Here is a 41,391-nt window from a genome sequence, read left to right as displayed (position 1 = left end):
GCAATAGCCATCACGATAGAGATTTGAATGCTTCGATAAATTTATCAAGATGGGTAAAATAATTGCTTGATAATAGGAGGTAACGATACTGTCTCGTGTGGAGTGTTATACCCCTCGTCCCTTCGGGGTTGCGAGAACACTTTGAAGCACTAACTTGTGTAAATTTGATTGAATTGTATAGATTTAGTTAAGTTTATCGTATCGGCATTTCTCACTTTCACCTCATTCTAATAGGGGAGTAATATTTCTCTTTTCTCAAGGCTTAATAAACGTACAAGAGGCTGGGTAGGGGATTTATATAAAATGGCACATAATATTGAGGGGGAAGAAACGATGGTAAGAGAACAGTTTCAATGTGATTTAAAAACGTTACAGCAAAAGGTGATTGAGCTTGGTGAGTTAGCAAGGGAAGCTTTATTGATTGCTATGGAAGGTCTTCACAACAGGGATGTAGAGAAAGCGTTAGAAGTCATTGATGGGGATTATCACATGGATAATTTAGAAGAGGAAATAAATGACCTTGCGCTTATGCTTATTACAAAGCAGCAGCCTGTAGCAAGTGATTTAAGAAGGATTTTCATTTCAATTAAAACAGCGACAGATTTAGAACGTATTGCAGACCATGCTGTTAATATTGCGAAATCAACAATTCGTCTTGGTGAAAAAGAAGTGGTCGTTAGCTTGCGGAATCTTGAGGAAATGTTTGAGATTGCTCATAAGATGTTAAATTTAGCATTAGAAGCATATGAGCAAGAAAATTTAACTTTTGCTAAACAAATTGCTGAAATGGATGATTCAGTTGATGAAATTTATGGGAAGGCGATTCGTGAATTTATTTCCTCTGTCCCTGGACAACCAGAAGCGATTACACAAATTACACAACTATCCTTTGTTGCAAGATATATTGAGCGTGTAGCAGACCATGTTACAAATATTGCTGAGAATGTATTTTATTTAGTAAAAGGAAAGCATTATTTATTGAATGAGTAGGGGAAAAAGTAGGTGATGAGAAATCACCTGCTTTTTTTAGTCAAAACATGACAAAAAAAGCTCGTTGTTTCCTTTAGTCTATGATGATAAGATGTATCATAATTAATGGAAAAATAAATACATATGTGTTAGTTACGTCTTATTAATTATTTTACTAAGTTAATAGTAAGCGCTTTCTTTTTTTATCGGGAGTTAAAAGGTACATTTATTCATAAAGTGAGGCTTTAATTGGTGGGGCTGTCGCTCACTGATTGTTAGATCATACCAAACCGGACTTTTCCTGCAGTTAATGTGGGATAAATGATATACGGAGTTCTTGAACATTATATAAGTGGAGGCTGAAGTATATGAAGGGGGTTATTTTAGCTGGAGGAAAAGGGAGACGTCTTAGACCATTAACATGTAATACTCCAAAACCGATGTTACCATTGTTAGAAAAACCAGTTCTTGAATATAATATTGAATTATTACGTCAGCATGGTATTCGTGAAATTGCAATTACAGTTCAATATATGAGTACTGCCATTAAGCAATACTTTGGTGATGGTAGTAAGTGGGGAGTTAATTTGTATTATTTTGAAGATTCTCCTCCGCTTGGAACAGCAGGGAGCATTAAGCAAGCGGAAAGTTTTTTAGATGAAACATTTGTTGTTATTAGTGGGGATGCATTAACTGACTTTCAATTATCAGAAGGAATTGCATTTCATGAACAGAAGAAGAGAATGGTAACGATGTTTGCGAAAGAAGTAGAAAACCCACTCTCATTTGGGTTAGTTGTAATGAATAAAGAACAAGAAATTATACGATATATAGAAAAACCGAGCTGGAATGAGGTAGTTTCTAATATTGTGAATACAGGTATTTATATAATGGAGCCAGAAATCTTTTCTTACATACCATCCATGGGATTTTCGGATTTCAGTCATGATGTGTTTCCGTTATTGGCGAATAAAAATGCTTTATTTGCATATTTATCAGAAGACTATTGGCTAGATATTGGTACATTTGATCAATATCGGCAAGCTCAATTCGATTTGTTGACGAAAAAATTGAAGGTGCCTATTCCATATACAGAAGTATTACCAATGGTGTGGATGGGAGAAGGTGTAACGATAGGAAAAGGAACGAAAATTCATGGTCCTTCTTTTATTGGAGAAGGAGCAATGATTGGTGCGGGGGCTGTAATTGAACCGTACTCTATTATAGGGAAAAATAGTATCGTTTCAAGTTATTCTCATCTGCAAAAAAGCATCATTTTAGCAAACGCTCATATAGGAAAAAATTGTGAGTTGTTAGAAACAACAATAGGAGATCATACAATGGTCGAAGATGATGTTACACTTTTTCAAAAAAGTATTGTAGCGGACCATTGTCATATAGGGAAAAGTACAGTAATTAAGCAAAAAGGGAAAATATGGCCATATAAGGAGATAGATAGTCATTCGATAGTAGGTTCTGCCGGTGTTAAAGAGAGTGAAAAGAGTGCAGGGTGGTTACAAAAAAGCCGGATTGTAGGAAGGGGTAATGTTGAAATTACTCCTCAATTTATTGTGAAAGTTGCAATGGCTTATGGATCTCTTTTTGCCCAAGGAGAGAGTATATTGATTGGAAGTCAGGAAAATATAGAAACAACTTCCTTTAAAAATTTATTCCTCCATGCCATTCATGGCAGCGGGATTCATACGATGGAATGTAAAGAAATGAATGAGTCGCTTTTTCAGTATGCCATTCATAATTTGCAATGTGCAGGTGGAGTTTTCGTTCAAGTGGAAAGCGAAAGAGGGATTGTTATACAATTGTATGGTAAGGAGGGCTCATTTTTAACGTATAAGCAGCAAAAAACGATAGAACAAGTATATATGTCTGAGTCGTTTTATTACGCTTGTGAGAAAGAAATGGGACGAAATAAGCTAGTTCACGTTTCTGTAAATAATTATGTAGAAGCTGTGTTAGAGCGTATTGATATTGAAACGATACAAAAACAGAAGTTTCATCTTCTTATTAATAAGAGAAATGATATGTTACAACATTTACTTATGCTCTTTCTACAAAGGCTTGGATGCACAGTTACATGGATTTATGCGAGTGAACAAAAAGATCATGTGAAAGCTCTGATGAAATCGAGTAAAGCAAATATGGCGCTTATGTTTTCTGAACATGGAAATCGCTTCGAATTATATGACACTCACAGCAATATTTACCAAGGAACTGATTTTGAAGAAGTAGATATTCCGGATTTATTACTCGAATCAGCAGATAATGTTTACCCGATGTCTTTGAAATTAGGGGAATGTTATCTCCTCTTTTATATGCGTAATGAAAAAAACTCTTTTCAAATAAGATGGAAGCGAGATATTTTATATCGAATTGGAAAATTATTTGAATTAATAGCGTTGCAAGGAAAAACATTACTTAGCATAGCAGAGCAATCACCTCCACTGTATCTACTTTATGATGAAGTTGTATGTTCATGGAAGGAAAAAGGGAAAGTAATGAGGAAATTATTGGCCGATATGGAAAGAAAAGAAGAAGGTATATTTGAAGGGATACAGTTCAAATATACAGAAAAAGAGTGGTCTTATATCGTTTCTGATACAAAACAACCAAAATTTTTGGTGTATTCACATGCTAGAAACCCAGTGATAGCAAGGGAAAACATGAAAAACCTTATAGAAAAAATTAGACAATATCAAAAGGTGTAGAATTTTTATTTTAAAAGTGGTATTATAGTATAGTCTGATTTAAGTTATTAGTGACTGGAGGGAAATAAGAATGCGTGTGAATATTACTCTAGCATGTACAGAATGCGGAGATCGTAACTATATCTCAAAGAAAAATAAACGTAACAACGCTGAGCGTATCGAGCTTAAAAAGTATTGCAAGCGTGACAAGAAGTCTACGTTACACCGTGAAACAAAGTAAGCAGTAGGAATATTTTCCTACTGTTTCTTTTTTTTATTCGATTCCTCTGTTAAAAGTGATACACTATCATCGTAGAGAAAAGTATCACTGTAAGGGGGAAAAGTGTGTGAAAGAAGAGAAAATACGTTTGCGTAAACAAATAATAGAGCACATGAATTCTTTATCAGAAGAACAGTATACAACTTTATCAGAGCAAATTGCAGTTTCGTTGTATGCGCAAAAAGAGTGGGCTGAAGCTAAAACAATTGGAATCACTCTCTCGATGGACAATGAAGTGAATACATATCCTATTATCGAAAAAGCTTGGGAAGAAGGAAAGAAAGTTGTTGTTCCGAAGTGTAATAAAGGAACACGAGCAATGTCCTTCCGGAAAATTAGTAAGTTTGATCAATTAGAAACAGTGTATATGAATTTACGTGAACCCATTCCAGCGCTTACGGATGAAGTGAATGCGGATGAAATTGATCTTCAAATCGTGCCAGGCGTAGCTTATACAGAGCGAGGAGAACGAATTGGGTATGGCGGTGGCTATTATGATCGTTATCTCGTGCATTATAAAGGGAAAACGCTATCATTAGCTTATGATTTTCAAATGGTAAAACATATTCCAGTAGAGCCATTTGATAAAAATGTAAAAAAAATTATTACAGAAAAAGGAACAATGGTTAAAAATGGGCTTGTATAGACAAATAAAAATTGACGAGACTTTTTCTTCTTGATTATAATAAAATATGTGAACGTTTTCTTATTATAATTTTTTTATAGTAAGTGAGCATAGAGGGTGATGAAATGGTATCTATTTATGATATTCAACAATTGCTAAAGAAATTTGGTACGATTATTTATACAGGTGATCGAATTGCGGATTTACAATTGATGCAAGATGAATTGCGTGAATTAAATCAATCACAGCTAATCGATCCACAAGACTATCAAACAGCTTTATTTTTATTGAAGCAAGAAATTCAAAAAGAGCTAAATAAGAATTAGATAAAGGTAGGTACGTAACATGGAAGAGAAATGGTTAGTTGGTGTTGACCTTGGTGGTACAACGATTAAATTAGCATTTATTAATGTGTACGGTGAAATTTTACATAAGTGGGAAATCCCTACGAATACAAATGAGCAAGGAAAACATATTACGCTTGATGTAGCGAAAGCGATTGATAAAAAGTTAGAAGAGTTAGGTGAATTGAAAAGCAAGTTAATTGGTATTGGTATGGGAGCTCCTGGTCCTGTACATGTGGCATCTGGAATGATTTATGAAGCAGTTAATTTAGGGTGGAAAAACTATCCATTAAAAGATTTATTAGAAGTAGAGACAGGATTACCTGTTGTTATTGATAATGATGCAAACTTAGCGGCGCTTGGTGAAATGTGGAAAGGTGCTGGCGAAGGAGCAAAAGACTTAATTTGTATGACACTTGGCACTGGTGTTGGTGGTGGTGTTATCGCCAATGGTGAGATTGTACATGGTATAAGCGGTGCTGCTGGTGAGATTGGACATATTACAGTTGTTACAGAGAATGCTTTTCCATGTAATTGCGGGAAGTCGGGTTGCTTAGAAACAGTAGCGTCTGCAACAGGTATTGTGCGTGTTGCTATGCAAAAAATACAAGAGACAGATAAAGAAAGTGTTTTACGTTCTATGTTAGCAGAAGAAGGGCTTATTACATCAAAAAATGTGTTTGAAGCGCTTGGACAAGGTGACGAACTAGCAGGTGAAGTAGTGGAAAAAGTAGCTTCTTATTTAGGATTAGCTGTAGCGAACCTTGCTAGTACGTTGAACCCAGAGAAAATCGTAATTGGTGGTGGCGTATCTAAAGCTGGAGATGCACTATTAGAGCCAATTCAACGTTATTTCGAGCAATATGCTTTCTCTCGTGCTGTAAAGAGCACAAAGTTAGCAATTGCAATACTTGGTAATGATGCAGGTGTAATTGGAGGAGCGTGGCTTGTAAAAAAGCACAAATACGAGGCGAAGATGATATAAGTTGTGAATAATGAGAAGAGGAAGGGGTCCCCTTCCTCTTTTTATGCAAGATCTTGTTGGAGAATAAAAATGTAAATGGATTAAGCTGCTGGTGGGTACCCATTATATAGAACAGTCATGATTGTAAACCATCCGAAAACAAGTACGGTTGCAATAGCGAAGCCGCCCGCGAATAAGTTTTTTTCGCGAAGTGTTCTAAGCGTAGCAAATACAGCTAACAGAGTGACTAGCGTAAAAATAATAACAAGGCCCATACAATATCCTCCTCTGTCTACTCATTCCTTAGGATGAGTTTTTAGAATATTTACTCTTTTATATTGTACATGTTTTAAAAATGATTGTCGAGATAACACCCCTTCTTTTCCTAAGAGAAAGAAATGTTGTATCATTGAAAGTAAATTAAATAACTGGAGGAGATTTTCATATGAAATGGATACAAATGCCGTTAGGCCCATTACAAACAAATGCTTATATTTTAACGAATGATCAAAATGAGTGTATTATCTTTGATCCTGGCCATGAAGGAGAGAAACTTGTTACATATTTACAAGAAGCACAGTTAAAACCACTTGCGGTTTTATTAACACATGCTCATTTCGATCATATCGGTGCTGTTGATGCGGTGAGAGACGCTTTTCATATTCCTGTATACGTACATAAAGAAGAAGCGGATTGGTTAGGTGATGCAACTGTGAATGGCTCGCAAATTTTTATGATGAACCGCAGTATTACAGCAAAACCAGCAGATCATATTATTGACGAAGAGGGTACATTAAAGATCGGTTCTTTTAGTTTTGAAATTTTTGAGACACCAGGACATTCTCCAGGAAGTATTTCTTATTATAGTAAAGAAGCGAATGCTGTATTTTCTGGAGATGTATTGTTCCAAATGAGTATTGGAAGAACGGATTTACCTGGTGGAAGTTTTGCTGAATTAATTGGAAGTATTGAAGAAAAATTATTTGTATTACCAGATGAAACAGCGGTGCTATGTGGACACGGTCCAGAAACAAGCATTGGTTTTGAAAAAGAAAATAATCCATTTTTACAATAAGGAGTCATTATGGGGATGGAGCTCATTTTAAGAGAATGGATGGGAAAAGAAAAGGATCATTCGATTTCATATAGTACGTATATGAACCTCGTATTATATGCAGAGGAACATGGGTATTATATGAAAGAACGTGAAAAAATTGGCAGACAGGGAGATTTTTTTACGAGTAGCAATGTATCTTCTGTATTTGCGAAGACTTTTGCTAAGTTTTTTATTCGGCTTGTTGAAAAGGGAGAAGTTTCTCCAAATATTTGTGAGATTGGTGGGGGAACAGGAAAGTTTGCCTATGATATTTTACAAGAATGGAAACAATTATCTCCGGAAACCTTTATCAATTTAAACTATTCAATTATTGAAGTGAGCCCTTTTCATAGAAGGCTACAACAGGAGAGGCTTTGCTTATTTGATAATGTGTCGTATTATACATCTTATATTGAAATTGGAGAGTCTTTCGAAGGAATTATTTTTTCGAATGAATTATTTGATGCGTTTCCTGTTGATATAGTTGAGAAAAGAAATGGAATTTTGTATGAAGTACGTATCACGTATACAGATGAGGGCAACCTTACAGAAGTATTTAGACCGATAGAGAAAAGAGTCGGTCGTTACTTATTGAAATATAACATTCATATTGCTGAGGGACAGCGCTTTGAAGTGCCTATTGCAATGGAAGAGTATATAGAAGAGATTGCGAAATGGTTTCAGAAAGGTATATGTATTACAGTTGATTATGGATATACAAAAGAAGAATGGATGCATCCTGCACATCATGAAGGAAGTTTAAGAGGATATTATAAGCATAAGCTAATTCGTAATCCGCTTGCATATCCAGGAGAAATGGACCTTACTACGCACGTTCATTGGGATGAGTTGAAGATGAATTTTGAGCTACAAGGAATTAATACGATATGGCATAGGAAGCAATCAGAGTTTTTGTTAGCAGCAGGAATATTAGATCAGCTTGCTAGCCATCAAGATACTAACCCTTTTTCTGAAACTCAAAAACGAAATCGAGCAGTGCGTTCTATGATTTTGAACGGAAGCTTAGGAAGTGCCTTTGATGTTGTTATGCACACGAAAGATATGAAGAATTTACTTTTGAATCAATATTTAACAATATGAAAAAAACAAGACACAGTATATTTCTGTGTCTTGTTTTTTAATACGACTTTTAATTATGTAGCATTATATATTTTCTCTCATGATATATATTTATATTAAAGATATGAGATGAAAAATATAGAATACGTTCTTTTTCTCTGCCTATAGGTCCCTAACCTAATAATACGCGAACGAGTTGAATAATTGTTTCGTTTTCTACTTTGTAGTAAATTTCCAATCCTTTTCTTTCACTAGAAACGATTTTAGCACTTTTTAACTTTGCTAAATGCTGTGAAATTGTAGATTGTGGCATGTTTAATCCTGTGTACATTGTAGAAACGTTGCTTGGGCCACGTTCAATTAATCCCTTTACAATACATAAGCGAACAGGATGAGCAAGCACTTTCAATAATTCTGCATTGCTTTCATAAAGTTCTATTTCTTTTTGAAAGGTTTCTAACATGTTCTTTTCCACCTCCGTGTGAGCTGTTATACCATACTATACATACCAAAAAATTAAAGAAAAGAAAACAGTTGTTGCAGAAAAAGAGTCCTAAAGTAAAGAAATTGTAAGAAAAGAGACCCTGATGTAAATAAAATAGATAAATTAGCACAGTTTTGTAAAATGACATTTTTGGGTGAAAATTTTGATGCGTTTTAAAAATTGAAAGATATAGATATATTCGTAACACAATTTTATCATGATTTTCTTATTCTTTCAAATGAATATACGAAATTTTTAAAATAATATGACAAAGGAATCATAATGTTATATATGGAATATATAACAGGTTAAAAGAAAAGAAGCTGATTCTGATCAGCTTCTTTATGATGATAATGAAATGATTGAATGTAGCTGATAAATCTTAGAATGATCAAGTCATTAGTCATTTATTCTAGAGTTCATCTTTTATCAACTTTAAAAATCTGTGGTTCCATATATTTTCATAAAAATCAATCGTCTCTTGTGCAGACATAAATGAATTATTCAAAGTAGAGGTTGCTTTCTGTACCATGAAGTTTTCGTATCCCAATCCATGAGAAAATTTAATCGTAGCATCTATACAGTACTCTGTTTGGGCACCACAAAATTCAATACGATGTACAGATAATTGATCTAAAATTTCTTTTAAGTTTGTTTTATAAAATGAATTTGCATGTGTTTTTCGTACAAAAAAATCTTGTTCTTGAACATCTAGATCGGTATGAATAGCCCAAAGTTCTTTTTCGGGTACTAAATCATCATCACAATGTTGAACAAAAATGATTGGTTTATTTGATTTTCTGTATGAAGAAATTCTTTTATTTACTTTTGTAAGCAAGTTTTGTAAATCAAATAAATGCTCTCCGCTATAACATACCCCATTTTGTAAATCGATAACGATTAAAATATCTGCACAAGTATCCATTATTTTTACCCCTTTTTTATTTCTTAATATATCAATTAATCCATTACTTGGAAATAGATGATATATTTTTATTTTTTAATGAACGATACAAAAAGAAAAAACATTAAAATGAATATGCTAGACAGCATAAAAAGAAGATATGAAAACTTAATTTCATATCTTCTTTTCTCTCTATGCATTTACAGGTTCTTCTACATAAGAAAGAGCATTTTCGAAATCGGATATTAAATCGTTAACATTTTCAAGACCAACCGATAACCGAAGTAATGAATTGGAAATACCTCTTTCATCACGTGCTTCCTGTGATAAGGCTGCATGTGACATTTTTGCTGGATATGAAAGAATAGATTCAACAGCTCCTAGACTAACCGCAAAAACGGGCAGTTTAACTTTTGATAAAAATTGGCGGAGTGCATCTTCGGATTGTAAGGTGAAAGATAAAACAGCCCCAGCCGATGTTGCTTGATTTTGTTGAATACTATAGCCAAGATGTGATTGTAATCCAGGGTAATAGACATTTTGAACTTTAGAGTGCTCTTGTAAAAAATGTGCGATTTTGTTGGCACCTGCAGCTGAATGTTCGAGACGTACATGCAATGTTTTAATGCCGCGAAGCACGAGAGAACAATCTTGCGGTCCTAAAATAGCCCCAAAAGCATTTTGTAGAAAGCCGAGTTTTTGAGCGAGCTCTTCATCTTTTACGACAGCTAATCCGGCGGTGACATCACTATGACCAGCAATAAATTTTGTTGCACTATGAAGAACAACATCAGCGCCAAGATCAAGTGGCTTTTGAAATAGTGGTGTCAAAAATGTATTATCAACAAAAGTAAGAGCACCAATAGATTTTGCAAGATTAGAAACAGCACGAATATCTGTCACTTTTAAAAGTGGGTTAGAAGGTGTTTCTACATAAAAGAGCTTCGTATTTGGTTTAATGTTTTCTTTTACTTCTTCCACATTGGTCATATCAACAAATGTATGTGAAACACCGTAACGGGAGAGAACTTCGGTTATAATTCGGTAAGTGCCTCCATATACGTCTTCTGAAATGAGTACGTGATCGCCTTGTGAAAGAAGGAGAAATGCAGTAGAAATGGCTGCAATTCCTGATGCAAAGGCGAATCCTTTTGTCCCACCTTCTAATAAAGCAATGATATCTTCAAGAGCTTCACGCGTTGGATTTCCTGAGCGACTATAGTCATACTTTCCGAAAGCATCTACATCAAACTGATGAAATGTTGATGTGTTATAGATGGGAACGTTAACAGCTCCTGTGTGTGGGTCATGTTTGTATTGATTATGCAGTAAAAGCGTATCTATGGAATAACTCATATTCTTACACCTTCTTTTACAAGTTTAATTGCTTGCTTTAAGTCTTGAATTAAATCATTGCTATTTTCGATGCCGACTGAAAAACGGAGAAGACGATTACATACACCGCGTGCTGTTCGAACATCTTCTGGAATATCGGCATGAGTTTGCGTTGCTGGATAAGTCATTAAACTTTCGACGCCGCCAAGGCTTTCAGCAAATGTAATTAAGGATAAAGATTGTAAGAAAGGATTAATCCAAGTTTCATCTTGAAGGCGAAATGAAATCATACCACCTCTTCCTGGATAAAATACATCTGTCACACCATCTTCATCATTTAAATAAGCAACAATTGCATGAGCGTTTTCTTCATGCTGTTTCATGCGAAGTGCTAAAGTTTTCATGCCTCGAATTAATAGCCATGAATCAAACGGGCTTAAGACGGCACCAGAGGCATTATGATAATGAGCAAGCTCCTCGCAAAGAGATTTCCCTTTCGCAACGACAAGTCCGCTTAGTACATCGTTATGTCCGCCTAAATATTTAGTTGCGCTATGAAGGACGATGTTTGCACCTTCTGTTAATGGTTGCTGTATATAAGGTGTATAGAACGTGTTATCTACAATAAGAAGTAGTCCGTGCCTTTTCGCTACACTTGCTACACTTACGATATCAGTTACTTGCATTAATGGATTAGTCGGTGTTTCTATGAAAATAGCCTTCGTTTGAGATGTGATTGCTTGCTCAATTTGTTTAATAGATTGTGTATCTACGTATCTACATCGAATATTCCACCTGTCTTCATGTTCGGAAAATAGACGATATGTTCCTCCGTATAAGTCTTCGGATACGATAAGTTCATCTCCGGAACGGAATAGTGAAAGGACAAGGAGAACAGCCGCCATTCCTGAACTACAGGCGTACCCTTGTTCACCGCTTTCTAAGTCTGCAATTGCCTGTTCTAAAAGACCACGAGTCGGATTTCCAGTTCTTGAATAGTCAAAGCCAGTAGATTTACCAATTCCTTCGTGACGATAAGCCGTTGAGAAATAAACAGGTGGATTAACAGTTCCAGTTGTAGTTTCGCTACGGTTCCCGATTTGTGCTAGTTTTGTTTCGATTGTTGACATGTGAAAATTCCTCCTTTTTAAATTGAACAATTAAGTGAAAATAAAAAAAGCCTTCTAAGAAGAAGGCTTTCAGATTGAATAGAGTCTTCTTCTCATCTGTCAAATCTTTCACAATTTGCTGGAATTAGCACCTTATTAACGAATGAATGTTAATGGTTGCTGAGGCGTCATAGGGCCAGTCCCTCTACCTCTCTAGATAAGAATGTTCGTATGAAATTTTTATTATGTTTTTAACTTTACAACAAAAGATAATTGAATTGCAACTTTATTTTAAATAATTTTTATTTTTACACAAGTGTCATTGACTTTTATTTTAGTGCATGCTAAATTTATAAAAAATTAACAAACATTGTTAAAAGGGGAACGTATTTCCTTTTAGCTACATAAATAAAATAATAAAGACAAACTCTTATTGAGAGCGGTGGAGGGAAAGGCCCTGTGAAACCCGGCAACCTTCAAACTAAATGTTTGAAACGGTGCTAAAACCTGCAAAACGTGTGTTTTGCATAATAAGAGGAGGAACAATTATGTCCCCCTCTTCAAAGTGAAGAGGGGGTTTTTATATTGATAGAAATGAGGGAGATTCGTGAAATTACTAGATTTATTATCAAAAGGAATTGTAATAGGTGATGGTGCGGTTGGAACGTTATTACATTCGCATGGTTTACAAAGTAGTTTTGAAGAATTGAATTTGTCTGATCCGGACTTAATTATATCGATCCATAAACAATATGTAGCTGCTGGAGCGGATGTTATTCAAACGAATACGTATGGTGCGAATGAAGCGAAACTCCGTATGTATGGTCTAGAAAATCAAGTTGTCCAAATTAATAAAGCGGCAGTGAATATTGCGAAAGCATCAGTAACAGAGCGGAATGCAATTTTAGGGACAATTGGAGGTATGAAACATATTGGTGCTGTTACAACGACTGATATAGAGAGAGAATTTATGTTACTTGAGCAGGCAGGTGCTTTACTAGAAGAACAGGTTGATGGATTACTATTAGAAACTTTTTATGATGAATTTGAATTATTGCATGCCGTTAAAGTATTGCGTAAACAAACGAATATTCCGATTGTTGCTCAGTTAGCGTTACATGAGGCAGGTACGACTCAAAATGGGAATGATGTCAATGAAATATTAAAACAGCTTTTGGATTACGGTGCCAATGTTGTTGGATTGAACTGTCAACTAGGGCCACTTCATATGACGGAAGCTTTCAAAATGATATCGATTCCTCAAAATGGATATTTATCAGCATATCCGAATGCAGGTCTCCCGAATTATGTGGAAGGGCGTTACGTATATGAGGGAAGTCCAGCGTATTTTGAAGAGATGACACCAAACTTTATTGAACAAGGTATTCGTTTATTAGGTGGTTGTTGTGGTACTACCCCGGAACATATTGAGGGAATGAAACGTGCTATTGCAAATGTTGCACCTGTAATAGCAAAGAAGACGATTGTAAGGCCTAAAGTGGTCCATACACATGAGAAACGTTCGAGAGCTCATGTTACTCTCGCAGAAAAGGCAAAGAAACAAACGACAGTTGTAGTGGAATTAGATCCACCGAAAACGTTAGATACGCAGCGATTTTTTGAAGGAGCAAGGGCACTGAAAAGGGCTGGAGCGGATGCTATTACTCTAGCAGATAATTCATTAGCATCTCCTCGCGTTTCGAATATGGCTATGGGTGCATTATTAACGAAGCATGATATTCCAGTATTGACGCATTTAACGTGTAGAGATCATAACGTCATTGGACTACAGTCTCACTTGCTTGGATTATCAGCATTAGGTATGGAGGAAGTGCTAGCTTTAACTGGTGATCCAGCGCGCGTTGGTGATTTTCCAGGTGCAACTTCTGTATATGATTTGTCATCTATAGAGCTAATTAAAATGATTAAAGAGATGAACGACGGTCGCTCTATTTTAGGGAAATCAATTGGTCCGGCAACAAGATTTTCTGTCGGAGGGGCATTCAATCCCCATGTAAGGCATTTAGCAGCAGCGGTAAAGCGAATGGAACGAAAAATTGATGCTGGTGCAGAATATTTCTTAACTCAGCCAATTTATGATGTTGCTTTAATAGAAGAAGTATATGAAGCGACAAAGCATTTGGAACAACCTATCTTTATTGGAATTATGCCGTTAGTAAGTAAGCGGAATGCAGATTTTCTTCATTTTGAAGTACCGGGTATTACGCTCCCTGAAGAGATAAGACAAAGAATGGATGGACATGAAACGAAAGAGGCTGCTATCGAGGAAGGAATTCGGATTTCACAAGAGTTGATTGATGCGGCAATGAAATATTTTAACGGTATTTATCTTATTACGCCGTTTTTAAAATATGAAATTACAGAACATCTCGTGAAATATGTGAGAGAAAAGCAAGAAGTGAAAGAGGGTATTAATTGATGAAACGAATAGAAGAGAGATTACAACATGAAATTTTAATATTAGATGGTGCAATGGGAACGATGATCCAGCAAGAAGACTTAACAGCGGAAGATTTTGGAGGAGAAGAATACGAAGGTTGTAATGAATATTTAGTAAAAACAAGACCGGATGTGATTTTAAATATTCATAAAGTCTACATTGAAGCTGGAGCAGATATTATTGAAACGAATACGTTTGGTGCAACAAATATTGTATTAAGTGATTATGCATTGTCTCATTTAGATGAAGAGTTAAATGAAAGGGCAGCGCTTTTGGCGAAGCAAGCAGTCAAAGAAAGTGGGAAAGAAGTATATGTTGCGGGAGCGATGGGACCAACGACGAAAGCGATTAGTGTTACAGGTGGTGTAACTTTTGAAGAGTTAATCGAAGCCTATACAAGGCAAGCAAGAGGACTATTAAGAGGAGAAGTTGATGTATTGCTCGTTGAGACGAGTCAAGATATGCGTAATGTGAAAGCTGCGTACCTTGGAATTCAATCGGCGTTTGAAGAACTAAACAAAATAGTACCTATTATGATTTCTGGAACAATTGAACCGATGGGAACGACTTTAGCGGGTCAAACGATCGAAGCCTTTTATTTATCGGTAGAGCATATGAAGCCATTATCGGTTGGGTTAAACTGTGCTACTGGTCCAGAATTTATGAGGGAACATATGCGTTCTCTATCTGATTTATCGGAGTGTTATATTTCTTGTTATCCAAACGCTGGTCTTCCTGATGAAGATGGGCATTATCACGAATCTCCGGCGTCACTTGCTGAAAAAGTAAAACGTTTTGCTGAAGAAGGGTGGATTAATATTATTGGTGGTTGTTGTGGCACAACACCAGAACATATAAGTGCAATGAAATTGGCGCTTGCCTCGATTAATCCTCGTGAGCATCATGAAAGGGTTGGACATGGAATTAGTGGGCTAGAAGCGTTGCAATACGATGATTCTATGAGGCCTTTATTTGTTGGAGAAAGGACGAACGTAATTGGATCGCGTAAGTTTAAAAGATTAGTAGCAGAAGGGAAATTTGAAGAGGCTGCTGAAGTGGCAAGAGCGCAAGTGAAGAAAAATGCTCATATTATTGATATTTGTATGGCAGACCCTGATCGTGATGAAATAGAAGATATGGAAAGATTCTTGGCAGAAGTTACGAAAGTGTTAAAAGTACCAATTATGATTGATTCAACAGATGAAAATGTTATGGCGAAAGCTCTTACTTATATTCAAGGAAAAGGTGTTATCAATTCTATTAATTTAGAGGATGGAGAAGAACGTTTTGAAAAAGTGACACCCCTTCTTCGGAAATACGGTGCTGCGATAGTTGTAGGGACAATTGATGAAGATGGTATGGCAGTTAGTGCAGAAAGAAAGATAGAGATTGCTAAAAGAAGCTATGAATTACTAACGAAGAAGTATGGTATACGCCCATCTGATATTATTTTTGATGCGCTTGTGTTTCCTGTAGGAACAGGTGATGAAGAATATATAGGTTCAGCGGCAGCGACTATAGAAGGAATTCGTCTTATTAAAGAAGCGTTACCAGAATGTTTAACGATTCTAGGTGTGAGTAACATATCTTTTGGTTTACCACCAGCAGGACGTGAAGTATTGAACTCTGTCTTTCTATACCATGCAACGAAAGCAGGATTAGATTATGCGATTGTTAATACGGAAAAATTAGAGCGCTATGCGTCAATTCCAGAGGAAGAAAAACGTCTTGCGGATGCATTATTATTTGAAACGACGAAAGAGACGTTAGAAAAATTTACAAACTTTTATCGTGTTGCCAAAAAGAAAGATGTCGTTATACAAGAAACGCTAACACTTGATGAACGACTGGCAAACTATATTGTAGAAGGTACGAAGCAAGGACTACAAGAAGATCTAAGTCTCGCGCTTACAGAAGGACGAAAACCTTTGGATATTATTAACGGACCGCTTATGACAGGAATGGATGAGGTGGGGCGATTATTTAATGGTAATGAGCTTATCGTTGCTGAAGTATTGCAAAGTGCTGAAAGTATGAAAGCTGCCGTAAGTTATTTAGAGCCACATATGGAATCTAGTGATAGTGCAAAAAAAGGGAAAGTATTATTAGCGACTGTAAAAGGTGACGTACATGATATTGGGAAAAACCTCGTTGAAATTATTTTATCAAATAACGGATATGAAATTATTAATTTAGGAATTAATGTTCGTTCGGATCGAATTGTTCAAGAAGTACAAGAAAAGAAACCTGATATTATTGGTCTTTCTGGTTTGTTAGTAAAATCCGCACAACAAATGGTAACGACTGCTGAAGATTTAAAAGCAGCCAATATTGATATTCCAATTGTTGTCGGTGGTGCAGCGTTAACGAGAAAGTTTACAGATAATCGTATTTCGCCATCATATAAAGGGCTCGTATGTTATGCAAGTGATGCGATGACAGGTCTTGATATTATTAACAAATTACAAAAAGAAGAAGAACGTGAAAAGATGAAGCAAGATAAAAAGGAACGCCATCTTCATATTGTGAAACAAGAGGAGAAAAAAATAGAAATTCCCGCAGTTATTGAGCCGTTGCCAAAAGCAACTGTTATAGTGCCAGATTCGACGAAACGAGTTGTATTAAGGGATATTCCTGCCCTTCATCTTGCACCATTTTTAAATAGACAAATGTTAATTGGACACCATCTTGGGTTAAAAGGAAACGTAAAAAAACTCCTGCAAGAAGGGGATAAAAGAGCACATGAGCTAAATGATTTAATTGATGAATTATTACAAGAAGGACAATCTTGGTTACGCCCAAAAGCGGTGTATCAATTTTTTCCGGCGCAAAGTGATGGACAAAATATAATTATATACGATCCGGAAGATCACACACGTATTATAGAGCGATTTGAATTTCCGAGACAAGGGAAAGCACCATACCGTACTTTAGGAGATTATATACGCCCGATTGGAGATGAGATGGATTATGTCGCTTTCTTATCTGTTACCGTTGGAGAAGGGGTTCGAGATATTGCGGAGGAATGGAAGGCGAAGGGAGATTATTTACGCAGCCATGCAATTCAATCGTTAGCACTTGAATTAGCAGAAGGACTTGCTGAAAAAACACATATGCTCATTCGTGATCGTTGGGGAATTCCAGATTCACCTGAACTGACGATGGAAGAGAGATTCCGTACAAAATATAGAGGAATACGCGTATCATTTGGTTATCCAGCATGCCCAGAACTTGCTGATCAAGAAAAATTATTTCGCTTAATTCATCCAGAAGAAATTGGTATTTCATTAACAGAAGGATTTATGATGGAGCCAGAAGCGTCTGTAACGGCTATGGTATTTTCTCACCCTGAGGCAAGGTATTTTAGTGTACTATAGTGTAGAAGGGGGAGACGTATGAAAAAAATAGTTTTTACAGGTGGCGGTTCGGCAGGGCATGTAACGCCTAATTTAGCAATTATTCCACATTTACAGAAAGAAAACTGGGACATTTCTTACATCGGTTCTCATCAAGGGATCGAGAAAACGATTATAGAAAATGAAGGGATTCCATACTATAGTATTGCAAGCGGGAAGCTACGTCGTTATTTTGATTTGAAAAATATAAAAGATCCTTTTCTCGTGATGAAAGGTGTTATGGATGCGTATGTAACAATTCGTAAACTAAAACCGGATGTTATTTTTTCAAAAGGTGGTTTCGTATCCGTACCAGTCGTAATTGGAGGATGGCTAAATAGGGTGCCAGTTTTATTACATGAATCTGATATGACACCTGGACTAGCAAATAAAATTGCGCTCCGTTTTGCCTCGAAAATATTTGTTACATTTGAAGAAGCAGCGAAACATTTACCGAAAGAAAAAGTAATATATACAGGATCGCCTGTACGTGAAGACGTACTAAGAGGAAATCTTGAAAAAGGTTTAAAGTTTCTAGGGTTTTCCCGTAAGAAATCAGTTATTACTGTTATGGGGGGAAGTTTAGGAGCAAAGAAAATTAATGAAACGGTTCGATCGGCACTTCCAGATCTTCTGAAAAATTATCAAATTGTGCACCTTTGCGGAAAAGGAAATCTTGATGAATCCTTACAAAATACGGAAGGATATAGACAATTTGAATATGTACATGGAGAGTTGCCGGATATATTAGCAGCAACAGATTTTGTTATTTCACGTGCGGGATCCAATGCGATTTTTGAATTTTTAACAATGCAAAAGCCGATGGTTTTAATTCCGTTATCGAAATTTGCAAGCCGCGGAGATCAAATTTTAAATGCTGAATCATTTGAAAGACAAGGGTATGCATCGGTATTATACGAAGAGGATGTAACGGTGAACTCGCTTATAAAGCATATAGAAGAGCTATCTCATAATAATGAGACGTATAAAACAGCATTAAAAAAATATAATGGAAAAGAAGCGATTAAAACTATCATTCAACATATTTCAGAGGCATGATTAAACAATCATGTCTTTTTTAGTAGGATGAAAGATTCCAAGAATTGATATTTTTATGTTACAATAAAGTGAAACTTTAATCAGTGGGGGCGCATCCCCCACTGATTATTAGCCTTCACCAATCGGGCTTTTACGGGCAGTTAATCCCACATCTAACTTCTTTGCTTTTGCTGAATTTTGAGGTGGGGGTCTTACTGCCCTCAAATAGCGGGATAACAAATGGTTAATAGGGAAATTCCAATTGATTAAGCGTGAAAATACGAATGGATTAGGAGTGACTGTGTTGGAGCTAAGTCTCTATGAAAATACTGCACTTATTATATGCTTTGTGTTGTACGTTGGTAGTGTTATTGTTTATATTTCACGGAAATTTTCACAAGAACGAGAGCTTGAAAAATCAGAAATAACAGCTGAACTAGAAATGTTAGCTGATGAAAGTTATAAAAAACAAAAAATAAAAGAAGATCATGAGGCACCCCATCATTGAAACGCAAATAAGTTCTAAAGATGGGGATTTTTTTTGAAAAAATCCCATTAACGCTAAAAAAGGAGTTTCCCCGTACATATTTAAGGAGTGGATATAAATGAAATTTTATATTGCTTCAGGATTTCAAAATAAACATCTTGTTCGTTTCGTATCAAGCCAGTTGAAAGAAGTGGGATGGCAGCATACATATGATTGGACGAAAAATGAAAGAGCAACCAATAGAGAACAATTGCAAAAGATTGGTGAAGAAGAACAAGAAGCGATTCGAGAGGCTGATGTCTTCTTACTCATACTAAATGGTGGAAATGGAAGTCATACAGAATTAGGGATGGCAATTGCTTTAGAAAAGAAAATTTATATATATCACAAGGGCAATGAGTTGCAAACTACATTCTACCATTTAAGAGAAGTTGATATTTTCGAAGGAGAAATTGAGGGGCTTGTCTCATATATATTGAATAAAGTGGAATGTTAGACGTGGGAATGTAGCGAGAAATATTTCTTGCAAAAAAAGAGTGAAGGTTACCATTAGGCTATTTTGGGCAAAGTTATTATAAGTAAAGCATATAAAGGAGTTATAAATATGAAATTAGAAAATGGATGGGAAACAAGTTTTTTAGAAGTTGTACAAAACAGTGAATTTAAGAAAGATGCAATTCGTAGTCAATTACTTTTTGCAGATAGTGAAGAAGTAGAAGAGCTTGTTGATGATTACGGTTATGAAGAGATTGTTGAACGCGAACATGATGATGAGTTAGCAGGAATTTTAGGAGAAGAACTTTTTAGTGAGATGGAGCGAAACGTATTCTTAGCTTCACAGCCAGAAGAAAAACTTATTTCATTCGTAAATGGATTAGGTTTTCATGTGTTAGATTGGATTGTGCTTCTTGAAACAGAATTTGGCATTGATAGCGCAAATTTCACATCGGATGCGGTGAAAATGTTAGAAAAGCGTTTTAGACAGTTTCCGTATATAGAAGAGAAGACAATTTTTGATATGAAGCTTGAAGAAACAATGGATGTATTAGAGTCTGTAACAGGTTTGCATTTAAAAGAAAAGATGGGTGTGTAAAAAAAAGAACGTGATAGCTTCACGTTCTTTTTTTTTACATAATAATAATTTTATCATCTAGCTTTGTTTGTCCAGTAAGAAGTGCGTTTAAATACTCTACTTTTCGTATGCAAGCTTGTATATGTCTTTCAACCTCTTGTAACTCTGCTTGGTGATGCGTTTCAATTGGATGAATTTGTACGTTGAATTTTTCGAATTGACTACTATATGTTATTTCTGCATAGCCGCTCATAATATCGGTTTCGTTATGAAATAAAAATTGCTTCGTTTCTTCACAGAATGATACATCCTGAAAGCCATATACTTTTAATGCTTCAATTACTTTTTTAATCATGTTTGTATTCATTTTTTAACCCTCTTTACGAAGTTCTACTTTTATATTATAACATAAAAAATTACGTAGAAAGCGCTTCCAAGTGTATTTTATTATAAACTTTACGTTTCAATCATAAAAATGAAACAAAGAAAAAATAATTGTAAAGAAGGAAGGACTCTTTTATTGTTTCGTCATATATATAGAGAAATAGTGCAATGAAAGGAAATTTTCCGAGGTGGAGATTGTATTTCCAATTTGAGCGCAGTAAAAGAGGTGAGAATCTTGAACTTTGATATTGTAGGACAAAAAGCATATATAAAAGATGGGCCGCATCGGAACCGAATTGGAACTGTAAAGAAAAATGAAAAACAATTAGAAACCCACTTTGCTATTGTAATTGGGGAACAAAGTATTGCTGTAGAGCTAAAGGATATCGTGTTAGTTGGAGTAGATGTAGGACAATTTCATAAATGGTGCGATCAAAATGGTTATTTGTAAAAGGACGGGCTGTGAGATAATGAAATATATTTGAGAAAAGAGAATATGTTATTGTATTCTCTTTTTCTATGTTTAAGGAGGCGGAAATGAAGTATAAAGAACAAGAATTTACATTGGAGCTGAAAGAGAAAATTCAATGTATGGAAAAGGAATTAGAGCGAATATCATTTAAACTTTTTAAAGAGTATTCACATTTATACATAGAAAAAAACATGAAATTATGTATGGAATTTGCAAGAGATAAGCAGAATCCCTTTGAAACAGGCTATTATTCATCAGTTTCTATAGCGGTATTAGATGAAGAAGAGGAGATGATTGAATTTTACATCATTCCAATTTGGAAATGCGAAAATGTTTTTTTAGGAATGTCAATTCAATCGAGAATTTTGGGGAGTAAGAAAATAGGGGAACTTGTTGATGAATCTTACTATGAGATTGAAGAGGAGTTAAAAGAGCAACTAGAAGAATACTTGGAGTGATAACTTTCAAGATAAGATGTATAGAGATGGAACATAATAAAAAGGACGCTAACAGTATATACTGTTAGCGTCCTTTTTCATTATGAAGCAATCTCACCAGTTTTTACATCATCTTGATTGTACGTATCCTGATCTAATTCACCAAGCCATTTACTAGAAATAAGACCTGCTGTCATAGAACCACTTACGTTAAGAGCAGTACGACCCATATCGATTAATGGTTCAACCGAGATAACAAGAGCGACAATGCCGATTGGTAAGTTCATTGTAGATAGTACGATTAAAGCTGCGAATGTTGCGCCGCCACCAACGCCGGCAACACCGAATGAGCTAATAGCAACGACAGCGATTAAAGTTAAAATAAATTGTGGTTGTAATGGATCAATTCCTACAGTTGGAGCGACCATCATAGCAAGCATTGCTGGATAAATACCTGCGCAACCGTTTTGACCGATAGATACCCCAAAGGATGCAGCGAAGTTAGCGATTCCTTCAGAAATACCAAGTTTTTCTTTTTGTGCTTCAATATTTAATGGCATCGCACCAGCACTAGAGCGAGATGTGAATGCAAATGTTAATACAGGGAACACTTTTTTCAAATATTGAATTGGATTTAAACCAGATAGTGCGATTAATAATAAGTGAATAACGAACATTACGATAAGTGCTACGTAAGATGCTAACACGAAGTTACCAAGTTTTAAAATAGCGTTAATATCGCTACCAGCAACTGTCTTTGCCATAAGAGCTAATACGCCGTATGGAGTAAGACGTAAAATTAATGTTACCATACGCATTACGATTGCATACACAGCATCAAGCATCTTCTTAAATAGCTCCGCTTGTTCTGGGTATTTTCGTTTTACACCTATAAAGGCAATACCGATAAAGGCTGCAAATATTACAACAGAAATTGTTGATGTTGGACGAGCACCTGTTAAATCAAGAAACGGATTTGTAGGCAACAGTTCTAATAATTTGTCTGGAATTGTTGTCTTTTCAATAGAAGTAAATCTTTCTTCTACTAATTTCAGACGAGCAGATTCTGCATCACCTTGTTGTAATCCTGTTGCTGATACATCAAATCCTGCGCTTGCAGCTATACCGACAGCTGCGGCAATTCCTGTAGTAAGAATTAAAATTCCGATAATAAGACCACTGATTTTACCAAGGTTTTTCGTTAATTGTAATTTTGTAAATGCTGAAATAATAGATACTAAAATAAGTGGCATAACAATCATTTGAAGTAATTTCACATAACCGTTACCAATTAAACCGAACCAGGTATTTGATTCGATAATTACTTTAGAAGTAGGTTCATAAATAAATTGTAATATAAGACCAAAGATAATTCCGACTCCTAAAGCAGTAAATACACGTTTATTAAAAGATACATGCTTACGTTGCATATAATACAATACGCCAACTAAAATGAGCATGACTGTGATGTTAATCCCGACAAGCAGTGTATTCATGTTAATTCCCCCTAATTCCAATGTGTTATATAGAATATAAGGTAATAAAACCTATAAGTCAACTAGGGAATTGCGGAATTAAAAAAAAGATGGCAAATTGCCATCTTTTAATGTCCAGCTCCAGGGACAAGTAAAAATGTTGTGTACCATGTAAATCCGATGAAGAAAACGGTTAAATATGCCCCGAATACGTATATATACATACGCTCTGTTAATTTTAAATAACTTAAAAGTACGAAGAATCCTGTTTGTCCTAAAAATAATAGTGCGGCCGAATGCATATCCCCTACGTAAAACATAACCGAGAAAATTCCAGTCCAAAAGCCGAGAACGCGAAACATGCGCTCCATGCCATCTCCCTCCTTTTCTAAAAAAAGTAAAACCTCTCTTCATTATAGTTTATTTTTCTAACTATTGTAAATATTCATTCATATAAAAGAAAGAAGCCAATTATAGTATTGACTTCTTCTTAGTTGAAAAACTAAATTTGAACTTTATAGTTACAAGATTTGCATCCATCTAGTAGACTATCGTTTCGTGTTAATTCCACGTCCGGGAATAGGACTTCAAAAATCCCCTTCATCATATCTCCGTGCATATTACAAATTTCAGTCGGATGATGCGTAGCAACTTCTTTAAATGGGCAATTGTGTACATCATAGAAAATTTTTGTGCCATCTGTACTTAATTCAAAAGCAGGGGATAAACCAGCTGTTGAGAATGCTTCTTTTGCGATTAGCATTTTTTGTTCTATCGTCAATGCTTCTGCACTTACATTTAAGCGATGCATATGTTGTTGCATTAATTCTTTGCCGAATTGTTTCCCTGTTTCATATAGCGCTTTTTCACCCGCGCTACCTAAGCTTAGCAGTGAATTAAATGCTATCTGTGCTAATAATTGATAATCGCGAAATGGGAATTGTAACTGGATGACATCTTGAGACAAGACGTATAGTCTGCTTGGTCTGCCGCCTTTCCCAGTTTTTTTTGTTTCTGATTTGAGCATATTAACATCTTCTAATTTAGATAAATGTAAACGCGCTACGTTTGGATGAATGTCAAACTCATCTGCAATTTCTTGTACAGTTACGTAATTATGTTTTTGCGAAATATATTTATAAATATAATAACGAGTAGGGTCAGATAATACACCTGTAATTTTTAAAGCTTGTTCCATTAGGATCTCCACCTTTATCACTTTATCCAAGATATTAACATTATAATACAGATAAACTTCCATATAGGTAATTTCAGACAATAATTCGGAAATTGTTCATAATTTCACAAACATATTTTTCCTTTTTCTCTTAGTGAAAATACAAAATTTCTAATTTTTCTTGTGCATTTTTTCATGATATATACATAGTGAGGAGGGAAAGTTGATGAATAGTGTCGAGCTTTTTGCAAATATGATTATGAAAGAAGCTTGTAGGGTGCAAGCATCAGACTTACATATTGTGCCCAGGCAAAAGGATGTGGCGATTCAATTACGTATAGGGAAAGATTTAATTACGAAAAGGTGTATTGAAAAGGAATTTGGAGAAAAGCTTGTTTCGCACTTTAAGTTTTTAGCATCAATGGATATAGGAGAGAGGAGAAAGCCTCAAAATGGTTCATTATATTTGCAAATTGATGGATCAGAAGTGTATTTACGCCTTTCAACACTTCCAACAGTATATCAAGAAAGTCTAGTTATTCGCCTCCATTTACAATCATCTGTTCAGCCGTTGTCTCATCTTTCGTTATTTCCAAGTACAGCGGAAAAATTACTCTCTTTTTTAAAGCATTCTCATGGGTTACTCGTATTTACTGGGCCGACTGGTTCTGGAAAAACAACGACAATGTATGCGTTATTAGAAGTAGCTAGAAAAGGAGAAACACGTCGTATTGTTACTCTGGAAGATCCAGTTGAGAGAAGAAAAGACGGTTTATTACAAATTCAAATAAATGAAAAAGCTGGTATCACATATGAAACGGGATTAAAGGCTATTTTGCGTCACGATCCAGATATTATTTTAGTTGGCGAAATTCGTGATGAAGAAACAGCAAAAGTAGCTGTAAGGGCCAGTTTGACGGGACATTTAGTGATGACAACCTTGCATACAAATGATGCGAAAGGAGCGATACTACGATTTATGGATTATGGTATTACAAGGCAAGAAATTGAACAATCATTATTGGCTGTAGCTGCTCAGCGACTCGTTGAATTAAAATGTCCGTTTTGCAGAGGGAAGTGTTCAACTTTATGTAAATCAATGAGGCAAGTGAGGCAGGCAAGTATTTATGAACTGTTATATGGATATGAATTAAAACAAGCGATTAAAGAAGCAAGTGGAGAACATGTTACGTATCACTATGAAACGTTGGAATCGTCGGTGCGAAAAGGGTATGCTTTAGGCTTTTTAGAAGAAGATGTATATGTTTAAGAGAAAATGGAGTTTAAGTGATCAAGTATTATTATGGAAAAGATTAAGTGATTTATTAGAGAAAGGTTACTCACTGTTACAGGCGTTAGAATTTTTGCAGTTTCAACTAGCGTTAGGGAAGAAATTACAGTTACAGCATATGATCGAGGGATTGAAAAATGGACAAAGTTTGCACGCTTCTTTTCATCAATTAATGTTTCATCCGGAGGTGTTAAGTTATTTGTTTTATGCAGAGCGACATGGTGATATTTCTTTTGCTTTGCAACAAGGGAGTGTACTTCTTTACAAGAAGGATAGATATAGGAAAGATATGATGAAAGTAATGCAATATCCTATGTTTTTATCATTTTTTTTAATGATTATGCTTTCTGTTTTTAACCTCATTTTATTGCCTCAGTTTGAAATGATGTATAGTTCTTTACGTTCTACAGCACCACCACTTACGGAGCAAATTTTAGTTGCAATTAAATTATTACCCTATTCCATTTATATCATTTTTCTTATCGTTATAACGGGATTTAGTTTATATATATTTTATTTCCGAAAACTTTCGCCTACGCAACAGGTAAAGATTATGATCCGTATCCCCCTTATGAAAACATTTCTTATTTTAAATCATTCGCATTATTTTTCCGCTCAATTAAGTGGTTTATTACACGGTGGATTGTCAGTGCACGAAGCATTAACAATAATGATGAAGCAAAAGTATCATCCGTTCTTTCAGTATGAAGCAGCCCGAATTGAGCGGCAATTAATCGCAGGAGAACCGTTACAATCTATTATTGATAAAAGTGGTTATTACGAGAAAGAACTTGCTTATATCATTACGCATGGACAAGCAAACGGTAATTTAGCAAATGAGCTTTGTGATTACAGTGAGCTCATTATTGAAAAGGTAGAACAAAAAATTAAACGTATGTTATTTGTGATTCAACCCATTTTATTTACATGTATTGGGGTTATAGTCATTCTGATGTACTTAGCGATGATTATGCCGATGTTTCAAATGATGAATTCAATTTAGGGGGCATTTACATGCAGAATGAGGAAGGTTTTACTCTTTTAGAAATGTTATTAGTTATGGTTGTCATAACTGTATTATTACTATTAATTATTCCAAATGTAGTTACACAGCGCTCATCCGTGCAAGGAAAAGGATGTGCAGCCTATGTGAAATCTATAGAAGCACAAATACAAGCATATCAATTGCAACATAATAAGATTCCATCAATAGAGGAACTTGAAACAGGAAAGTATATTACTTCTAAAACTTGTCCGAAAGGTGAACCAATCCATATTTTCGATGATGGCACAGTATCAGCCGGGAAATCGTGAAACAAAAAGGTTTTACTCTTTTAGAAATGCTACTTGTCTTATTCGCTATTTCTGTACTGAGTGTTGTTACGCATTTTAACGTTACTTCATTACATGAAAAGCAAAGAGCCGAGCAGTTTTTGAAACAGTTTTCAAATGATATTTTGTATATGCAGCAGTTAGCGATTAAGCGTCAAAAACATTATACGTTACGCTGGTTTAAAGAGAAACATATGTATTATATTTCGGAATCGGAGACCGGATTTTTAATTGCTAAGAGAGAATATGATAAAGATGTCCAAATTGAGTTGCATACCTTTCCAAATCCAATGACATATAATCCGAGCGGAAATATTAATAGAGGTGGTACGATTTTACTTTCCTATCGGGGGTATAAATATGAGATTGTATTTCAGCTTGGAAGAGGGAGATTTACGTATCGTGAAGTGTCAAAAAGGATCAGTAATGGTTGAAATGGTTGTAGCGTTAAGTTTAATAATGATGGCGGTATCGTTATTGCTCCCGCAAACATTATTAATTATGCAAGAAAGAAAAAATATAAAAATGAGCTATAAAGCATTAATGTTATTAAAAAAAGAAGCGGCCTTATTTAAGTATGAGAATGAGGAAAAGCGAGTAAAAGAGCAAGTCATAAAAGGAATTGTATATTACACATATTGGAGAGGAGATGAAGTTTGTACGATGTGGAAAGATATGAGAGGAAAAGCGATGGAGCAATGCCTTTATGCAGAGAAAAGGTAAAAAGGAAGCGGGATTTACGTTAATAGAAATGATTGTATGTTTGTTGCTTTTATCAATGTTCTTTTTACTTTTACCACGTCTTCAGATTATGGGGATAGAAAATACACATTCAAAAGGATTAAATGAATGGGAGTGGGATGTGTTTTTAGGACAAATGCAATTAGAGTTTCGTGAAGTATTAAGTGGGAGGAAGATAGCACTAGAAAATGATGAACATATTTTGCGCTTCCAACTTCGTAATGGTGATCAGGTGACATATGAAAAAGTGAATAGTAATTTAATAAGAAAAGTAAATATGCGCGGAAGGGAATTTATATTACAAAGGATTGAAGCAATTTCGTACAAATTAACACCTCATTTGATATATATATATGTGAAAGATATAAGTGGTGAAATATATGAAGGCGTGGCTGTGCGCTATAGTGAAATTGAGATAGAAACATGAGAAAACAAGATGGATTTGCAATGCCAGGAACAATTATTTTTCTTATTTTATTTATTTCTTTTTTGATGTACGAAACGAATATGTTACTTTCGGATAAAAAATTTTATTCTGAAATAGAACAAAGTTTTTTCATGGAGGAACTTGTTGATCGAGCTATTTCAGATATAAAAAGAGACTTACAGCAAAAAGAGAAAGAGGATGTTTTTTTATTTCAGTATGAAAGAGGAAAAGTGAGTGGAAAGTATGTCTTTGAAAATGATGGCATTATCATTTCGTTGCAATGTGTTACGAAACAGAGAGTTTTCTACAAAGTGAGCTTTCGCTATAGGAAAAGGGATAATAAAATATTGGATTGGGTAGAAGGATAATGTGTAAAATACGCTTGGGAGAAGCATTAATTTCCATTGTGTTGAGAGTCAATTTCTTTGTGAAAGGGATAAAAAGGATAGTTAAAAGTTTAAATTTTCTCAAAAAAGAGAAAGGTAGAAAGAATATGATATATTCATGCTATCCAATCATTTTTTCTAGGGAGATAAGGAAATGACAACTAACAATCAAATAGGTGAAAATAAGGAACAAACTATTTTTGATCATAAAGGAAATACGATTATGACAGAAGATAGGGAAATACAAATTATTTCAAAATTCGAAGAACCCCTTATTGTCGTATTAGCAAATGTATTAAGTGATGAAGAATGTGACGGATTAATCGAATTGTCTAAAAATAAAATAGAGCGGTCTAAAATTGGTTCATCACGTGATGTAAATGATATTCGAACGAGTAGCGGTGCATTTTTGGAAGAGAATGAACTAACTTCCAAGATTGAAAAACGAATTTCATCTATCATGAATGTTCCTGTAGCGCATGGAGAAGGATTGCACATTTTAAATTATGAAGTGGATCAAGAATATAAAGCGCACTATGATTATTTTGCGGAACATAGTAGATCAGCTGCTAATAATCGTATAAGTACTCTTGTGATGTACTTAAATGATGTAGAAGAAGGTGGGGAAACATTCTTTCCGAAATTAAATCTTTCTGTACATCCTAGAAAGGGAATGGCAGTATACTTTGAGTATTTTTATCAAGATCAATCACTAAATGAGCTTACGTTACATGGAGGAGCACCTGTAACGAAAGGTGAGAAATGGGTTGCAACGCAGTGGGTGAGAAGAGGTACTTATAAGTAAAAGTGAGCCAGCTTGTTTTATTGCGAGAAAATAGCGAGTATGTTACGTTTTGTTCTTCGTTTCATAAGAAGAACAAAACGTTTTTTTATTAAATAAAGTAGCATCTTTCGTTATAATAACAAATAATAACGGATGATTGAGAGGAACGAAAATGAAATCTATATACATAACCGGCTATATGGGAGCTGGGAAAACAACAATTGGAAAAGCGTTAAGTAAAGAACTCCATATGGAAGTTGTAGATACAGATCAAAAAATCGAAGAGCAGAAAGAGAAAGCGATTCGGCATATTTTTGCAGAAGAAGGCGAAATGGTTTTTCGGGAATATGAAAGTGAAATGTTACGTTCACTACCGGTTCAGAATGTAATTATTACAACTGGTGGAGGAATTATTGAACGAGAGGAAAATCGAAAGTGGATGAAGGAAAATGGAACTGTTGTGTATTTATATTGCGATCCACATGTAATTGCAGAAAGGCTTCGTGAAGATACGACACGTCCACTATTTCAGAAGAAAGATATAGATGCATTTGTAACGAAATTTGAATCGCGCCGAGCTTATTATGAAGAGGCTGATATTCATATCGATACGACAAATAAGTCGGTAAAGCAAATTATGAATGAATTAAAGCAAAAGATTAATGAATAAAAAAGTGGACATACTAATCAAGTAGAGGTGATGATAATATGTCTACTAATGATTATGTACGCTTTGTGACACAGCAATTTGTGTCATATATGGATGCTCCAAAAGAGGATCGAAAACAACAGAAACAACAACGTCGTGCGGAGAAAGAGCCATTCTTAAATAAATGGTTTGGTGTTATGCCACTGAGCGCTGCTTTGTTTTATCGAAATGTAAAAAATAAAAGAAAAAAATCAAGCTAACTTTTTCGTAATATGTTTAGCAAAATAACAATCCCCTAGTAGCATCATATACTAGGGGATTGTTATTTACTGCACGGATTCTTTTTCCTCAGTAACTGCATGTATTTTATTGTTTACCCATACAAATCCAATTCCGATACAAATAGAAATCCCCCAGCCAACAGCGGTCATAATAGCTCTCATTTCACCATATCCATCTACACCGAAAACAGAGATGAAATAGATTTTCAAGAAACTTTTTAATATAAATTGAAGACCGAAAAATAGTGTTAAATATTGAAGTGCTGGATATATGCGACTATCCCGATAAAGCTCACGACTTTTATCGCGGTCATGGCCTTGCAGCGCTGCGATATCCGTTGCGAAATATAACATAAGTGGTTTTTTCATAAAGATTGTACATATAACGATGCAGCCAAGTACGATATGATAATATGCATCATTCCATAGCATTCGTTCCGCTGATCCAGATATTAAGTCTACCGCTGTATTAGAAATAAGTGTAATTAAAATAAAGAACCCTGTAACGTTAAACTGTTTTTCTTTTTTAAAGGTATACAGTGTATAAATAATCCCCGGAACAGAGGAAATTAACATTGCGTAATAAGGATCGATATAAGGTTTTGCAAATTTCCAAATGAGGAATGGGAATACGAGATAAAAGACAAGATCTAATATAGCTTTTTTATTTTGATTCATACATGGCCTCCTTAAGTCATACATATATTTTATAATATAATTTCTGAAAATTGTATAAGGTTAATGAAAAAAAAGAAAAGTAGATGTTTAATAGATTAAGAAATTGCCCCTAGCGTAGTAAGTTTTTTTAGTATATAATAAAGGAAACGCTTTCATTTTTTTACTTTGTTCACAAAATGGACGGAAAATCACATATTTACTATTGATATGTTGCTTTATAATGAAACTAATTAAATATACATGCATACAATATTGTGAAATAAATAACATAAAAAATCTATATAAATGTAAACGTTATCAAAGAGAGAGGTGGAGACAATGAGTAAATTTTTCTTCAATCATAATCCAGCAACATTAGAGGATGGAAGACTTGTTAAGTATGCTGAAATTATTTATGGAGAAGGTGGCCGTTCTGTATTAGAAAATTTAATGGTGAAGGCATCTATCAGATTGCGTGATCGTTATCCGAATAAATCTGACGAACAGATCTCGAACCTCGTAAATCAAGGCATCCATGATATGTTTCAAAAATACGTGAATGAGTAAGAGCAGCTACTGGCTGCTCTTATTTTTTTGTATAAGGATTGTGCTTTTAGCTGAAAATAAAGGTGCATTTTGAAGTGTGTAAAAAGGAGGGGAAAAGATGAGCAATGGAATTGGTCGTTCAAAAGAAAATCTTCCAACTGATGCAAATCATGTAAGCGCGAAGGACCGTGCAAATCAAAAACGTATGACAGAGAAAAAACAACAAGAGCGTAATGACGATAGAGAATAGGATGGAAAAACATCTTAAAGAAAGCTCCTTCAACAGTTGAAGGAGCTTTCTTTAAGATAGAAAATGATTTGCGGTAACATAAAAGAGACCGCCGTTTATAATTTGTATTGTAATACGTGGTTCGTATTGTTCTTGTAATGCTTGCTTTTCAATTTCATAGCTTTCTGGAAGTTCATCGCTATCTTCGTAAAATCGATTTAAAAGGTCTAAATCATGATTCCAACGCACTCTCGCTTCTTTTGCCCACGTATGGTCATCTTCAGCAATTATACTTTTTAAAGCAGACTCTATACGTTGTAAGCCACTTTGTGGCTTAATGATAGGTGAGAGCGTAAAACAAAAATCAGGTATTTTCGGTGTGAGTTTGATCTCTGCTAAAGTGTCATGAAAGTTTGCAATCATTGTCCCGGAAATAAGATGAATACCGATGGAATGAAGTATGTCTTTTTTTCGGTCGCATTGATAAGATACTTTTATATTTACACCAAGCCAAGGGTGAAGAGGGGTATGAGTTGCCCCGCTATGTTTCACTTCCTCATATAAACGTATGTATGAGCCTAGTTCTTTTGTCGTTTCAAATATTTGATGCAAACGTGGTGAACCGTAATGAATAAGTTCACCGTCGTTTTCTTCGTTTTCCGGATTTGTAATAAGAGTAAGGCGCATCGGGTTCGGAACGCCTCCTGTTTTTTCAAGATAGTGCCAATAGAAAGGGCGGTTCATTAATAATTTATCCATTTCAATTGTTAACTGCACGTCTAATAGGTGAGGGGAACGCTCTAAAATTTCACAGTTATTCGCCTCAAAAAAGTTGTATAAGTAATTATGAATTTCATTTTGCTGCATAGTCCTGCACCTCTGCTTCATTGCGCTTCGCAAAATCGATAATAGATGTTAAATTTTCCATCTTGATTCGAATTTCACCCTCGCTTTTTGACTGCGCGAAAATTTCTTGAATATGTGCATCAATATTTTTCATGTTGATTCTCGTTAAAATTTCATCGAGTTCACCGATTACACGTTCAAATAAATTAATTTTTTCATATAGTAGTTTTAAAATGTGCTCTTCAACAGTATGCTTTGTTGCTAAATTATAAATATGAACATCATTTTTTTGTCCAAGGCGGTGAATACGTCCAATCCTTTGCTCAAGTCGCATTGGATTCCACGGTAAGTCGTAATTAATCATATGGCTACAAAATTGTAGGTTAATTCCTTCACCACCAGCTTCGGTCGCAATTAATACTTGGGCACGATTTTGGAAAAGCTCCTTCATCCAATCTTTTTTCCCGCGCTTAAATCCACCGCGAAATGGTACAGAGGAAATGCCATGTTGTTGTAAGAACCATTGTAAATACATTTGTGAAGCTCTATATTCAGTGAAAATAATGACTTTATCGTCAATTTCTTTTATAAGCTCTAGTGCTTTATTTGCTTTGGAGTTAAACGGAATATGATTAATTTTATCCATAAGCACATCAATATGTGGGTCCTTTATGTAATGCTCATTTTCTTTCTGCCGTTTTTCTACATGTTTTTTTAATGAATAGTAAACAGCTTCACGACTACTACATGCTTCCCGTTTTAAAGTTAAGGATGAGAAAGCAGATGTGAAGGCATTTTGTTCACGCCAATTTTCAATTTCATTATACAAAGCTTGTTCTTCTTCATTAAATTCAACGAAGATTGTTCGTACATGCCTCTTCGGCCAATCAATGCCAGTGTTATGGCGTCTATTTCGAACCATTACTTTATTGATAAGAGCTTTTAAATCTTCATCGGATTCAGTGGAACGATTTTTTGAAGCATAATATTCTTCAAAATTAGATTGATTGCCTAAATGACCTGGTTTTAATAAAGAAACGAGGTTGAAGATTTCATCAATTTTATTTTGAACAGGAGTTGCAGTTAGTAATAAACAAAACTTCTTTTTTAATCGCTGTGCAAATTCATAGTTTTTTGTTTTATTGTTTTTTAGTTTATGTGCTTCATCGATAATAATAAGGTCATATTCTAGGTTTAAAACGATATCGCGATGCGGTGAACGTTTCGCAGTATCGATTGATGAAACGATGACATCAGCTTGTTCCCAAGAATAACTTTTCTTTTGAGCGACCGCAGGAATAAAAAATTTTGTGTTGAGTTCATACGCCCACTGAGACACGAGAGAAGCTGGAACGAGAATGAGTACCTTTTTTACAAGTCCTCGAACCATGTATTCTTTTAAAATAAGTCCAGCTTCAATCGTTTTTCCAAGTCCAACTTCATCTGCTAGAATCGCTTTACCATTCATTTGTTCGATGACATTTTGAGCGACCTCCAATTGATGCGGAAGCGGCGTGAAATGTGATAAATGTTTCGGTGCTTGCAATCCATCAAAAGTAGGAACGAGTAATGATTTCTCTGTTTTATAAGCTAAATGATATAAATCCCAATTTGTCCAAGGACCATCTTCATCAATTCTTTTTAAAAAATTATTTTGCCACGTTCGATCTACGGAAATATCGACATTCATTAAGACTCTCCCACCTTTTATAAACTAAAGTGATTATTTTAAAAATCTTTATTATAAGCCTCGTAATAAGGCACTATCACAATTACTAAAAGTTAAAGAATAGGCAATGATTTAGGACTAAATCTCGAAAGTTGTATTTAATATGATTAAGAATAAAAAATTCTAAATTTTTTTTTATGCTAGAATATTGATGAAATATAGCGAATGATGTTAGGATAATGGTGTGAAATGTGTGGAATCTTTCGTATTTTATCCAAGAAAGTAACTTTTTATTTACGCTTTCATAAAAAAATATACTGAGATTCCGTATAACCTTATCTTTTCAGAATGAAAATGTTTAGATATGGGAAGCAACTTTTATTGATTTGTCAGAGCATAAGGGGGAAAGAGCATGATTACATTACAACGTACACCGTTATTTGATGTATACGCGAAGTATGGTGGGAAAACAATCGACTTCGGTGGTTGGGAATTACCAGTTCAATTTTCAAGCATTAAAGAAGAGCATGAAGCTGTACGTACAGAAGCAGGTTTGTTCGATGTATCTCATATGGGAGAAGTAGAGGTAAAGGGTGTAGATAGTTTAGCATTTTTACAACGTGTTGTTACAAATGACGTATCTACCTTAAAGGTAGGAGGCGCACAATATACAGCTATGTGCTATGAAAATGGCGGCACAGTAGATGATTTATTAATCTACAAACGTGGTGAAGAAGACTATTTATTAGTAATCAATGCATCAAATATCGAGAAAGATTACGAATGGTTAGCAAGTCATGTAATTGGCGATGCAAAAGTAGTCAATGTTTCTAGTGAAGTTGCGCAACTTGCAATTCAAGGACCAAAAGCACAAGACATTTTACAAAAAGTTGTGTCAGAAGATTTGAAAGAAATTAAGTTCTTTAAATTTAAAAACGATATTCTTGTAGATGGAATTCCTGCACTTGTATCTCGTACAGGTTATACAGGTGAAGATGGATTCGAAATTTACTGTAAGAGTGAAGATGCTGCAAAACTTTGGGTGAAACTTCTTGAAGTTGGAGAAGAAGATGGGTTAAAACCATGTGGCTTAGGTGCTCGTGATACACTTCGCTTCGAAGCAACACTTCCTTTATACGGACAAGAGTTATCAAAAGATATTACACCGATTGAAGCGGGAATTGGCTTTGCGGTAAAACCAAATAAAGAAGCAGATTTCTTTGGGAAAGAAACGTTAAAAGAGCAAAAGGAAAACGGTGCATCTCGTAAATTAGTCGGCATCGAAGTAATCGAACGCGGTATTCCTCGTACGCATTACCCTGTATTTATAGGAGAAGAAAAAATCGGGGAAGTAACGAGTGGTACACAATCTCCAACGTTAAAGAAAAGCATTGGTTTAGCACTAATTGATGTGAAATACGCAACAGTTGATACAGAAGTAGAAATTGAAATTCGTAATAAACGCGTCAAAGCAGTAGTTGTTCCAACACCATTTTATAAACGTTCAAAGTAACGGGGAGAGGGGTAGATTTCATGTTGCATCGTTATCTTCCAATGACAGAAGAAGACAAAAAAGAAATGTTACAAACAATCGGCGTTCAAACGATTGATGAGTTATTCTCTGATATTCCAGAGAGTGTTCGTTTTAAAGGGGATTTAAAAATTAAAGAAGCAAAATCAGAGCCAGAGCTTTTAAAAGAGCTATCTCAAATGGCTAGCAAAAATGCGAACTTAAAAGAATACGCTTCTTTCTTAGGAGCAGGTGTATACGATCATTACGCTCCAGTAATTGTTGATCATGTAATTTCTCGTTCAGAATTTTATACAGCTTACACACCATACCAACCAGAAATTTCACAAGGGGAATTACAAGCAATTTTTGAGTTCCAAACAATGATTTGTGAATTAACAGGAATGGATGTAGCGAACTCTTCTATGTATGACGGAGGTACAGCGTTAGCTGAAGCGGCAATGTTAGCAGCTGGTCATACTCGCAAAAAGAAAATTCTTGTGTCTAATGCAGTTCATCCAGAATCAAGAGCGGTACTCGAAACATATGCAAAAGGTCAAAATCTTGAAGTTGTTGAAATTGATCATAAAAACGGTGTAACAGATTTAGACGTATTACAAAGTGAAGTAGATGATACAGTTGCTTGTGTAATCGTTCAATATCCAAACTTCTTCGGACAAGTTGAAAAGTTAGCTGATATTGAAAAAATCGTTCATCAACAAAAATCATTATTTATCGTTTCTTCAAATCCATTATCATTAGGTGCATTAACACCACCAGGGAAATTTGGTGCTGATATTGTAATCGGTGATGCACAGCCATTTGGTATCCCAACGCAGTTTGGTGGACCTCATTGTGGTTACTTTGCAACAACGAAAGCATTTATGCGTAAAATTCCAGGACGTCTTGTCGGACAAACTGTAGATTCAGATGGTAAACGTGGATTTGTATTAACGTTACAAGCACGTGAACAGCATATTCGCCGTGATAAAGCGACGTCTAACATTTGTTCAAACCAAGCGTTAAATGCATTAGCAGCATCAGTTGCAATGACTGCACTTGGAAAACAAGGTGTGAAAGAAATGGCACGTCAAAATATTTCTAAAGCACAATATGCAAAGCGTCAATTCGAAGCGAAAGGCTTCACTGTAACGTTCGCTGGACCATTCTTTAATGAATTTGTTGTAGATTGCAAACGTCCAGTTAAAGAAATAAATGATGTATTAATACAAAAGAATATTATCGGTGGTTACGACCTAGGCCGTGATTATAAAGAGCATGAAAATCATATGCTTGTAGCAGTAACAGAGCTTCGTACAAAAGAGGAAATTGACACACTTGTAAACGAAATGGGGGCTATCCAATGAAGAACCAAGACCAAGCACTTATTTTTGAAGTGACTAAAGAAGGACGCGTAGGATATAGCTTACCCAAATTAGATGTAGAAGAAGTAAAATTAGAAGATGTATTTGAGAGCGATTATATTCGCGTTGAAGATGCAGAGCTTCCAGAAGTATCTGAACTTGATATTATGCGCCATTACACAGCTCTTTCAAACCGTAACCACGGCGTTGATTCTGGATTCTATCCACTTGGATCTTGTACGATGAAATATAATCCGAAAATTAATGAAAACGTAGCTCGTTTCGCAGGCTTTGCCAATATTCATCCACTTCAAGATGAAAAAACAGTACAAGGTGCAATGGAATTAATGTACGACTTACAAGAACATTTAATTGAAATTACAGGTATGGATACTGTTACGTTACAGCCAGCAGCTGGTGCACATGGTGAATGGACAGGTTTAATGTTAATCCGTGCATATCATGAAGCAAATGGTGACTTTAACCGTACGAAAGTAATTGTTCCTGACTCTGCTCACGGAACAAACCCGGCGTCTGCAACAGTAGCTGGTTTTGAAACAATTACGGTGAAATCAAATGAACATGGTCTTGTTGACTTAGCTGATTTAAAACGTGTTGTAAACGAAGAAACAGCAGCACTTATGTTAACAAATCCAAATACATTAGGCCTATTCGAAGAAAATATTTTAGAAATGGCAGAAATTGTCCATAACGCAGGCGGTAAATTATACTATGATGGTGCAAACTTAAATGCGGTATTAAGCCAAGCACGCCCAGGAGATATGGGATTTGACGTTGTGCATTTAAACCTTCATAAAACATTTACAGGTCCGCATGGCGGCGGTGGCCCAGGTTCTGGTCCAGTAGGTGTGAAAGCTGATTTAATTCCGTACTTACCAAAACCGATTTTGGAGAAAACGGAAAATGGCTATCACTTCAACTATGATCGTCCAGAAGCAATTGGGCGTGTGAAACCATTCTATGGTAACTTCGGAATTAACGTTCGTGCATACACATATATTCGTTCTATGGGTCCAGATGGACTACGTGCAGTAACTGAGTATGCTGTATTAAATGCGAACTATATGATGAGAAGATTAGCACCATTCTATGATCTTCCATTCGACAGACATTGCAAGCATGAATTTGTATTATCAGGTCGTCGTCAAAAGAAACTTGGTGTACGTACATTAGATATTGCAAAACGTCTGCTTGATTTCGGTTACCATCCACCAACAATTTACTTCCCATTAAATGTGGAAGAATGTATTATGATTGAACCAACAGAAACAGAATCAAAAGAAACATTAGATGGTTTCATTGATAAGATGATTCAAATTGCTAAAGAGGTAGAAGAAAATCCAGAAGTTGTACAAGAAGCGCCACATACAACGGTAATTAAACGTTTGGATGAAACATTGGCTGCTCGTAAACCAGTTTTACGTTATGAAAAGCTAGCACCTGTACAAGTGTGATTGGAATAAAAGAACTCGCTACATGCGGGTTCTTTTTTTTTTGCAACATTGGTGCAGCTAGAATGAAAAAAATGTTAAAAATTTATATTTTTTGTTTCATATTGCTGTAAAGATGCGGTTTTATAGGTGTTTTTGTTGAAAAAGTCGGTTTGATAAAAGTATTTATTTTTGTTAGAATTTTATTGAAATTAAGAAGACGTGATGAGGTAGAAATTACTCATTTTTATGTATATGTGAAAAAACGAGCAAGGCGGGGGGTGGAAGCGTGGGATATCGATGTTATAGAATGGTATACCATTTAGAAAATGGAGAAACAATTAAAGATGTAAAAGAATTTTGTTACAGAGACCAAGGAAAAGTGTTAGAAAGAGTAGCGCACCGTGTAATGGATAATAGAGAAGTGACAGCGATTGATAAACAAGGAACAATCATTTCAATAGCGTGTGAGGACATTGTAAAGGTAGAACTTGATTACATAAAAGAAAGTTAACCTTGAGTCATACCGAATTATTCGATACAATATACTGTTGAATGGTGAAGAGAGAAGAGAGGAGTTTATCATGGGTAATACAAGACACTTTTATATGTTTATTTTAGCATTTGTTCTTGTTGTGGCGTTAACGATTTATTTAATTGTTGATAGCAGCTGGTACAATACAGTTCATCCAGCATTCCTTCTTTTTATGTATGTAGGAATTGCGGTTGTTAGTTTCGGAATGAGAGACGAAATGTTAGATCGCTTTGAAAAGTGATACATATACGAAAGACCAACAGGAAAATGTTGGTCTTTTTTTCTTGCCAAAAATAGGATGTTATGTATATACTGTATATATAAGGTATATACAGTATATACACACTGGAGGAAAACATGAATATTATTATTTCGAATTCTTCCCAAGACCCTATTTATGTGCAAATAAGGAAACAATTAAGCCAGCTTATTTTAAATGGTGGTTTAAAGGGTGGAGACCAATTACCGTCTATTCGTAGCTTAGCGAAGGAATTACAAATTAGTGTAATTACAACGAAGCGCGCGTACGAGGAGCTTGAAAAAGAAGGATATATAGAAACTGTTGCTGGGAAGGGGACTTATGTTTCACGTAAAAATAATGAACTATTAAAAGAACAGCGGCTACGTCTATTGGAAAGTAAAGCGGAAGAGATTGTGAATGAAAGTAAAGTGTTGCAGCTTTCACTTGAAGAGTTGCAACAGATGATTGCGTGTTTATACAAGGGGGAATAAGAGATGTTAGAGCTAAAAAACGTTTGTAAAACTTATCAAGATTTCTCATTGGAAAATGTAAGTTTTACATTGCCACGTGGATATATTATGGGATTTATCGGACCGAATGGAGCTGGAAAAAGTACGACGATCAAACTGATTATGAATTTAATTAGAAAAGATAGTGGCGATATAAAAATTTTTGGTAAGGACAATAAGAAAGCTGAAAAAGAAATAAAACAAAATATCGGTTTTGTATATGATGAAAATCATTATTACGAAGATTTAACGTGTGAGCAAATGAAACGGATTATTGCACCGTTATATAAAAAATGGGACGAAAAGCAGTATCAATCGTATATGCAGAGATTACAAGTTCCAACGTATAAAAAGATTAAAGAGTTATCCAAGGGGATGAAAATGAAATTTGCGATTGCAATCGCACTTTCACACCATGCGGAATTCATTATTATGGATGAACCAACAGCAGGGTTAGATCCAGTTGTTCGAAGTGAATTACTTGATATGCTGCAAGAGATTGTGATGGAGGATGAAGTATCTGTCTTATTTTCCACACACATTACTACAGACTTAGAACGCATCGCGGATTACATTACGTTCATCAATGATGGAGAAATTATATTTACTGGTGAGAAAGATGAATTAATGGAGAACTACGTAATCGTAAAGGGAAGCAATGATTTATTAGATCGAGAAGGAAAAGAACTATTTGTTGGACTACGAAAAAATAAATTTGGCTTTGAAGGTTTAGCAGAGGATAGACAAGCAATTATCGATTGGTTTGGAAATGAGGTTGTACTAGAAAAACCTACATTAGATGATATCATCGTTTACACTGCGAAAGGGAGAGGTGCCTATGCGTCAGCTCGTATATAAAGATTTGTTCTTTTTTCGGGGGATATGGTTAGTGTATCTTACTATACCTTTTATATTCTTTTTATTTGAACAGGGTGATGGAATGCTGTTTCCTATGAGTTGTTTATTTATAACTCTTTCCTCAGTTACGATATTAGTCGTAATAGATGAACGAAATACAAGTGATATTATTATTAATAGTTTACCGTTAAGTAAAAAGGATATCATAATTGCTAGATATATTTCCAGTGCAATATTTATTGTAGGTGGTATGTTCTCCACTATGTTGGTTGCTTTTCTTATAAGAGGTATCGCTGTTATTGGTGATATCGGTGCATATCATCCTAATCTATACATTGAAGTTCCATGGTATGGAGTAGTAAATGGGGTTGTTTACGCCGTATTTTTGGTTGTCACCTTTTTCCCTAGTTATTATGGTACAAAATCGAAGGTAGTAAGAAGTATAGTATCAGCAGCATCAATAGGAGTGGGGGGAATACTTTGGATATTTATTAGTGATGGGCTGAATGAAACAGCACCTTCATTCATTGAGTGGATTATGAATCCATTACATCTTGGCATATTTATAGTTGGATTAATTACACTAGCTAGTATATATATCGCCTCTATGTTTCTTACAATTAAAATTTACGGAGCACGTGATTTATAGAGAGGAGAGTTCATATGCAACAGTTGATTTTGAAGGAGTTTTTCTTACAGAAGAAGATGTTTCCTTTCTATTTTTTAATACCTATTTTATCTATTTTTAGAAATTCCGTAGAACCAATGGGGATTGCAATAGGATTATTTATAACA

At 35.2% G+C, this 41,391-nt stretch carries 48 protein-coding genes, 2 pseudogenes and 2 riboswitches; of the genes and pseudogenes, 37 read left to right on the top strand and 13 right to left on the bottom strand.

Features of this window, described 5'->3' with window-relative positions; all coding sequences use genetic code 11:
• Window positions 1-333: 333 nt before the first annotated feature.
• The 6 genes from phoU (at window position 334) to glcK (ending at window position 5,905) form a co-directional block, all read left to right on the top strand.
• Window positions 334-990 carry a phosphate signaling complex protein PhoU gene (gene phoU / locus V7038_RS06960; protein ID WP_033714116.1) on the top strand — a complete coding sequence of 219 codons (657 nt, stop codon included), beginning with the start codon at window positions 334-336 and terminating at the stop codon, window positions 988-990.
• Window positions 991-1,337: 347 nt separating this feature from the next.
• Window positions 1,338-3,692 (top strand): sugar phosphate nucleotidyltransferase, encoded by a 2,355-nt coding sequence (locus V7038_RS06955; protein ID WP_002111854.1) that lies wholly within the window; start codon window positions 1,338-1,340, stop codon window positions 3,690-3,692.
• A gap of 70 nt (window positions 3,693-3,762) precedes the next feature.
• A complete protein-coding gene (rpmG, locus tag V7038_RS06950; RefSeq protein ID WP_001265616.1) occupies window positions 3,763-3,912 on the top strand; it encodes a 50S ribosomal protein L33 in 150 nt (49 codons plus the stop codon).
• Window positions 3,913-4,018: 106 nt separating this feature from the next.
• Window positions 4,019-4,597, top strand: coding sequence for a 5-formyltetrahydrofolate cyclo-ligase (locus V7038_RS06945; protein WP_002199344.1), 579 nt, complete (start codon window positions 4,019-4,021; stop codon window positions 4,595-4,597).
• A gap of 104 nt (window positions 4,598-4,701) precedes the next feature.
• Complete coding sequence (locus V7038_RS06940; protein WP_000253699.1) at window positions 4,702-4,902, top strand: YqgQ family protein; 201 nt, start codon at window positions 4,702-4,704, stop codon at window positions 4,900-4,902.
• Window positions 4,903-4,921: 19 nt separating this feature from the next.
• Window positions 4,922-5,905, top strand: a complete 984-nt coding sequence (gene glcK, locus V7038_RS06935) for a glucokinase (RefSeq protein ID WP_002111851.1) — start codon at window positions 4,922-4,924, stop codon at window positions 5,903-5,905.
• An 80-nt stretch (window positions 5,906-5,985) separates the two neighbouring features.
• On the opposite strand, the gene V7038_RS06930 is transcribed toward glcK, so the two are convergent.
• Window positions 5,986-6,159 (bottom strand): DUF2759 domain-containing protein, encoded by a 174-nt coding sequence (locus V7038_RS06930; protein WP_002111850.1) that lies wholly within the window; start codon window positions 6,157-6,159, stop codon window positions 5,986-5,988.
• Window positions 6,160-6,329: 170 nt separating this feature from the next.
• Between V7038_RS06930 and V7038_RS06925 the strand changes: the two genes are divergently transcribed.
• Both V7038_RS06925 and V7038_RS06920 read left to right on the top strand, forming a co-directional pair.
• A complete protein-coding gene (locus V7038_RS06925; RefSeq protein WP_335469645.1) occupies window positions 6,330-6,959 on the top strand; it encodes an MBL fold metallo-hydrolase in 630 nt (209 codons plus the stop codon).
• 9 nt (window positions 6,960-6,968) lie between these two features.
• The gene (locus tag V7038_RS06920; protein ID WP_335469641.1) at window positions 6,969-8,081 is read left to right on the top strand and encodes a class I SAM-dependent methyltransferase; all 1,113 of its coding nucleotides are present in this window, start codon (window positions 6,969-6,971) and stop codon (window positions 8,079-8,081) included.
• Between the two features lie 151 nt (window positions 8,082-8,232).
• Here V7038_RS06920 and V7038_RS06915 read toward each other — a convergent pair whose 3' ends face one another.
• The 4 genes from V7038_RS06915 to metI all read right to left on the bottom strand — a co-directional run bounded on the left by V7038_RS06915 (window position 8,233) and on the right by metI (window position 11,913).
• Window positions 8,233-8,523 (bottom strand): ArsR/SmtB family transcription factor, encoded by a 291-nt coding sequence (locus V7038_RS06915; RefSeq protein ID WP_000894375.1) that lies wholly within the window; start codon window positions 8,521-8,523, stop codon window positions 8,233-8,235.
• A 433-nt stretch (window positions 8,524-8,956) separates the two neighbouring features.
• Entirely contained in the window at window positions 8,957-9,469 is a 513-nt protein-coding gene (locus V7038_RS06910; RefSeq protein WP_335469639.1) for a cysteine hydrolase family protein, read from the bottom strand.
• Window positions 9,470-9,640: 171 nt separating this feature from the next.
• Window positions 9,641-10,804: a cystathionine beta-lyase gene (metC, locus tag V7038_RS06905; protein WP_335469637.1), complete on the bottom strand. Its 1,164-nt coding sequence runs from the start codon at window positions 10,802-10,804 to the stop codon at window positions 9,641-9,643.
• On the bottom strand, window positions 10,801-11,913 hold the full coding sequence (gene metI / locus V7038_RS06900) for a cystathionine gamma-synthase/O-acetylhomoserine thiolyase (protein ID WP_002111846.1): 1,113 nt from the start codon (window positions 11,911-11,913) through the stop codon (window positions 10,801-10,803). The genes metC and metI overlap by 4 nt, the downstream gene beginning before the upstream one ends.
• Window positions 11,914-12,002: 89 nt before the next feature.
• Window positions 12,003-12,116: riboswitch (SAM riboswitch) on the bottom strand.
• Window positions 12,117-12,319: 203 nt separating this feature from the next.
• Window positions 12,320-12,429: riboswitch (SAM riboswitch) on the top strand.
• 70 nt (window positions 12,430-12,499) lie between these two features.
• Here metI and V7038_RS06895 point away from each other — a divergent pair.
• The 6 genes from V7038_RS06895 to V7038_RS06870 all read left to right on the top strand — a co-directional run bounded on the left by V7038_RS06895 (window position 12,500) and on the right by V7038_RS06870 (window position 20,366).
• Window positions 12,500-14,332 (top strand): bifunctional homocysteine S-methyltransferase/methylenetetrahydrofolate reductase, encoded by a 1,833-nt coding sequence (locus V7038_RS06895; protein ID WP_335469635.1) that lies wholly within the window; start codon window positions 12,500-12,502, stop codon window positions 14,330-14,332.
• Window positions 14,332-17,730 (top strand): methionine synthase, encoded by a 3,399-nt coding sequence (metH, locus tag V7038_RS06890; RefSeq protein WP_002111844.1) that lies wholly within the window; start codon window positions 14,332-14,334, stop codon window positions 17,728-17,730. The genes V7038_RS06895 and metH overlap by 1 nt, the downstream gene beginning before the upstream one ends.
• An 18-nt stretch (window positions 17,731-17,748) precedes the next feature.
• Window positions 17,749-18,807, top strand: coding sequence for an undecaprenyldiphospho-muramoylpentapeptide beta-N-acetylglucosaminyltransferase (locus V7038_RS06885; RefSeq protein ID WP_002111843.1), 1,059 nt, complete (start codon window positions 17,749-17,751; stop codon window positions 18,805-18,807).
• Between the two features lie 244 nt (window positions 18,808-19,051).
• Window positions 19,052-19,294 (top strand): DUF3966 domain-containing protein, encoded by a 243-nt coding sequence (locus V7038_RS06880; protein WP_085960924.1) that lies wholly within the window; start codon window positions 19,052-19,054, stop codon window positions 19,292-19,294.
• 97 nt (window positions 19,295-19,391) lie between these two features.
• Window positions 19,392-19,769 carry a nucleoside 2-deoxyribosyltransferase gene (locus tag V7038_RS06875; protein ID WP_002111842.1) on the top strand — a complete coding sequence of 126 codons (378 nt, stop codon included), beginning with the start codon at window positions 19,392-19,394 and terminating at the stop codon, window positions 19,767-19,769.
• 108 nt (window positions 19,770-19,877) lie between these two features.
• Entirely contained in the window at window positions 19,878-20,366 is a 489-nt protein-coding gene (locus V7038_RS06870; RefSeq protein ID WP_002111841.1) for a hypothetical protein, read from the top strand.
• Between the two features lie 34 nt (window positions 20,367-20,400).
• On the opposite strand, the gene V7038_RS06865 is transcribed toward V7038_RS06870, so the two are convergent.
• Window positions 20,401-20,712, bottom strand: a complete 312-nt coding sequence (locus V7038_RS06865; RefSeq protein ID WP_002111840.1) for a hypothetical protein — start codon at window positions 20,710-20,712, stop codon at window positions 20,401-20,403.
• Window positions 20,713-20,964: 252 nt separating this feature from the next.
• Here V7038_RS06865 and V7038_RS06860 point away from each other — a divergent pair, with 252 nt between their 5' ends.
• Both V7038_RS06860 and V7038_RS06855 read left to right on the top strand, forming a co-directional pair.
• On the top strand, window positions 20,965-21,180 hold the full coding sequence (locus tag V7038_RS06860) for a DUF3912 family protein (RefSeq protein ID WP_335469630.1): 216 nt from the start codon (window positions 20,965-20,967) through the stop codon (window positions 21,178-21,180).
• A gap of 86 nt (window positions 21,181-21,266) precedes the next feature.
• The gene (locus tag V7038_RS06855; RefSeq protein ID WP_335469628.1) at window positions 21,267-21,659 is read left to right on the top strand and encodes a hypothetical protein; all 393 of its coding nucleotides are present in this window, start codon (window positions 21,267-21,269) and stop codon (window positions 21,657-21,659) included.
• An 80-nt stretch (window positions 21,660-21,739) separates the two neighbouring features.
• Here the strand turns inward: V7038_RS06855 and V7038_RS06850 are convergent, their stop codons facing one another.
• The 3 genes from V7038_RS06850 to V7038_RS06840 form a co-directional block, all read right to left on the bottom strand.
• The gene (locus V7038_RS06850) at window positions 21,740-23,134 is read right to left on the bottom strand and encodes an L-cystine transporter (protein WP_070128987.1); all 1,395 of its coding nucleotides are present in this window, start codon (window positions 23,132-23,134) and stop codon (window positions 21,740-21,742) included.
• A 107-nt stretch (window positions 23,135-23,241) separates the two neighbouring features.
• Window positions 23,242-23,484, bottom strand: coding sequence for a DUF2626 domain-containing protein (locus V7038_RS06845; RefSeq protein ID WP_002088627.1), 243 nt, complete (start codon window positions 23,482-23,484; stop codon window positions 23,242-23,244).
• A 131-nt stretch (window positions 23,485-23,615) separates the two neighbouring features.
• Entirely contained in the window at window positions 23,616-24,311 is a 696-nt protein-coding gene (locus tag V7038_RS06840; RefSeq protein ID WP_002111830.1) for a helix-turn-helix transcriptional regulator, read from the bottom strand.
• Between the two features lie 205 nt (window positions 24,312-24,516).
• On the opposite strand from V7038_RS06840, the gene comGA reads away from it, so the two are divergent.
• The 10 genes from comGA to V7038_RS06790 all read left to right on the top strand — a co-directional run bounded on the left by comGA (window position 24,517) and on the right by V7038_RS06790 (window position 30,160).
• Complete coding sequence (gene comGA / locus V7038_RS06835; RefSeq protein WP_002111829.1) at window positions 24,517-25,560, top strand: competence type IV pilus ATPase ComGA; 1,044 nt, start codon at window positions 24,517-24,519, stop codon at window positions 25,558-25,560.
• Entirely contained in the window at window positions 25,547-26,584 is a 1,038-nt protein-coding gene (comGB, locus tag V7038_RS06830; protein WP_335469625.1) for a competence type IV pilus assembly protein ComGB, read from the top strand. The genes comGA and comGB overlap by 14 nt, the downstream gene beginning before the upstream one ends.
• A gap of 11 nt (window positions 26,585-26,595) precedes the next feature.
• The gene (gene comGC, locus V7038_RS06825) at window positions 26,596-26,895 is read left to right on the top strand and encodes a competence type IV pilus major pilin ComGC (protein ID WP_002111826.1); all 300 of its coding nucleotides are present in this window, start codon (window positions 26,596-26,598) and stop codon (window positions 26,893-26,895) included.
• The gene (gene comGD / locus V7038_RS06820; protein WP_002111825.1) at window positions 26,892-27,347 is read left to right on the top strand and encodes a competence type IV pilus minor pilin ComGD; all 456 of its coding nucleotides are present in this window, start codon (window positions 26,892-26,894) and stop codon (window positions 27,345-27,347) included. Before comGC ends, comGD begins: the two co-directional genes overlap by 4 nt.
• Window positions 27,340-27,636 (top strand): hypothetical protein, encoded by a 297-nt coding sequence (locus V7038_RS06815; protein ID WP_002111824.1) that lies wholly within the window; start codon window positions 27,340-27,342, stop codon window positions 27,634-27,636. The genes comGD and V7038_RS06815 overlap by 8 nt, the downstream gene beginning before the upstream one ends.
• Window positions 27,620-28,081: a competence type IV pilus minor pilin ComGF gene (gene comGF, locus V7038_RS06810; protein ID WP_002111823.1), complete on the top strand. Its 462-nt coding sequence runs from the start codon at window positions 27,620-27,622 to the stop codon at window positions 28,079-28,081. Before V7038_RS06815 ends, comGF begins: the two co-directional genes overlap by 17 nt.
• The gene (gene comGG, locus V7038_RS06805) at window positions 28,078-28,449 is read left to right on the top strand and encodes a competence type IV pilus minor pilin ComGG (protein ID WP_002111822.1); all 372 of its coding nucleotides are present in this window, start codon (window positions 28,078-28,080) and stop codon (window positions 28,447-28,449) included. The genes comGF and comGG overlap by 4 nt, the downstream gene beginning before the upstream one ends.
• A 172-nt stretch (window positions 28,450-28,621) precedes the next feature.
• A complete protein-coding gene (locus V7038_RS06800; RefSeq protein ID WP_002199367.1) occupies window positions 28,622-29,272 on the top strand; it encodes a 2OG-Fe(II) oxygenase in 651 nt (216 codons plus the stop codon).
• A gap of 151 nt (window positions 29,273-29,423) precedes the next feature.
• Complete coding sequence (locus V7038_RS06795; protein ID WP_002111816.1) at window positions 29,424-29,921, top strand: shikimate kinase; 498 nt, start codon at window positions 29,424-29,426, stop codon at window positions 29,919-29,921.
• Window positions 29,922-29,959: 38 nt separating this feature from the next.
• The gene (locus tag V7038_RS06790; RefSeq protein WP_002015009.1) at window positions 29,960-30,160 is read left to right on the top strand and encodes a YqzE family protein; all 201 of its coding nucleotides are present in this window, start codon (window positions 29,960-29,962) and stop codon (window positions 30,158-30,160) included.
• Window positions 30,161-30,226: 66 nt separating this feature from the next.
• On the opposite strand, the gene V7038_RS06785 is transcribed toward V7038_RS06790, so the two are convergent.
• Together V7038_RS06785 and V7038_RS06780 are read right to left on the bottom strand one after the other, a co-directional pair.
• Window positions 30,227-30,859 carry a VC0807 family protein gene (locus tag V7038_RS06785; RefSeq protein ID WP_335469621.1) on the bottom strand — a complete coding sequence of 211 codons (633 nt, stop codon included), beginning with the start codon at window positions 30,857-30,859 and terminating at the stop codon, window positions 30,227-30,229.
• Between the two features lie 127 nt (window positions 30,860-30,986).
• Window positions 30,987-31,105 (bottom strand): annotated as a pseudogene (locus tag V7038_RS06780) (GTP pyrophosphokinase).
• Between the two features lie 72 nt (window positions 31,106-31,177).
• On the opposite strand from V7038_RS06780, the gene V7038_RS06775 reads away from it, so the two are divergent.
• Together V7038_RS06775 and V7038_RS06770 are read left to right on the top strand one after the other, a co-directional pair.
• Window positions 31,178-31,405, top strand: a complete 228-nt coding sequence (locus tag V7038_RS06775; RefSeq protein ID WP_000032698.1) for a hypothetical protein — start codon at window positions 31,178-31,180, stop codon at window positions 31,403-31,405.
• A gap of 97 nt (window positions 31,406-31,502) precedes the next feature.
• The gene (locus tag V7038_RS06770; RefSeq protein WP_002111807.1) at window positions 31,503-31,634 is read left to right on the top strand and encodes a hypothetical protein; all 132 of its coding nucleotides are present in this window, start codon (window positions 31,503-31,505) and stop codon (window positions 31,632-31,634) included.
• A gap of 51 nt (window positions 31,635-31,685) precedes the next feature.
• On the opposite strand, the gene V7038_RS06765 is transcribed toward V7038_RS06770, so the two are convergent.
• Window positions 31,686-32,480: a YqhG family protein gene (locus V7038_RS06765; protein WP_002111805.1), complete on the bottom strand. Its 795-nt coding sequence runs from the start codon at window positions 32,478-32,480 to the stop codon at window positions 31,686-31,688.
• Window positions 32,467-34,149 carry a DEAD/DEAH box helicase gene (locus tag V7038_RS06760; RefSeq protein ID WP_002111804.1) on the bottom strand — a complete coding sequence of 561 codons (1,683 nt, stop codon included), beginning with the start codon at window positions 34,147-34,149 and terminating at the stop codon, window positions 32,467-32,469. The genes V7038_RS06765 and V7038_RS06760 overlap by 14 nt, the downstream gene beginning before the upstream one ends.
• A gap of 391 nt (window positions 34,150-34,540) precedes the next feature.
• On the opposite strand from V7038_RS06760, the gene gcvT reads away from it, so the two are divergent.
• The 9 genes and pseudogenes from gcvT to V7038_RS06715 form a co-directional block, all read left to right on the top strand.
• A complete protein-coding gene (gene gcvT / locus V7038_RS06755) occupies window positions 34,541-35,641 on the top strand; it encodes a glycine cleavage system aminomethyltransferase GcvT (protein ID WP_002111803.1) in 1,101 nt (366 codons plus the stop codon).
• Window positions 35,642-35,661: 20 nt separating this feature from the next.
• Window positions 35,662-37,005: an aminomethyl-transferring glycine dehydrogenase subunit 1 gene (gene gcvPA / locus V7038_RS06750; protein ID WP_002111800.1), complete on the top strand. Its 1,344-nt coding sequence runs from the start codon at window positions 35,662-35,664 to the stop codon at window positions 37,003-37,005.
• Entirely contained in the window at window positions 37,002-38,477 is a 1,476-nt protein-coding gene (gene gcvPB / locus V7038_RS06745) for an aminomethyl-transferring glycine dehydrogenase subunit 2 (RefSeq protein WP_002111798.1), read from the top strand. Before gcvPA ends, gcvPB begins: the two co-directional genes overlap by 4 nt.
• Before the next feature lie 286 nt (window positions 38,478-38,763).
• Entirely contained in the window at window positions 38,764-38,967 is a 204-nt protein-coding gene (locus V7038_RS06740) for a DUF3929 family protein (protein ID WP_002039587.1), read from the top strand.
• A 70-nt stretch (window positions 38,968-39,037) separates the two neighbouring features.
• The gene (locus V7038_RS06735) at window positions 39,038-39,229 is read left to right on the top strand and encodes a hypothetical protein (RefSeq protein WP_002088608.1); all 192 of its coding nucleotides are present in this window, start codon (window positions 39,038-39,040) and stop codon (window positions 39,227-39,229) included.
• 116 nt (window positions 39,230-39,345) lie between these two features.
• Window positions 39,346-39,720, top strand: coding sequence for a GntR family transcriptional regulator (locus V7038_RS06730; RefSeq protein ID WP_002111795.1), 375 nt, complete (start codon window positions 39,346-39,348; stop codon window positions 39,718-39,720).
• Window positions 39,721-39,723: 3 nt separating this feature from the next.
• Window positions 39,724-40,596, top strand: coding sequence for an ABC transporter ATP-binding protein (locus V7038_RS06725; RefSeq protein ID WP_335469615.1), 873 nt, complete (start codon window positions 39,724-39,726; stop codon window positions 40,594-40,596).
• Window positions 40,577-41,245 (top strand): ABC-2 transporter permease, encoded by a 669-nt coding sequence (locus V7038_RS06720; RefSeq protein WP_335469614.1) that lies wholly within the window; start codon window positions 40,577-40,579, stop codon window positions 41,243-41,245. Before V7038_RS06725 ends, V7038_RS06720 begins: the two co-directional genes overlap by 20 nt.
• A 14-nt stretch (window positions 41,246-41,259) precedes the next feature.
• Window positions 41,260-41,391: pseudogene (locus V7038_RS06715) on the top strand (ABC-2 transporter permease); the annotation flags it as partial.

The organism is Bacillus sp. JJ783, assembly GCF_036963225.1.
GTDB lineage: Bacteria > Bacillota > Bacilli > Bacillales > Bacillaceae_G > Bacillus_A > Bacillus_A cereus_U.
The sequence above is the reverse complement of the archived record's forward strand: the minus strand, read 5'-3'. Positions and strand labels throughout refer to the sequence as shown.

What these genes read in the sequence shown, in the direction of transcription:
- phoU (WP_033714116.1), top strand. Translation starts at nt 334, where the DNA reads ATGGTAAGAGAACAGTTTCAATGTGATTTAAAAACGTTACAGCAAAAG.
- V7038_RS06955 (WP_002111854.1), top strand. Translation starts at nt 1,338, where the DNA reads ATGAAGGGGGTTATTTTAGCTGGAGGAAAAGGGAGACGTCTTAGACCA.
- rpmG (WP_001265616.1), top strand. Translation starts at nt 3,763, where the DNA reads ATGCGTGTGAATATTACTCTAGCATGTACAGAATGCGGAGATCGTAAC.
- V7038_RS06940 (WP_000253699.1), top strand. Translation starts at nt 4,702, where the DNA reads ATGGTATCTATTTATGATATTCAACAATTGCTAAAGAAATTTGGTACG.
- glcK (WP_002111851.1), top strand. Translation starts at nt 4,922, where the DNA reads ATGGAAGAGAAATGGTTAGTTGGTGTTGACCTTGGTGGTACAACGATT.
- V7038_RS06930 (WP_002111850.1), bottom strand. Translation starts at nt 6,159, where the DNA reads ATGGGCCTTGTTATTATTTTTACGCTAGTCACTCTGTTAGCTGTATTT.
- V7038_RS06925 (WP_335469645.1), top strand. Translation starts at nt 6,330, where the DNA reads ATGAAATGGATACAAATGCCGTTAGGCCCATTACAAACAAATGCTTAT.
- V7038_RS06920 (WP_335469641.1), top strand. Translation starts at nt 6,969, where the DNA reads ATGGGGATGGAGCTCATTTTAAGAGAATGGATGGGAAAAGAAAAGGAT.
- V7038_RS06915 (WP_000894375.1), bottom strand. Translation starts at nt 8,523, where the DNA reads ATGTTAGAAACCTTTCAAAAAGAAATAGAACTTTATGAAAGCAATGCA.
- V7038_RS06910 (WP_335469639.1), bottom strand. Translation starts at nt 9,469, where the DNA reads ATGGATACTTGTGCAGATATTTTAATCGTTATCGATTTACAAAATGGG.
- metC (WP_335469637.1), bottom strand. Translation starts at nt 10,804, where the DNA reads ATGAGTTATTCCATAGATACGCTTTTACTGCATAATCAATACAAACAT.
- metI (WP_002111846.1), bottom strand. Translation starts at nt 11,913, where the DNA reads ATGTCAACAATCGAAACAAAACTAGCACAAATCGGGAACCGTAGCGAA.
- metH (WP_002111844.1), top strand. Translation starts at nt 14,332, where the DNA reads ATGAAACGAATAGAAGAGAGATTACAACATGAAATTTTAATATTAGAT.
- V7038_RS06885 (WP_002111843.1), top strand. Translation starts at nt 17,749, where the DNA reads ATGAAAAAAATAGTTTTTACAGGTGGCGGTTCGGCAGGGCATGTAACG.
- V7038_RS06875 (WP_002111842.1), top strand. Translation starts at nt 19,392, where the DNA reads ATGAAATTTTATATTGCTTCAGGATTTCAAAATAAACATCTTGTTCGT.
- V7038_RS06870 (WP_002111841.1), top strand. Translation starts at nt 19,878, where the DNA reads ATGAAATTAGAAAATGGATGGGAAACAAGTTTTTTAGAAGTTGTACAA.
- V7038_RS06865 (WP_002111840.1), bottom strand. Translation starts at nt 20,712, where the DNA reads ATGAATACAAACATGATTAAAAAAGTAATTGAAGCATTAAAAGTATAT.
- V7038_RS06855 (WP_335469628.1), top strand. Translation starts at nt 21,267, where the DNA reads ATGAAGTATAAAGAACAAGAATTTACATTGGAGCTGAAAGAGAAAATT.
- V7038_RS06850 (WP_070128987.1), bottom strand. Translation starts at nt 23,134, where the DNA reads ATGAATACACTGCTTGTCGGGATTAACATCACAGTCATGCTCATTTTA.
- V7038_RS06845 (WP_002088627.1), bottom strand. Translation starts at nt 23,484, where the DNA reads ATGGAGCGCATGTTTCGCGTTCTCGGCTTTTGGACTGGAATTTTCTCG.
- V7038_RS06840 (WP_002111830.1), bottom strand. Translation starts at nt 24,311, where the DNA reads ATGGAACAAGCTTTAAAAATTACAGGTGTATTATCTGACCCTACTCGT.
- comGA (WP_002111829.1), top strand. Translation starts at nt 24,517, where the DNA reads ATGAATAGTGTCGAGCTTTTTGCAAATATGATTATGAAAGAAGCTTGT.
- comGB (WP_335469625.1), top strand. Translation starts at nt 25,547, where the DNA reads ATGTATATGTTTAAGAGAAAATGGAGTTTAAGTGATCAAGTATTATTA.
- comGC (WP_002111826.1), top strand. Translation starts at nt 26,596, where the DNA reads ATGCAGAATGAGGAAGGTTTTACTCTTTTAGAAATGTTATTAGTTATG.
- V7038_RS06815 (WP_002111824.1), top strand. Translation starts at nt 27,340, where the DNA reads ATGGTTGAAATGGTTGTAGCGTTAAGTTTAATAATGATGGCGGTATCG.
- comGF (WP_002111823.1), top strand. Translation starts at nt 27,620, where the DNA reads ATGCAGAGAAAAGGTAAAAAGGAAGCGGGATTTACGTTAATAGAAATG.
- comGG (WP_002111822.1), top strand. Translation starts at nt 28,078, where the DNA reads ATGAGAAAACAAGATGGATTTGCAATGCCAGGAACAATTATTTTTCTT.
- V7038_RS06800 (WP_002199367.1), top strand. Translation starts at nt 28,622, where the DNA reads ATGACAACTAACAATCAAATAGGTGAAAATAAGGAACAAACTATTTTT.
- V7038_RS06795 (WP_002111816.1), top strand. Translation starts at nt 29,424, where the DNA reads ATGAAATCTATATACATAACCGGCTATATGGGAGCTGGGAAAACAACA.
- V7038_RS06790 (WP_002015009.1), top strand. Translation starts at nt 29,960, where the DNA reads ATGTCTACTAATGATTATGTACGCTTTGTGACACAGCAATTTGTGTCA.
- V7038_RS06785 (WP_335469621.1), bottom strand. Translation starts at nt 30,859, where the DNA reads ATGAATCAAAATAAAAAAGCTATATTAGATCTTGTCTTTTATCTCGTA.
- V7038_RS06775 (WP_000032698.1), top strand. Translation starts at nt 31,178, where the DNA reads ATGAGTAAATTTTTCTTCAATCATAATCCAGCAACATTAGAGGATGGA.
- V7038_RS06770 (WP_002111807.1), top strand. Translation starts at nt 31,503, where the DNA reads ATGAGCAATGGAATTGGTCGTTCAAAAGAAAATCTTCCAACTGATGCA.
- V7038_RS06765 (WP_002111805.1), bottom strand. Translation starts at nt 32,480, where the DNA reads ATGCAGCAAAATGAAATTCATAATTACTTATACAACTTTTTTGAGGCG.
- V7038_RS06760 (WP_002111804.1), bottom strand. Translation starts at nt 34,149, where the DNA reads ATGAATGTCGATATTTCCGTAGATCGAACGTGGCAAAATAATTTTTTA.
- gcvT (WP_002111803.1), top strand. Translation starts at nt 34,541, where the DNA reads ATGATTACATTACAACGTACACCGTTATTTGATGTATACGCGAAGTAT.
- gcvPA (WP_002111800.1), top strand. Translation starts at nt 35,662, where the DNA reads ATGTTGCATCGTTATCTTCCAATGACAGAAGAAGACAAAAAAGAAATG.
- gcvPB (WP_002111798.1), top strand. Translation starts at nt 37,002, where the DNA reads ATGAAGAACCAAGACCAAGCACTTATTTTTGAAGTGACTAAAGAAGGA.
- V7038_RS06740 (WP_002039587.1), top strand. Translation starts at nt 38,764, where the DNA reads ATGGTATACCATTTAGAAAATGGAGAAACAATTAAAGATGTAAAAGAA.
- V7038_RS06735 (WP_002088608.1), top strand. Translation starts at nt 39,038, where the DNA reads ATGGGTAATACAAGACACTTTTATATGTTTATTTTAGCATTTGTTCTT.
- V7038_RS06730 (WP_002111795.1), top strand. Translation starts at nt 39,346, where the DNA reads ATGAATATTATTATTTCGAATTCTTCCCAAGACCCTATTTATGTGCAA.
- V7038_RS06725 (WP_335469615.1), top strand. Translation starts at nt 39,724, where the DNA reads ATGTTAGAGCTAAAAAACGTTTGTAAAACTTATCAAGATTTCTCATTG.
- V7038_RS06720 (WP_335469614.1), top strand. Translation starts at nt 40,577, where the DNA reads ATGCGTCAGCTCGTATATAAAGATTTGTTCTTTTTTCGGGGGATATGG.